The sequence below is a fragment of the Klebsiella sp. RCJ4 genome, assembly GCF_009025755.1.
Classification (GTDB): domain Bacteria; phylum Pseudomonadota; class Gammaproteobacteria; order Enterobacterales; family Enterobacteriaceae; genus Klebsiella; species Klebsiella michiganensis.
The window spans coordinates 1-56,307 of sequence record NZ_WCIN01000042.1 but is presented as its reverse complement, the minus strand read 5'-3'; the positions used below and the strand labels follow the sequence as shown (position 1 = coordinate 56,307).

Genomic DNA, 56,307 nt, shown 5'->3' with positions numbered 1-56,307 from the left:
GGCGCTGAACGGCGCGCTGACCGTGGGAACCCTGGACGGGGCGAACGTGGAAATCGCTGAGCAGGTGGGTGACGAAAACATCTTTATCTTCGGTCATACCGTGGAAGAAGTGAAAGCGCTGAAGGCCAAAGGCTACGATCCGCTGAAATGGCGTAAGAAAGACAAGCTGCTGGACGCGGTGCTGAAAGAGCTGGAGAGCGGCAAATATAGCGATGGCGATAAGCATGCCTTTGACCAGATGCTGCATAGCCTGCTGAAAGGCGGCGATCCGTACCTGGTGCTGGCGGATTTTGAAGCCTACGTGGCGGCGCAGAAGCAGGTTGATGCGCTGTATCGCGACCAGGAGGCCTGGACGCGCGCAGCGATCCTGAATACCGCGCGCTGCGGCATGTTCAGCTCCGACCGCTCGATTCGCGATTATCAGCAACGTATCTGGCAGGCAAAACGCTAAGGACAGGCCTATGGAGACTAAACGCCTTGATAACGCTGCCCTGGCGGCGGGAATAAGCCCAAGCTACATCAACGCTCATGGAAAGCCGCAGTCCATTGCTGCGGTGACCAAGCAGCGGCTGCTTGATGCGATGCATCGTACAGCGAGCGCCGTGAAGGCGGCGGTTAACCCGCTGCCTGCGGTGCAGGTGTTCACCTACGGCAAAAAGATGTCTCTGCCGGTGGCGGGCCAGGGGGAGTTCCACTGGATCCTCACCACCGAAGAAGGGAAACAGTATCAGGGCCAGGCGCGCGGCGGTGAAACGCTGCCGCTGCCGGCAAGATTGCCGGAAGGGTACCACACGCTGACGCTGACTCAGGACGGCGACCGCTGGCACTGCCGGGTCATCGTCGCGCCCGCGCGCTGCTACGAACCGCAGGCGCTGAAGGATGGCAAGAAGCTGTGGGGAACCTGCGTACAGCTGTATACGCTGCGCTCGGAGAAGAACTGGGGGATTGGCGACTTCGGCGATTTACGCGCGATGCTGCCGGAAATCGCCCGCCGCGGCGGTGCGTTTATCGGGCTTAACCCGATTCACGCGCTCTATCCGGCTAATCCGGAGAGCGCCAGTCCGTACAGCCCCTCTTCGCGCCGCTGGCTCAACGTTATCTATATAGACGTCAATGCGGTAGAGGATTTCCGACGCAGCAAAGAAGCGCAGAAATGGTGGCAATCACCGGCTACGCAGCAGGCCCTACAGGCCGCGCGTCAGACCGATGATGTTGACTACACCGCCGTGACCGCCCTTAAGCTCACTGCGCTGCGCATGGCCTGGAAAGGTTTTTCCGCACGTAACGATGAGACGACGGCGGAGTTCCGTCAGTTTGTGGCGCGCGAGGGGGAAAGCCTGTACTGGCAGGCGGCGTTTGACGCGCTGCACGCCTGGCAGGTTAAGCAGGATCCGCTGCGCTGGGGCTGGCCCGCGTGGCCGAAGGCTTATCAGGATACCGATAGCCCGGAGGTTAAAGCGTTCTGCACCGAACACGCCGATGAGGTGAATTTTTACCTGTGGCTGCAGTGGCTCGCTTTCACTCAGTTTGCCGAATGCTGGCATACCAGCCAGAACGACGCCATGCCGATCGGCCTGTATCGCGACCTGGCGGTGGGCGTTGCGGAAGGCGGGGCGGAAACCTGGTGCGATCGCGAGCTGTACTGCCTGAAAGCTTCCGTCGGCGCGCCGCCGGATATCCTGGGCCCGCTGGGGCAAAACTGGGGCCTGCCGCCGATGGATCCGCATATCATCGTGGCGCGCGCCTATGAGCCGTTTGTCGAACTGCTGCGCGCCAACATGCAAAACTGCGGGGCGCTGCGCATCGATCACGTGATGTCGGTGCTGCGTTTGTGGTGGATCCCTTACGGTGAAACGGCCGATCACGGCGCCTATGTGCAGTATCCGGTCGACGATCTGTTGTCGATTCTGGCGCTGGAGAGTAAGCGTCATCGCTGTATGGTGATCGGCGAGGATCTGGGAACCGTACCGGTAGAGATCGTCGGTAAGCTGCGTAAAAGCGGCGTTTACTCTTACAAAGTGCTCTATTTCGAAAATGACCACGAGAAGACTTTCCGTGCGCCGAAGGCGTATCCGGAGCAATCAATGGCTGTGGCTACGACGCATGACCTGCCAACGCTGCGCGGCTACTGGGAAAGCGGCGACCTGACGCTGGGTAAATCGCTTGGCCTGTATCCGGATGCGGTGGTACTGCGCGGACTGTATCAGGACCGCGAGCGGGCGAAGCAGGGGCTGCTGGACGCTCTGCACCGCTACGGCTGTCTGCCGAAGCGTACCGGGCACAAAGCGTCGCTGATGGCGATGACGTCGACCCTCAATCGTGGAATGCAGCGCTATATTGCCGACAGCAACAGCGCCCTGCTGGGCCTGCAGCCGGAAGACTGGCTGGAGATGGCCGAGCCGGTCAATATTCCGGGCACCAGTACGGAGTATCCAAACTGGCGTCGCAAGCTCTCCACCACCCTCGAGGCGATGTTTGCCGATGAGCAGGTGAATAAGCTGCTTAAGGATCTGGATAAGCGGCGCAAGGCGGCGAGTAAGAAGAAGCCAGCGTGATGTCAACGCGATGAAAAAGCCGGGAAGCGATTCCCGGCTTTTTCATTTCTGCGGACCCGATTAGCGTTTCGGCCCCGCGGCCACCAGCGCAGCGCCCGCCGGCGTATCGGTGTACTTCTCGAAGTTCTCGATAAACAGCTTCGCCAGCTGTTCCGCTTTCTCCTGCCACTGCTCCGGCGATCCGTAGGTGTTGCGCGGGTCGAGGATGTGGGTATCCACGCCGGGAAGCTCGGTCGGGATCTGCAGCTCAAACATCGGCAGAGTGAAGGTTTCGGCGTTGTCCAGCGAACCATCAAGAATGGCGTCGATAATGGCGCGAGTATCTTTGATAGAGATACGTTTACCGGTACCGTTCCAGCCGGTGTTGACCAGATAGGCCTGCGCGCCGGACGCCTGCATGCGCTTCACCAGCACTTCCGCGTACTGCGTCGGGTGCAGCGACAGGAACGCCGCGCCGAAGCAGGCGGAGAAGGTTGGCGTCGGCTCCGTGACGCCGCGCTCGGTACCCGCCAGTTTGGCGGTGAAGCCAGACAGGAAATGGTACTGGGTCTGGTCGGCGGTCAGGCGAGAAACCGGCGGCAGGACGCCAAAGGCGTCGGCGGTCAGGAAGATAACCTTGGTGGCATGACCGGCCTTAGAGATCGGCTTAACGATGTTCTCGATATGGTTGATCGGATAAGAGACGCGGGTGTTTTCGGTCTTCGAACCGTCGTTAAAATCGACGGTGCCGTCGGCCAGCACCACCACGTTCTCCAGCAGCGCATCGCGGCGAATCGCATGGTAGATATCCGGCTCCGCGGCTTCGGAAAGCTTAATGGTCTTGGCGTAGCAGCCGCCTTCGAAGTTGAAGACCCCGTCGTCATCCCAGCCGTGTTCGTCATCGCCAATCAGACGGCGTTTCGGATCGGTAGAGAGGGTGGTCTTGCCGGTACCGGAAAGGCCGAAGAAGATGGCGACATCCTCTTTTTCCCCTACGTTGGCGGAGCAGTGCATGGAGGCGATGCCCTTCAGCGGCAGCAGGTAGTTCATGATCGAGAACATCCCTTTTTTCATTTCGCCGCCGTACCAGGTGCCGCCGATGAGCTGAATGCGCTCGGTCAGGTTGAACGCGACGAAGTTCTCGGAGTTCAGACCCTGTTCTTTCCACTGCGGGTTGGTGCACTTGGCGCCGTTCATCACGATGAAGTCCGGCTTGAAGTTTGCCAGCTCTTCATCGCCTGGTCGGATAAACATGTTCTTCACGAAATGCGCCTGCCAGGCGACTTCGGTAATAAAGCGGACGCTCAGGCGGGTGTCGGCGTTGGCGCCGCAGAAGGCGTCAACGATAAACAGACGCTTGCCGGAGAGCTGGCGGGTCACCAGCCCCTTCAGGTGCTGCCACGTTTCCTCAGAGAGCGGCTTGTTGTCGTTCTTGCCTTTGCCTTTATCAGCCCACCACACCGTATCGCGGGTGGTGTCATCACGAACGATATACTTATCTTTTGGAGAACGGCCGGTAAAAATACCGGTATCTACGGCGATTGCACCAAGATTTGTTAATACGCCACGTTCATAGCCTTCCAGATTGGGGGCGAGCTCTTCTTCATACAAAGTATCGTAGCTGGGGTTATGAACGATATCCTGGACGTCATTGATACCATAAGCCTTGAGATCCTGCGGGGTTAAACCATTATTAACGCGCATGTCACTGCTCCTTAGCCAATATGTACTGCTTTAAATTGTAGGGTTTATTACGGGGTATAGACCGCGACCAGGCTCATAGATTTACGTATCTCGACAAACGGCGGACTTACGAAAAACGTTGTGACTCCTGTCACGAGGCGTAGGGGATTATCTCAGGAATTAGGGCATAGTTGGGGGTAGATGTTTCTTAATGGTTAAAAAGTAATTAAAAAAACTGTTGAAATGTGAATGTAATCGCTTACCTGAAAGAAAATTACGTAACTCTTTCATGGGGAATCGATTCACCACGCGCAGAAAAAGCGTTGACGCCAGGCGCGAAAAGGGAAACCGCGCCTGGCGAAGCGATGATTAGTGGAGCTGCGGGTCGGCCGGGGAGGCGTTGTTACGAATTTCGGCAATATCCATCGCATTAAAGATGTAGTGATTACCGCAGTAGTCGCAGTGCATATCGATTTCACCTTCATCGGCCAGGATGCTATCGATCTCCTCATCCGGCAGCGTTTTCAGCGCGCCGGCGCAGCGCTCGCGAGAGCAGGTGCATTTAAACTCGATGTCCTGCGGCTCGTAAACGGTGACTTCTTCTTCGTGATACAAGCGCCAGAGCACATCGTTCGCTGGCAGGGTAAACAGCTCTTCAGCTTTGATGGTCTCAGTCAGGGTGCTCAGATGTTCGAAATCCGCCGCCTGTGCGTCCTGCGCCGGCAGAACCTGCAGCAGCATGCCGCCGGCCATCGGTTTACCGTCGTGTTCACCGCTACGAATGATCAGTCGGGTCGGCAGCTGTTCGGAGCGCTGGAAGTAATCTTCGAGGCAGGCCGCAAGGGTATCCCCCTCGAGACCGACCACGCCCTGATAGCGTTCGCCCTCTTCCGGAGAGATGGTAATGACCAGATATCCGTTACCGACCATGGTTTTCAGGTCCGCCCCTTCCGGGATCTCGCCCTGGACGCGGGCTACACCGCGCATCTGCTGCTGGTTGTTGCCGTTGATCACCGCCAGCGACAGCGGGCCATCGCCCTGCAGCTGAACGGTAATATCGCCGGCGAACTTCAGCGTGGCGGTCAGCAGGCTGGTGGCAACCAGCAGTTCCGCCAGCACGGTTTTCACCGGCTGCGGGTAGCTATGGTTGGTCAGAATCTGTTCTAAAGTTTCTGAAACGGTTACCAGCTCACCGCGTACGGCATAGTTTTCAAACAGATAGCGGTGTAATTGATCGTGTTGAGTCATAATCATCTCTCTTGCGGGCCACAGTTATTCACTATCGCCGTGTTTAAATCTCATCAGGTCGCGGCGCTCTTTCTTATCCGGTCGCCTGTCGGGATGCGGCATGGTTAACGCGTTCATCTTCCGCGCCAGCGCCATTTTCTCGCGTTTCTCGATGCTCTCCGCCGTCTCTTCATAAAGCGCGACGGCTTCACTGGCGGGTCTGCGCTGTTCGGTAATGCCCTTTACCACGATGGTTCGTTCGTCATTGCCCTGGCGAAGCAGCAGGGTCGCGTTCAGCTCGACCACTTTGCCCGGCTTACTGCGTTGTCCGTTATAGTGCACCTTGCCGCCTTCAATCATCTCGCGCGCCAGCGCACGGGTTTTATAAATGCGGGCTGCCCACAGCCATTTGTCCAGCCTGACGGCTTCGACGGGTTTTTCTTTCATGGCCTCTCCTGTAGGGTCAGCGAGGGGATCAGATGCCGGTAGTCATTCAACCCCGGATGGCGAGCGTAGCTTTTTTCCGCCAGCCCGGAGTCGGGGTTGGTGATACCGAGGCAATAGCGGATGCCGTACTCCGCCGCCGCGTCCAGAATCGCCTCGTTATCGTCGACGAAGAGCGTATTACGCGCGTCGAAGCCGGTTTCTTCAGCCACGGCGTGCCACAGCCGCTGATCTTCTTTCGGATAACCAAATGTGTGGGTGGAAAGCAATAAATCAAGGTGTGCATCCAGCCCGGTGTGCTTTAGCTTCACCGCCAGATTATGCGGATGGGCGTTGGTCAGCAAAATCCGCCGTTTGCCGCTGTTTTTTAGCGCCTCGAGGAACGGCACGGTATCTTCACGCAGCGCGGCCCTTGGCCCCTGCTCGCTGGTCATCGCACAAATATCCAAACCAAGGCGCTCGCTCCAGTAGTCCAGGCAGTACCAGTTTAGCGTATGTTGCACCGCGTGGTACTCCTGGCGCATCGCGTCCCTGGCTTCCTGCAGGTTGAGACCCCGCGCGGCGCCCCAGGTTTCCGGCACCAGTTTTTGCCAGAAGTAGTTGTCGAAGGCGAGGTCGAGCAGCGTGCCGTCCATATCCAGCAGAACGGTATCAACCTCCTGCCAGGCGATATCAAAATGCATGGTGGGTCTCCAGCGAGGGGGAAATTGCGCGACAGGGTATCATACCCGGTCGCGCAGAGAATTATTCTTGCGGGTCCGGCGAGGAAAGGAGATCCGGATTCAGGCAGCTTTCGTAGTATTTCTGAATCTCTTCCTGACGCTGGCGATGGCGCTGATAGCGACGAAAAGCCTGAAGGCCGTGATACGCCGTACAGCCCAGCATGGTCAGCAGCAGCAGCGTGGTGCCGAGATAGCGCCACAGACCGGTGCGATCGGGAATACGATGCAGGTTGATGTGCTGCGTCCCGTTGGCATCGGTATAAAGATTGGTGACGATGCCTTCTGCCTGGAACGGCGTGTGCATTAACATGCCCGCCAGGCGCTGAAGTTCGCTCCACTGCTGGTGTGCAGGGAAGTCGTATAACCCGGTGCCTGGCCATGGCTGATTCACCAGGTCGCTGCCTTCATCGCTGGCAATCAGGAAACCGCCGGGCGCCGGGCTATTCAGCGCCTGCGCCGCGCGCGAGGTTTCACGGCTGATGAACGGGGCGGTGGAGGTGGTGACCAGATTCTCCAGCGACTCCGCGCTTACCGGGCGTAACAGGACGTTGACGCCATCCAGCTTGCCCGCGTTTGCGCGTTTGGTCAGGGTTTCCCAGTTGCGGGTATTACCGAGGTTAACCAGCGCATTCTTCAAACGAACGCAATCGTCTTTCGCAGAGCACAGGTCGTTAGTTTTGGTGACGATATCGCCAAAGTCATCCAGCAGCACCATGCCTGACTTCTGAATGGCTGAACGCAGCGCCGGGCTGACGCGCGAATCGTCATCGGATTCGGGATGGAGCTGGCGCTGAACGGTCTGCATCAGGGCGGTGGCCTTACTGACGATATCTGACTCCGGCAGCGGCAGGGGAGGGGCATCATTCCAGACGATTTGTGAACAATCGAACGGCATAAACGGCGAGTTCTCTTTTGCCGTCCAGGCGCCCGGCGAGTGAATGTTGCACATTCCTGTGCCTTTCAGGCGCAGCGTGTCGCCGATGCGAATCTTTGACTTCTCCAACTGGGCAACCGTCGTGGCTTCGATAGTTTGTGCGCCCTTGAGCCATGAAAGGGTGAATTTAAAGGGCATATTCAGCGGTACGCTGGCCCACAGCATCACGACGACCAGCAGCGCGCCCAGGGCGATAATCGCGCTGCGGAGCCAGTACTGAAGCGGGAAGTTTTTGACCTCATCATGCAGCGACAGGAAGCGCCCCTGGCGGACAACGTGGCGGCTAAGATAGATGTCGATATCCGTTTGTTGGCCGAGGTCCTGCGCGATCCACGGCTGCCAGTGGCGCGGGTAGATAAGATCGATAATGCCGAGGGAAATATTATTGATATGTTCCTGGTCGTTTTCACCAAACAGCCCCCAGCGTTTAGGCATGCCGCGCAGGCAGTGAATTTCCCGCAGCGATGTTTTACGTGGGGGGGCGTAAATACCCCATATGCCCGCAAGCAGGAGAAGCAACCCGCCGCCCAGTAGCCAGGGGGAAAAAACGTTGGGAGTCATCAGGCTGCAATAAAACAGCAGGAAAGCGGTGACCACCAGGATGGCTTCGCGCAGACCGTCAGGGCGGCTGAGCGCGTGCTCTTCAGGGGTTTCCGGGCGGATGTTCAGCAGCTCAATTTGTTCGCTCTCTTCTCCGCGGATGGAAGCCTGAGGCACGGAGGATTTTTCAAGCGCCAACCCTCGGGACTCGTGCGGGTAGTCGCTGAGGGTTTGCCCGTTGAGAGCAATCACCAGCGGCAGGCTATCGGTGGAGATTAATTCGACGCTGTTTTCATCATTGATGTGTTGTTCCCAGAAGGGAGGAAGATGAATTTCAACGGAATCAAGGAAGTAGCGCCATTTGTTGAGCTCGTCGGTGGTGATGCCGTAGCGAGTGATGGCTCGGGTGACGCTATAAACGGTGCCGCTCTGTTCGTTCAGGGTCAGGTTTACCGGCGCGCTGCTGGCGCCTGATGCCGGCAGCTGCTGGTTGCGGCTGAGACGGTCGAGGTATTTTTCTACGGCGCTGCGCTCTTCATCGGAAAGCTTGCGCGTCGCGGCATCGCTAAAGGCCTGCAGCAGCGGCAGGCGACGACGTCTTGCATGCGTGCGATACCACCACCCGATAAGCAATGCGCAGATTAGCAGAGCTATCAAAAATATCAGAAAGGTGCCCATGCCCATCCCATCATAGTTATTCTTTTCTTACTGGTATCGTCGGTTGCCATTCATCAATGGAGGTAAAACAGCCGTCGCAATCGGCACTCTGTTAAAGCGGGAACATCTCTTATGCAAAGCAGCAGCATACAACCTTATCAAAAACGTTAAAATCCAGGAATCAGTATATTCTCAAATACTATTCAACCTATTGACTTTTTAGTCATTGTGATAATCGGGCTCGGGACGGGAAAGTTGCAACTATGTAAATTAGTAGCGATTAGGATTGCCGAAACCGTGCTGCGTATCGCACAATGGCCGCTGTAATCACAGCATAGACCGATGACAATGAGCAAATCATTACAAAAACCCACTATTCTCAACGTTGAAACAGTCGCGCGCTCGCGCCTTTTTAATGTTGAAAGCGTGGACCTCGAGTTCAGCAACGGCGTGCGCCGAGTGTATGAACGGATGCGGCCTTCTACCCGTGAAGCCGTGATGATTGTGCCGATTGTCGATGACCATATAATCTTGATTCGCGAATACGCTGTCGGTACGGAATCCTATGAGCTGGGCTTCTCAAAAGGCCTGATCGATCCGGGTGAAAGCGTACTGGAGGCCGCCAACCGCGAGCTAAAAGAAGAGGTCGGCTTTGGCGCGCAAAAACTGACGTTTTTGAAAAAGCTGAGCATGGCCCCCTCCTACTTCTCCAGCAAGATGAACATTCTGGTGGCGGAAGATCTTTATCCGGAATCGCTGCCCGGCGACGAGCCCGAGCCGCTGCCCCAGGTTCGCTGGCCGCTGTCGCAGCTGATGACGCTGCTTGATGAAGAAGACTTTAACGAAGCGCGTAACGTTAGCGCGCTGTTCCTGCTGCGCGAATGGCTGCAGGCGCAGGGGCGGCTGTAGCGTCACTCCCGGATAACGGAAAATGCCCCGCGGCTGCCTCACGGCGCCGTTGCGGTAGGTCGTGGTAAAGGCGCCAGCCGTGGCACGATATCTACAACCGGTTTTCCGTCAGCCAAAAAAAGCGCCCGCAGGCGCTTTTTTGTCAGAACAGTTCGTGGGTTTCCCCCCCGCCATCGGTAATGGTGGTGCCGACTTCATGAACCGCCTGCTGGGTAGGCTGAGTGCCCTCAATAAAGTACTCAGCGCGGCTGTTACCGCCGCTGGCCAACTGACCGGTACTGCGGTCAATGTTGACCGTAATAATACCCGGCGGCGGCGTAAGCGGTTCTTCCGGTACGCCTTGCAGCACGTTTTTCATAAAGTCATCCCAGGCCGGCTGAGCGCTTTTGGCGCCGCCTTCATAGCCCGATATCTGATCTTTGATTGCCCCGGAGGCGGTGGTGCGGCCAAGGTCGCGACGGTGGTCATCGAAGCCAATCCATACCGACGTCACCACGCCAGGGCCGTAGCCCGAGAACCACGCATCTTTTGAACTGTTGGTGGTCCCGGTTTTGCCGCCGATATCGTGACGCTGCAGATCGCGCCCCGCTCGCCAGCCGGTGCCCATCCAGCCCGGTTCGCCGAAAATATTAGTGTTCAGGGCGCTTTTAATCAGGAACGCCAGCGGGGTGTTGATCACGTGCGGCGCATACTCCGGTGCGCCACTTTGCGCCACCAGCGACTGGTTCGCCTGCGCCAGCTGCGGCTGCGGAGGAACGCCGGGGTTTTGCGGGTCCTGAGAGGTCGCTACGTCCTCAACGTCTTTGTTCTCGAGCACATCGGACTTCGGCGTATCGCCATAAATCACCGGAATATTGCACTGCGGGCAGGCAATTTTTGGCCGCTCTTCAAAAATGACGCCGCCCTGATCGTTCTCAATTTTGCTGATGAAATAAGGGCTGACCAGGAAACCGCCGTTAGCCATCACCGAATAGCCGCGAGCAACCTGAAGCGGGGTGAAAGACGCGGAGCCCAGCGCCAGCGATTCTGTCCGCACGATGTTCTGCGCCGGGAAGCCGAAGCGCTGAAGATACTCTGCCGCGTAGTCCACACCCATGGCGCGCATCGCGCGAACCATGACAACGTTCTTTGATTGACCCAGCCCCTGACGCAGGCGGATAGGGCCCGCATACTGCGGCGGAGAGTTTTTTGGCCGCCAGTCGGAGCCGGAGCCGGCATCCCAGCGGGAAATCGGCACATCGTTGAGCATGCTCGCCAGCGTTAAGCCTTTATCCATTGCCGCTGTGTAGAGGAACGGCTTAATGTTAGAACCGACCTGGCGCAGCGCCTGAGTTGCGCGGTTGAACTTGCTCTGGTTGAAATCGAAGCCGCCGACCAGCGCAATGATCGCCCCGTTTTGCGGGTTGATCGATACCAGCGCCGAGTTGACATCAGGCACCTGCGATAGCCACCAGCTGCTACCCACCTGACGGACCCACACCTGCTGCCCGGCCTGCACCACATCGTTCACTTTACGCGGCGTGGCGCCCTGTTGGGTATCAGAGATAAACCGACGCGCCCAGCGGACGCCTTCCATATTCAGCGACACCGAGGTGCCGTTGCTCATGAGTGCGACGGCTTCCTGCGGGCTTGCCGAAGTGACTACCGCCGGAGAGAGCGGTCCGGTACTCGGGGTTTTTTTCAGGGTATCGAGGATTTTCTGGTTATCCCACGGCGTTTCGCCCACCTTCCACAGCACCTTTTCCGGGCCGCGATAGCCGTGGCGCATGTCGTAATCCAGCACGTTATTCCGCACCGCCTGCTGGGCGGCCTGCTGATTTTTACGGGTAATGGTGGTGTAGACGCGATAACCGTCTTCATAAGCCTGCTCGCCGTAGCGGCTGACCATTTCCTGACGCACCATTTCGCTAAGATACGGGGAGGAGAAGGCGATTTCCGGCGTATGGTAGCTGGCGTCAATCGTCTGGCTACGCGCCTGATCGTACTGCGACTGCGTGATGTAGCCTTCGCTCAGCATCCGTGAGAGAACAACGTTGCGGCGGGCGGTTGCGCGATCCATGGAGTAGAGCGGGTTAAACGTCGACGGCGCTTTAGGCAGGCCCGCAATGACCGCCATTTCGCTCAGCGTAAGCTGGTCGACGGATTTCCCAAAATAGACCTGCGCGGCCGCGCCGACGCCGTAGGCGCGGTAGCCAAGATAGATTTTGTTCAGGTACAGCTCAAGGATTTCATCTTTATTGAGCAACTGCTCGATGCGGATCGCGAGGAAGGCTTCTTTCACCTTACGCATCAGCGTCTTCTCAGGGCTCAGGAAGAAGTTGCGCGCCAGCTGCTGAGTAATCGTACTGGCGCCCTGCGAGGCGTGGCCGGAGAACATCGCGACGCTGGCCGCGCGGAAAATCCCGACCGGGTCAACGCCATGATGCTCATAAAAACGGCTATCTTCGGTGGCGATAAACGCTTTTATCAGCTCAGGCGGCATTTGCTGCAGCGTGACGGGAATACGGCGTTTTTCGCCATATTGCGCAATCAGCTCGCCATCCGCGCTATAGACCTGCATCGGGATCTGCAGGCGCACATCCTTCAGGGTTGCGACGTCGGGGAGCTGCGGCTCTATATATTTATAGAGACCAAAAATCGAGCCTGCTCCCAGCAGTACGCAACAGACTGCAAGGATAAAAAGATACTTTACGAACTTCACCGGAGATTTCTCATTTAGTTTTCATTGGGCAGTTTATAAACAAACGCGCAGTAGTATAAAGGCAAGCCTGGAGCATTGATATAGCGAAGCATATCGGCGGATAAGGAGATCGTAGGCATGGCTTTTAGAAACTGGCGCATAGGAATGCATATTCAGCAGGACCATATTGCTATCGTCGCGTTATTACTCGAGCGTTCACGCTGGGCGCTACGTCGCTGGTGGCGTATCCCGCTGATGCCCGGCACCGTGCGGCAGGGCATCGTGGTGGACGTTGAGTCGCTGGCCCGCCAGCTGCAGCCCTGGCGGCGGGAGCTGCCTTTGCAGCATCAGGCGTGTATTGCCTTCCCGGCGGCGCGAACGCTGCAAAAGCAGCTTCCGCGCCCGCAGATTTCATTACGAGAAAGCGAGCAGGCGACCTGGATCGCCAGCGCGATGGCGCAGCAGCTGGAAATGCCCGCGTCATCGCTCTGCGTCGATTATGTGGACGCCAGAGCGGTGGATGGCTGGCGGGTCACCGCCGCGCAGCGCCTGGATATTAACGCCCTCGGCCAGCTGGCAAGCCGCCTTAAGCTGACGGTGGTCGGAATTGTGCCGGACGCCAGCGCGCTTGGCGCCTTTTTCCCCTGGCTGCCCGTCGAGGTTCAGGGGTTGGCGTGGCGTGACGAAACGAGCTGGCTTTGGGCGACCGCCGATAGCTGGGGATGCTGTCCGTGCAGCGACGTTCCCTCTTTTCCCGGCCTGGTTTCCCGGGTGAACGCCGGAGAGTTTCGCCTTTGCACCTCTGCCTCGCTCGACGGGCAGAATTTTGACGCATGGAGCGCCATTCATCGCCTGCAGCCCCCGCTCCCGGCCCGTGGCGATAGCTTTACCGTTGCCCTCGGCCTGGCGCTGGGAGCGGGTCAGCCATGAGCCACATCGTTAACTTCCTTCCCTGGCGCGAAACGCGTCGACGGCAACGTCTGCGGATGGCAGGACTGCTGATTGTGGGTTTGCTGCTTATTCTGCTTGTGGCGATCCTCGCCTCACGGCTCAACAAACGGGCCAGCCACTCGCTTGAAACGGCGAGGATAAGCGCTGACGACCTGCTTTATAGCGCATTACAGCAGCGTGAACGCGCCATGCGCCAGCGCCTGCTGCAGCAGGAACAACGGCGCCTGCGCTATCTGCGGCGCGAGAGAACCGCCGCCTGGCAGCCAACGTTACAGGCGATAGCGTCGCGTATGCCGGAGCACGCCTGGTTAACGCTGCTGGAATATCGACAGAATACCCTGGTACTGAGCGGACTCACGTTGCATCTAAAGGGGCTGGCTGAGCTTGAAAAGGCGCTGGGGAGCGTTGCCGGCTTGCGTCCGCCAAAGGCGGGAGAAACGCACCGCGACAGCGAAGGGCGGTGGTTATTTCACTTTTCCATGGTCGAAGAGGACGACAATGCAGTGGGACATTGAACGTTGGCTGACGGGGCGCAAATATCTGTTCATGATATCCGTCGCTCTGGTCCTCATCGCCGTAATCGGGTTCTGGCTACTGCTGCCTCTCAAGGCAGAAACGCCGGCGGGGCGCTCGCCGCAGGTACAGGCGCAGTGGCGAAAACTGCTGCTGCTGCGTAGCGCTTTACAGACCGCCGGCATGGAGGAAGACGCGACCCAGGTTTTTACGCCTATTGATCTTCCTATTGCCGGGGCGACGCTTATCGCCTGGCGGCCAGGGGGCTCCGCAGGCGAGATGCAGCTGGCGGTTGACTGGCAAGCGGTGCCCGCGCTCTTTTCCTGGCTGGCTCGCTGCGGGATGCGCGCTACGGCTTTCTCCCTGCAGCCGGAAAAGCAGGCGTTACGGTTGACCCTGCATCTGGAGGCGGAAGATGCGCCTTAAATGGTGGTGTTGGCTGCTGTTCCCGCTCCCGCTGCTGGCTGAAGAGCGCGATCCGTTCCAGCCCCCGGTGGACCGCTGCCGGACGGCGCAGCTTAGCCAGTGGCGCTACGGCGGTGCTATCGGCGATTCGCTGGCGCTTATGGGTATCGTGCAGGATAGCGCCGGGAAATGGCGTCGCGTGAGGGCGGAGGCGATTTTGCCCACGGGCTGGCGGGTGACGCGCCTGACGCCAGAGAAAATGACAATATCAACCGGTCCTGGGTGTGAACCCGCACAGTGGGTCTGGCTGCGAAAGGGAATAAAGAATAATGCGATGGACAAGCCTGCTGTTTCTGCTCCTGCCGCTGATGGTCGTCGCGGCCAAAAAGGATCTTCCCGTGTCGCTGGTCGTCGATGATGCGCCGGTGTCCCAGGTACTGCAAACGCTGGCGGAGCTGAAGCAAAAAAATCTCGTGGTGGCTCCTGACGTCAGCGGTACGGTATCTCTTCATCTGAAGGAGGTGCCCTGGTTACAGGCGCTGCGCTCGGTTATCGACAGCGCCGGTCTGGCCCTGACTCAGCAAGGTTCGGTCCTGTACGTGCACACTCAGGCGTGGCAAAAGGCGCTGCAGCTGCAGCTGGAAGCGGAAAAAGCAAAGCGTCTGCAGAACCTTCCTTTGCAGGGGCATAGCGTGACCTTGCATTATGCGGATGCAGAAGATTTGGCGAAGGCGGGTGAAAAACTGCTGAGCGCTCGCGGGCATATGATGGTCGATAAGCGAACCAACCGCCTGTTGATTCGTGATGATGCCCGGCACCTCCCGGCGTTAAAAGCGTGGGCCCGGGAGATGGATGTGCCCGTCGGCCAGGTTGAGCTGGCGGCGCACATCGTCTCAATGAGCGAAACCAGCCTGCGCGAACTGGGCGTTAAGTGGAGCCTGGCCGACGCCAGCAGCCCGCCGGGCTCCGGTAAATTAACCACCTTGAGCAGCAACCTGGCGGTAGGGGATGCCAGCACGAGGGCCGGGTTTAACATCGGCCGCATCAGCGGGCGGCTTCTGGAGCTGGAACTTTCCGCGCTTGAGCAGAAGCAGCAGGTGGACATTATCGCCAGCCCTCGGCTGTTGGCTTCCCATATGCAGCCCGCCAGCATTAAGCAGGGCAGCGAGATACCTTATCAGGTCTCCAGCGGCGAAAGCGGGGCGACCTCCGTTGAGTTTAAAGAGGCGGTGCTGGGGATGGAGGTGACGCCGACGGTGCTGCATCACGATCGCGTGCGTTTAAAACTCAGGATTAGCGAAAATACGCCGGGCCAGGTGCTCAAACAGGAAAATGGTGAAGCGCTGGCTATCGATAAACAAGAAATAGAAACGCAGGTTGAAATGAAAAGCGGCGAGACCCTGGCGTTAGGCGGGATCTTTGCGCAGAAAAATAAAACGTCTCGCGATGGTATTCCTCTCCTTAGCGACATCCCTTGGCTTGGTCAGTTATTTCGCCGTGACGGTAAGGATAACGAACGACGTGAACTGGTTGTCTTCATCACTCCACGTATTCTGGCAGTGCATTAAGCGGGTTTTTCATGCTAAACACGTTTCAGGTGTTTGACGTGAGGACGGATTTAGCATACAAGGGGTACCGATTTGAGAGTCGGGTACGACATCAATCCTCCCTTTCTTGTCCGGTGATTTATTCTGTTGCCAAACCAGCCGGAGTATTGAGATAATTTTTAGTCTGACTCTCGCTCTAATTGCATATGAGGTTTCAGTTCATGTCCTGCTGCGCTGGGTGTCTGCGAAGCGGGTTTACCATTAACGAATAGTCTTAGTAGTACCGAAAAAATGGCAGAGAAACGCAATATCTTTCTGGTTGGGCCTATGGGTGCCGGCAAAAGCACTATTGGGCGCCAGTTAGCCCAACAGCTCAACATGGAATTTTACGATTCCGATCAAGAAATTGAGAAACGCACTGGCGCAGATGTGGGTTGGGTCTTTGATGTAGAAGGCGAAGACGGCTTCCGCGACCGTGAAGAAAAAATCATCAATGAGTTGACGGAAAAACAGGGAATCGTGCTGGCAACCGGCGGTGGCTCTGTAAAATCCCGTGAAACGCGTAACCGTCTCTCCGCCCGCGGCGTGGTGGTCTACCTGGAAACAACTATCGAAAAGCAGCTTGCCCGTACGCAGCGCGATAAAAAGCGTCCTTTGCTGCAGGTTGATGCTCCGCCTCGCGAAGTACTGGAAGCGCTGGCGGATGAACGCAATCCGCTGTACGAAGAGATTGCAGATGTCACTATCCGCACTGACGATCAAAGCGCGAAAGTGGTAGCAAACCAGATTATTCATATGCTGGAAAGCAACTGATTCTGGCTTAATAAAGTGCGTCAGAGTAAAAGCAACTGAGGTGGACGTCGCGTTATGGAGAGGCTTACTGTAACTCTCGGGGAACGTAGTTACCCGATTACCATCGCGGCTGGTTTGTTTAACGATCCAGCTTCCTTCCTGCCACTGAAATCAGGCGACCAGGTCATGCTGGTCACCAATGAAACGCTGGCGCCGCTTTATCTGGATACCGTACGCTCCGTACTTGAGCAAGCGGGCGTAAAAGTCGATAGCGTGATTCTTCCCGACGGCGAGCAGTTTAAAAGCCTGGCGGTGATGGATACCGTTTTTACCGCGCTATTGCAAAAACCACACGGCCGCGACACGACGTTAGTGGCGCTCGGCGGTGGGGTGATTGGTGATTTAACGGGATTTGCAGCGGCCAGCTACCAGCGTGGCGTGCGCTTTATTCAGGTTCCTACCACTCTGCTGTCGCAGGTGGATTCTTCGGTCGGCGGCAAAACGGCCGTCAACCATCCTCTCGGCAAAAACATGATTGGCGCTTTCTGGCAGCCGGTTTCTGTTGTTGTCGATCTTAACTGTCTCAAAACGCTGCCGAAGCGTGAGCTCTCTTCCGGCCTGGCTGAAGTGATCAAGTACGGCGTTATTCTTGACGGCGAATTTTTCGACTGGCTGGAAAATAATATTGATGCATTGCTGGCGCTGGATGAAAAAGCGATGGCGTACTGTATCCGTCGCTGCTGTGAGCTGAAAGCTGAAGTTGTCGCCGCCGACGAGCGCGAAACCGGGTTACGTGCTTTACTCAATCTTGGCCATACTTTTGGTCATGCTATCGAAGCTGAGATGGGCTACGGTAACTGGTTACATGGTGAAGCGGTCGCTGCCGGTATGGTGATGGCGGCGCGTGCATCCGAACGTCTGGGGCGGTTTAATCCGCAGGATACGCAGCGCATTATTCATCTGCTGCAGCGTGCTGGCTTGCCGGTAAGTGGCCCGCAGGAGATGGCAGCAGAGGCGTATTTGCCCCATATGATGCGTGATAAAAAGGTGCTGGCGGGCGAGATGCGGCTGGTGCTACCCCTCGCGATAGGGAAGAGCGAGATACGCGGCGGAGTCCCGCATGATGTTGTTCTTGGCGCGATTGCTGATACTCAGCAGGCGCAACAATAAGAAGGTCTGGCCGCGTTCGCGCGGCGTTATCATTTCGGGTGACGTGCAATAGTCGTGAGCATAAGCCTTTTAGTGGGGTGTTAAATGGATGAATTAAAACCAGAAGACGATATGAAAGCCGATCGCAGCGATCGTCGTACTGGTCGTTCTCGTCAGTCTTCAGAGCGTGATGCCGATCCGCAAATCAATTTTGATGATGTCGAACTTGATGATGCAGACGATGGTCGCCCGACGCGCGGCGGCAAAGCACGCCGTGAGCGCGATGAAGAACAGTATGAAGAGTACGAAGAAGAAGTAGAGTCTGACGAAGACGATGACGAAGAGCGTCAGGTTGAGCGTCGTCCTCGTAAGCGTAAGAAGGCGCCTGCGAAACCGGCTTCCCGTCAGTACATCATGATGGGCGTAGGGATCCTCGTTCTGCTGCTGCTGATCGTTGGCGTGGGTTCCGCGCTGAAATCACCATCCTCATCCAGCGAGCAAACGGCTTCCGGCGAGAAGAGCATCAACCTGTCCGGCGAGCAGGACAATAATAATACCCAGCCTGCTGCTCAGGATTCATCAGCGGCAAACAACGCGCAGCCGCAGGATGTTTCTCTGCCGCCTATCGCGTCTAACCCGACTCAAGGTCAGGCGACGGCTGAACCCCAAGGCCAGCAGCGCGTTGAGGTTCAGGGCGATCTGAACAATGCGCTGACCCAGCAGCAGGGTCAGATTGATAGCGCGGTCGCGAATTCTACTCTGCCAACTGAACCTGCCACCGTTGCGCCAGTGCGCAATGGCACCGCGGCCCCGCGCCAGGCGACGACAGAGCGTCAGACGGCGGCGACACCGCGTCCGGCGGAGCGTAAGCATACGGTTATCGAACCGAAACCGCAGGCCACGGCGAAAGCGCCGACCCAGCCGAAGCCGGCAGCGGTCCAGCCTAAGCGTGTCGAAAACGTCGCGACCACGAAGCCGGCAGCCGCGCAGCCGACTAAGCCTGCCGCAACTGCCCAGGCCAAACCAGCCGCGACTACCGCCCCTGCTGCGACCGCGACCACCGCGCCAGCAGCAACTGCTGCTACGGCCGCTGCGGGTAAAAGTGCGGGTGACGTCAGTTCGATGAAATCTGCGCCGTCCGGCCACTACACGCTGCAGCTCAGCAGCTCTTCTAACTACAACAACCTCAACAGTTGGGCGAAGAAAGAGAAGCTGGAAAAATATGTTGTCTATGAGACTACGCGTAACGGACAGCCCTGGTATGTCCTGGTGAGCGGCATCTACGCTTCGAAAGATGAAGCGAAACGTGCTGTTGCTACGCTGCCAGCAGATGTACAGGCAAAAAATCCGTGGGCAAAACCGCTGCATCAGGTTCAGTCTGACCTGAAATAATGCCGCAGTGTAGTCTGAAGCGCAGGATGCTGTCGGAGCTTTCTCCACAGCCGGAGAATGTGTAATTAGTTAGGCAGCATGAAAAAGAATCGCGCTTTTCTGAAATGGGCAGGGGGTAAATACCCCCTGCTTGACGATATTAAGAAGCATTTGCCGCAGGGCGACTGCTTGATTGAGCCTTTTGTGGGCGCCGGGTCGGTATTTCTGAATACCGACTTTTCTCGTTATATCCTCGCTGATATCAATAGTGATTTGATTAGTCTGTATAACATCGTCAAGCTGCGTACCGATGACTATGTTACGGCGGCGCGTGAGATGTTTACGCCAGAGAACAACGTCACAGAGCAGTATTATCGGTTCCGTGATGAGTTCAACCAGAGCCAGGAGCCGCTGCGTCGCGCGGTGCTGTTCCTGTATCTGAATCGTCATGGCTACAATGGCCTGTGTCGCTACAATCTGCGCGGTGAGTTTAACGTGCCGTTTGGTCGCTATAAGAAGCCCTATTTTCCCGAAGCTGAGTTGTATCATTTCGCGGAGAAGGCGCAGCATGCAGAGTTTCATTGTGAATCTTATGAAGAGTGCATGAAGCGGGCAGATAACCGCTCCGTTGTTTACTGCGATCCGCCCTATGCGCCGCTGTCATCAACGGCGAATTTTACGGCTTATCATACGAATAGCTTTAGCCAGGAGCAGCAGGAGCTGCTGGCTAAAAAGGCGGAATCGCTGATGAAAAAGCGCATTCCAGTGCTGATTTCAAACCATCGCACGCCGCTCACTGAGGAGTGGTACAAAAACGCCGCTGAGACGCATATTGTGAAGGTTCGACGCAGCATCAGCAGCAACGGTGGTACACGTAAGAAGGTGGACGAGCTTCTGGCTCTGTACCGTCCGCCCAAGACCAAATAAATTTCAAGGAGATGCGGATGAAGCAGTATTTGATTGCCCCTTCGATTCTGTCGGCTGATTTTGCCCGTCTGGGCGAGGATACCGCCAATGCGTTGGCTGCGGGTGCGGATGTTGTGCACTTTGACGTGATGGACAACCACTACGTGCCGAATCTGACCATTGGTCCGATGGTGCTTAAATCACTGCGAAATTACGGTATCACCGCGCCGATTGATGTGCATTTGATGGTCAAGCCCGTTGACCGCATCGTTCCTGATTTTGCCGCCGCGGGCGCCAGCATCATTACTTTCCACCCGGAAGCTTCTGAACACGTTGACCGCACGCTGCAGCTTATCAAAGAGCATGGCTGTAAAGCCGGTCTGGTGTTTAACCCGGCCACCTCCCTGAGCTACCTCGACTACGTGATGGATAAGCTGGATGTCATCCTGCTGATGTCCGTCAACCCAGGCTTTGGCGGTCAGTCTTTTATTCCGCACACCCTGGAAAAACTGCGTGAAGTTCGTCGTCGCATTGATGAATCCGGCTACGACATCCGTCTGGAAGTCGACGGCGGCGTAAAAGTCAGCAATATTGCTGAGATTGCCGCAGCCGGTGCGGATATGTTTGTTGCCGGATCGGCCATTTTCGATCAGCCTGACTACAAAAAAGTGGTCGATCAAATGCGTAGCGAATTAGCAAAGGTTAGCCATGGATAAGTTACAAAATATTCGCGGCGTAGCGTTCGATCTCGACGGGACGCTGGTAGACAGCGCGCCGGGATTGACCGCTGCCGTTGATAACGCCCTGTATGCGCTGGAACTGCCGATGGCGGGCGAAGAGCGCGTCGTGACCTGGATTGGCAACGGCGCTGACGTTCTGATCCAGCGGGCTCTGACCTGGGCCCGTCAGGAGCGCGCGGCGCTGAGAGCGGCGCAGGGTAAACCTTCCGTCGATCATGACGATATCCCGCAGGCTGAACAGCAGGCCATTTTGCGCAAGCTGTTCGATCGCTACTATGGCGAAGTGGCGGAAGAGGGGAGCTTTTTGTTTCCCGCCGTTGCCGATACGCTGGGCGCGCTGCACGCAAAGGGCCTGCCGCTGGCGCTGGTAACCAATAAACCGACGCCGTTTGTCGCGCCGATTCTGGCGTCGCTGGATATCGCGAAATATTTTACCGTTGTTATCGGCGGCGATGATGTAAAAAACAAAAAACCGCACCCGGAACCGCTGCTTCTGGTCGCGGAGAAACTGGGGCTGGCATCCGCGGAGCTGCTGTTCGTTGGCGACTCGCGCAACGATATTCAGGCCGCGAAGGCCGCGGGCTGCAGCTCGATCGGCCTGACCTACGGCTACAACTACGGCGAGCCGATTTCGCTGAGCGAGCCGGATTATATCTTTGACCAATTTAATGAACTCTTGCCCGCTTTCGGGCTACCGTACAGTGAAACTCAGGAATAAAAAATGACTAAGCCCATCGTTTTTAGTGGCGCACAGCCCTCCGGTGAATTGACCATTGGCAACTATATGGGTGCGCTGCGTCAGTGGGTAAACATGCAGGACGATTACCACTGCATTTACTGCATCGTTGACCAGCACGCGATTACCGTTCGTCAGGACCCGCAGCAGCTGCGTAAGGCCACGCTGGACACGCTGGCGCTGTATCTGGCGTGCGGTATCGACCCGCAAAAAAGCACCATCTTCGTTCAGTCCCACGTGCCGGAGCACGCGCAGCTCGGCTGGGCGCTGAACTGCTACACCTATTTCGGCGAACTGAGCCGTATGACCCAGTTTAAAGACAAGTCATCGCGCTATGCGGAAAACATTAACGCCGGTCTGTTTGACTATCCGGTACTGATGGCTGCCGACATTCTGCTGTATCAGACTAACCAGGTCCCGGTTGGCGAAGACCAGAAACAGCACCTGGAGCTGAGCCGCGATGTCGCCCAGCGTTTCAACGCTATCTACGGCGACGTGTTTAAAGTGCCGGAACCGTTTATTCCAAAATCCGGCGCGCGCGTGATGTCGCTGCTGGAGCCGACCAAAAAGATGTCCAAGTCAGATGATAACCGCAACAACGTTATCGGCCTGCTGGAAGACCCGAAATCGGTGGTGAAGAAGATCAAACGCGCGGTCACCGACTCCGACGAGCCGCCGGTTGTTCGCTACGACATCCAGAACAAAGCGGGCGTCTCGAACCTGCTGGATATCCTCTCTGCCGTTACCGGACAGAGCATTCCAGAGCTGGAGCAGCATTTTGAAGGCAAAATGTACGGTCACCTGAAGGGCGAAGTGGCTGAAGCCGTTTCCGGCATGCTGACCGAACTGCAGGAGCGCTATCACCGATTCCGCGGTGATGAAGCATTCCTCAATCAGGTCATGAAAGAGGGTGCGGAGAAAGCCAGCGCTCGCGCTTCCGTTACCCTGAAAGCGGTTTACGAAGCGATTGGTTTCGTCGCTAAACCCTGAGCAATTTGCTGGTCTCAGCGCAATAAAAAGCCGGGTGCAATGCATCCGGCTTTTTAATTTGTGAGCGGTTTTGAGCTACATCAGCGTCATTAATGGTTGGAGAACCAGTTTAGCTTATCGCGCAGGCCGACCACGCGGCCGACAATAATCAGCGCCGGGCTGGCCATTTGCTGGGCCAGAATATCCAATTGCTCTAACGTGCCGGTGACAACCTTCTGCGTTATCGCCGTTCCGTTTTCAACGATGGCTGCGGGCATATCCGCCGCCATGCCGTGGGCAATCAGTTTTTCCCGGATCGCCGGGGCCTGGTTCAGGCCCATATAAAACACCAGGGTTTGCTTTTCAACCGCCAGGTTTTCCCAGTCCAGCTCGCCGCCGGTCTTGAGGTGGCCGGTGACCAGGCGCACGCCCTGGGCAAAATCCCGGTGGGTCAGGGGAATGCCCGAGTAGGCGGAACAGCCTGAGGCCGCGGTAATTCCCGGTACAACGGAGAACGGAATACCGGCATGGCACAAGGTTTCCAGCTCTTCGCCGCCGCGGCCAAAGATAAACGGATCGCCGCCTTTCAGTCGAACAACGCGTTTCCCCCCCTGGGCTTCGCGCAGCAGAATCTGGTTAATCTCTTCCTGCGGTACGCAGTGGTAGCCCGAGCGTTTACCCACGAAGACCCGGTCGGCATCGCGGCGCACCAGATTCATGATATCGTCGGAGACCAGGCGGTCATAAACCACGACATCGGCCTGCTGTATTTGCTGCAGGCCTTTGAGGGTCAGCAGTCCGGCGTCGCCGGGGCCGGCGCCCACCAGTACCACTTCACCGCGATGATCCAGCGGCTCGGTCAGCAGCTGCTCCGTGGCGTCAGCGACGGCCTGGCGGTCCTCGTTGGCCAGCGACTGCGCCAGCCTGTCGTTAACAAACAGTTTCTCCCAAAAGCGTCGGCGCTCGCTGACGGTGGCAAACTGTTTTTTCACCCGTGAGCGCAGCTGTCCAGCATAGTGGGCCAGCTGGCCTAAATGCAGCGGTAAAACTGACTCCAGCTTTTCGCGCAGCAGGCGCGCCAGAACCGGCGAGGTGCCGCCGGATGAGACGGCCACCATCAGCGGCGAGCGGTCGATAATCGACGGCATAATAAAGCTGGCCTGCTGAGGGGCGTCGACCACGTTACAAAATATTCGCCTTTCTTCCGCTGACGCGCTGACCCGTTGATTAACCGCTTCGTTGTCGGTTGCGGCAATGGCCAGCCAGCAGTTATCCAGCAGAGCAGGATTAAACTCGCCCTGCACCAGGGTCAGCATGTTTGCATCGGCCCATACCTGGAATTGCGGCACAAAATCCAGGGCATTGACCGTTAATCTGGCGCCGGCGTCCAGTAACAGGCGAGCTTTACGTTCAGCCACATCGCCGCCGCCGACTAACAGGCAGTCGCGATCGCGTAATTGGCAAAATATAGGCAAATGGTCCACGACATTCCCTCTTAATTATTGGCAGCAGCCTTAGAATCTGGCTATCAGGCTATCTTATTTATCAGGTTGAACCTGGGCAATGTTCAACCTGCCTGCACCGATTAGGTCTACTGAGCCAGACTCTTAGTCTCGTTAGTTTTTTCCGGGGCGGGGCGCTCCGATTGCGGCGTAGCATACCAATAACCCAATCCCATAAATACGACACCGGACAAAGTATTGCCGAGTGTTACCCATAACAGATTGTGACCGATTCCCGCAAGCCTGTAGGCATCGCTATGATGGCCAAACCAGGAGAGGGCAAATAGCGTCATGTTGGCGACGGAGTGCTCATAGCCGGACGCGATAAACGCCAGCAGACACCACCAGATAGCAATAAATTTTGCCGCGCCTTCGGTACGGATTGCCATCCAGATCGCCAGACACACCAGCCAGTTACACAGTGCGCCTTTGAAAAAGAGCGCCATCGCGGATTGGCTGGTTTTTGCCAGCGCGACGGTGTGGACGAGGCTGGTATCGACCGGCAGCAGGCTGCCGCCGCCCCAGCTATACAGCAGCGCCACGAAAACGGAACCCGCAAGGTTACCCATCCAGGTTTGCGGCAGAATCGCCCACATCTGCCCCTGGCTGATGGTCCCCGCCTTCACGCCCAGGGTCAGGAACATGGTGTGGCCGGTGAACAATTCAGAGCCGGCGATAATCACCAGCGTTAACGCAATGCCAAAGGTGGCGCCCATCACCAGCGGGCGAACGGCAGGGTCGAGCAGGTTGCCGAGGGTGAATATAAGGATGATGCCGAGGCCGACGTAGGCGCCCGCCATCATGGCGCTGACCCAGAAGCTGAGTGGATGATTGGCCGAGAGGCGCGCAATGCGCCCGGCGTTGGCCGCGCACTTGTTTATTGTGTCCGTAAACATAGGAGTTCCTTTAGCACCTCATCCCTTGCGCTGGCTCTTGGTTAGCTGCCTTCGCGATGCAGTACAAATGACGTTGTGCCATAAATTGAAGAAAAAAATGCAAAAAAAGGGAGGCGTTGCGCCTCCCGTAAAGTGATTAACCGCGTAGCTGCACGACGCCGTCTTTCACTCTGGCTTCATAGTGCGCCACCGAATGGCTTTCATCTTCCATACACAGGCCGTCGCGCAGGCGGAAGCGCTGCTTTTTCAGCGGACTGGCAACCCACAGTTCGCCCTGATGCTCGGCGATCAGGCCGCGAGACAGGACGCTGGATTCAAAGAACGGGTCGATATTGCTAATCGCAAACACCTGGTCGCCGTGATACGGGCGGAAAATCGCCACCTGTTTGTCGCCTAACAGCGCGCAGACGCCGGTTTCCGGCAGGATGTCATCGAGTTTGCAGATGTTTTTCCACTGGCTCATGCGTTTTCCTCCACCAGAGTTACCGGGATACGTTCGTAGGGCGCGGCCGGGCGATGTTGTTCACGCTCAGGCACTACCTGGACGTTAGGGTCGCGCTTGTCGCTGTTGATGAAGTGTTTGAAGCGTACCTGGGCCGCTGGCGAGTTAACGGTTTCCGTCCACTCGCAGACTACCGCTGCACGCAGGCGAGCCATCTCTTCTTCCAGATGCTCGTTCAGTCCCAGCTTGTCGTCGATGATGACCGACTTCAGATAATCGATGCCGCCTTCCAGGTTGTCCAGCCACGGCGCGGTACGGGTCAGTTTGTCGGCGGTACGGATATAGAACATCATGAAGCGGTCGAGGTATTTCATCAGCGTTTCGCGGTCAAGATCCGCTGCCAGCAGATCCGCGTGGCGCGGCTTCATGCCGCCGTTGCCGCAGACGTAAAGGTTCCAGCCTTTCTCCGTGGCGATGATGCCGACGTCTTTACCCTGGGCTTCCGCACATTCGCGGGTACAGCCGGAGACGCCAAACTTCATTTTATGCGGCGTACGAATGCCTTTGTAGCGGTTTTCCAGCTCGACGCCGAAACCCACGCTGTCGCCTACGCCGTAGCGGCACCAGGTGCTGCCTACGCAGGTTTTCGCCATCCGCAGCGCCTTGGCATACGCGTGACCGGTTTCGAAGCCCGCGTCGATCAACTGACGCCAGATTTCCGGCAGATCGTCTTTTTGCGCGCCGAACAGGCCGATACGCTGAGAGCCGGTGATCTTGGTGTACAGATTAAATTCGCGGGCGATACGGCCGACGGCCACCAGGCCTTCCGGCGTGATTTCGCCGCCCGCAGAGCGCGGGATAACGGAGTAGGTGCCGTCTTTCTGGATGTTGGCCAGGAAGTTGTCGTTGGTATCCTGCAGCGGGGTATGCTGCGGCTTGAGGATATATTCGTTCCAGCAGGAAGCCAGCAGCGAGCCCACGGTCGGTTTACACACTTCGCAGCCGTAGCCTTTACCGTGTTTCGCCAGCAGCTCTTCAAAGGTTTTGATGCCTTCCACCCGGATGAGGTGGAACAGTTCCTGACGGGAGTACGCAAAGTGCTCGCACAGGTTATTGTTGACTTCGATGCCCTGTTTCGCCAGTTCGGCGTTGAGCACCTGAGTCACCAGCGGGATACAGCCGCCGCAGCCGGTACCGGCTTTGGTTTCTGCCTTCAGCGCCGCCACCGTGTGGCAGCCTTTATTAATGGCGGCAATCAATGCGCCCTTGGTGACGTCAAAGCAGGAACAAATTTGTGCGCTGTCCGGCAGTTTATCGACGCCGATGGACGGCTTACCGCTGCCCGCGTGCGCCGGCAGGATCAGCGAGTCGGGGTTTTCCGGCAGTTCGATGGCGTTCAGCACCAGCTGCAGCAGGTTGCCGTAATCGCTGGTATCGCCCACCAGCACCGCACCGAGCAGGGTCTTGTTGTCAGGGCTGACGATAAGGCGTTTGTAGACCTCTTTGCTTTCGTCGAGGTAAACGTAGCTGCGCGCGCCCGGCGTACGACCGTGAGCGTCGCCAATGCCGCCGACGTCAACGCCCAGCAGCTTCAGCTTGGCGCTAAGATCCGCGCCTTCAAAGGCGTTTTCGGTCTGGAGGATATGGTCAACGGTAACCTGAGCCATTTTGTAGCCCGGGGCGACCAGGCCGTAAACGCGGTTGTTCCAGCTGGCGCATTCACCGATGGCGTAGATATCCGGGTCAGAGGTCTGGCAGGCGTCGTTAATCACGATGCCGCCGCGCGGAGCGACTTCCAGACCGCACTGGGTGGCCAGCTTATCGCGCGGGCGGATACCGGTAGAGAAGACGATAAAATCGACTTCCAGCTCGCTGCCGTCGGCAAAACGCATGGTTTTACGCGCTTCGGTACCTTCCTGAACGATCTCTTTGGTGTTTTTACTGGTGTGCACGCGCACGCCCATGCTTTCAATCTTGCGACGTAGCTGTTCGCCACCCATCTGATCCAGCTGTTCCGCCATCAGCATGGGCGCGAATTCAATCACGTGGGTCTCAACGCCGAGGTTTTTCAGCGCGCCCGCGGCTTCGAGGCCTAACAAACCGCCGCCGACGACCGCGCCGCGTTTGCTGCGGCGGGCGCAGGCTTCAATCGCGTTAAGGTCTTCAATGGTACGATAAACAAAGCAGTCCTGGGTTTCAGAACCTTTAATCGGCGGGATCCACGGATAGGAACCGGTCGCCATAATCAGCTTGTCATAGAAAACGGTACGGCCCGCGCTGGAGTGGATAACCTTCTCCTGGCGGTTGATGGTGATGGCGCGTTCGCCGACCAGCACCTTAACGCCGTGCTTCTCGTAGAAACCTTCCCGTACCAAAGAGAGTTCTTCGGCAGTATGGTGAGAGAAGTAGGAGGAGAGGTGCACGCGGTCGTAGGCGATACGGGGTTCTTCACAGAAGACGGTAATATCGAACAGGCTGGCGTCGGATTTATCAAGAAGGTCCTCAATAAAGCGGTGGCCGACCATACCATTACCAATGATAGCGAGTCTGACTTTGCTCATTTTTGCCTCGATTTCTTTTATATTACCGCCTACCTTAACGATTCAGCCGCGACACTTATTGATGCAAATCAATTACACCTTTACCTACTACTTAAGTGGTGTGTTTATGATTTGTCAGTATTTTTATAAGTAACGGAAAACGCTGGCTTTTCCTTTTTGCTTTTTTTATGTACAAAATTAGCAACGGATACCCACGGCGGGTTGAGTAAAACTTCAGCAACAATTACGGGAGTCATCGATATGACAGCAGCGCCGCTTTGGTTAATTGAGAACGTTCGTCTGCCCGATCGCGAAGGGTTATGGCAGATAGCGATAGACAAGGGGCGCTTCGGGGATATCACCCCTATGGGGGAGGCGCGCAAAGAGAATTTTGAAGTGCTGAACGCCCGCGGCGGACTGGCCATCCCCCCTTTTATTGAGCCGCATATCCACCTTGATACGACCCAAACCGCCGGAGAGCCGAACTGGAACCAGTCCGGGACGCTGTTTGAAGGGATTGAGCGTTGGGCGGAGCGTAAGGCTTTATTGAGCCATGAGGACGTTAAAGCCCGCGCGTGGAAGACGCTGAAGTGGCAGATCGCCAACGGCATCCAGTTTGTTCGTACCCACGTTGATGTTTCCGATCCGACGCTGACCGCGCTCAAAGCCATGCTGGAGGTAAAACAGGAGGTCGCGCCGTGGGTCGAGCTGCAGATTGTCGCCTTCCCCCAGGAGGGCATTTTATCCTACCCCAATGGTGACGCCCTGCTGGAAGAGGCGCTGCGTCTGGGGGCCGACGTGGTGGGCGCGATTCCGCATTTTGAATTTACGCGCGAATATGGCGTGGAATCCCTGCACATCGCTTTCCGTCTGGCGAAAAAGTATCAGCGGCCTCTGGATATCCACTGTGATGAAATTGATGATGAACAGTCGCGGTTCGTTGAAACCGTGGCGGCCCTGGCGTTAAAAGAGGGGATAGGTCCGCAAGTAACCGCCAGCCATACCACCGCGATGCACTCCTACAATGGCGCCTATACGTCACGTCTTTTTCGTTTGCTGAAGCTCTCCGGCATTAACTTCGTCGCTAACCCGCTGGTCAATATTCACCTCCAGGGACGCTTTGACGACTATCCGAAGCGTCGCGGTATCACGCGCGTGAAGGAGCTGATGGCGGCGGGCATTAACGTCTGCTTTGGCCATGACGATGTATTTGACCCCTGGTATCCGCTGGGGACCGGCAATATGCTGCAGGTGCTGCACATGGGTCTGCACGTTTGCCAGATGATGGGCTATCAGCAGATTAACGAGGGACTGAAGCTGGTCACGGAAAATAGCGCGCGCACGTTTGGCCTGAGCGATTACGGTATTGCGACGGGGAACACGGCGAATCTGGTGATTCTGCCCGCGGAAAACGGGTTTGAGGCCGTGCGTTGTCAGGTTCCGGTGCGTTGGTCAATCCGCCAGGGGAGAGTCATTGCCACCACGCAGCTGGCGCAAACCTGGGTTCAGATGGATCGCGGCGGGGAGGAGCTGTTCTTTACCCGAAATAGCCCCTTTGCCGGAACAAAGGGGCCTGAGGCTTAGTGCGATTCCGCTGCCGCGTTGTTCTGACGGTGGCGGGAGACGAAGCCGAGGATCAGACACATCACAAACACCACGGCATAGAGGCCGTTAGCGGTATGCAGCGCTGCCAGCGGACCGCTGGCGGCAACGATAGGGCCGGTCACGACGAAAGTCAGCATAGTACCCACGGTTCCGCAGGTCAGAATGAAGTTCACCAGCTTCGGCGACGACACTCGGGTTTGCTGTGAACCCAGGGTGATGATCGACGTATAGATGGCGCTGGAGAAGAAGCCGAGGGTGAGAATAAACCACGGCATATGCTCCGGCGAACCGTTGATAAACAGATACATCAGTACCGTCGCTACGCCCGCCAGCACGGTCAGAATACGCTGCAGGTCGAAGAAGCGCAGGATGAAGCTGAAAGACCACATGCCGATCATGTACGACATCCAGAAATCGCTTACCAGTTTACCCGCATCGCCAAGGCTCATGCCCAGGCCTTTGGCGTATTCCGGTACCCAGGAGATGAAACCCAACTGGCCGAGGATGTAGCATAGCGCAGCGATGGAGAGAAACAGCACGCCGATACCCCATTTTTCTTTCACGACCGGCTGGCTATCCTGCAGGGCTTTTTTGCCCAATACCGGGAATTCGCAGCCGAAGGTCAGAATGAAAATAGCGACGTACACCAGGCCGATGCAGGCATAAACCCAGTACCATTCGATGCTGCGCGCCAGCAGATAAGCGGCCAGCATCGGGAAGATCATCCCCGCCATGCTGAAGAAGGAGTCGGTGAACAGCAGACGCGCCCCGCGCTGACGGCCTTCATACATATGGGTGATCAGGAAGGTACCAATCGACATGGTAATCCCGCTGACCAGGCCAAGCACGAACATCGAAGCGGAAAACAGCGCCAGGCTGTGGCTGAACATTAAACCCGCGACGGCCAGAACCATCAGGATAAAGCCAAAACGCAGCTGGGTTTTCAGCGGAACAATTTCCATCAGCCAGGCGTTCAGGAAGATAGAGATCAGGATACCGGCATTAAGGAAAGTAAAGGTGTTGCTCATACTGGAAACGGGCAGATGAAAATAATCTGCGATATTTCCCATCACCATCCCGGTGACAATCACCAACGCGCCGGTCAGGGCGTAGGAGAAGAAGCTGATCCATGTGAGCTTGATACGATTGCTGTTAGTCATGACTGGCCTGTGAATAGAAATGTAAAGCGCGTTGACTCTGCGCCGGGCGGACAGATTTTATGCGTTAGCGTGATTCAAGCAAACGTTTATTCTGAAATTTATATATTTTTGCAATTCTTAGTGTGACTAATATCACATTTATCTATTTGGCCGATCGCCAGGCCCACCGTTACAACTGTTTCAGCTAAGTAAAATTAGGTAAAAGGCTGGCCCAGGATGCAAAGGCTCTTTAGAATCAAAGCACTCGGTTTTTATTCTGCTCCGTTAAGGAATTTCCATGCTCAAATCAACTCTCGCGGCGGTGGCTGCCGTTTTCGCCATTTCAGCATTCTCCCCGGCCATGGCGGCAAAAGGGGATCCCCATGTGTTGCTGACCACGTCTGCGGGCAATATTGAGCTTGAGCTGAATAGCCAGAAAGCACCGATCTCGGTGGATAACTTCCTCAAGTACGTGAACAGCGGCTTTTATAACAACACCACTTTTCACCGCGTGATCCCGGGCTTTATGGTGCAGGGCGGCGGCTTTAACGAGCAGATGCAGCAGAAACAGCCTAATCCACCGATTAAAAACGAAGCCGACAACGGCCTGCGCAATACGCGTGGCACCATCGCCATGGCGCGTACCGCCGATCAGGACAGCGCTACCAGCCAGTTCTTTATCAATATTGCGGATAACGCCTTCCTCGATCATGGCCAGCGTGATTTTGGCTATGCGGTGTTTGGTAAAGTCGTTAAAGGTATGGACGTGGCGGATAAGATTTCTCAGGTGCCGACCCATAACGTTGGCCCGTATCAGAATGTACCGTCCAAACCTATCGTGATCCTTTCCGCAAAAGTTCTGCCGTAATCTTATTTTGCGCGGGTAACCCGTACCCGCGCAGCCCCCGCTTCCCTGCGAAATCGTTTTTTGCCGCTTATACTTGTGGCAACTGCGGACGCGTCAGGGAGGTGTTAAATGAAAAAGCTCACCGAAAAACAGAAATCCCGTCTCTGGGAGGATCGACGTAACGTGAATTTTCAGGCCAGCCGACGGCTGGAGGGCGTCGATGTTCCGCTGATAACCCTTACCCCCGAAGAAGCCCTGGCACGCATTGCGGCGTTAAGGAGTCACTATGAGCGATAAATTCGGCGAGGGGCGGGACCCCTATCTCTACCCCGGTCTTAAGGTGATGCGCAACCGCCTGGGGATTCGCCAGGCTCAGCGACTTGAGCAGGCGGCGTGGGAGCTGACCGCATTACGCGCGGCAACCATTGAACTCGGGCCGTTGGTGCGGGGATTGCCTCATCTCTGCGCTATTCATCGCCAGCTCTATCAGGATGTCTTCGACTGGGCGGGGCAGCTGCGTGAAGTGGATATCTATCAGGGCGACACCCGTTTCTGCCATTTCGCCTATATCGAAAAAGAGGGGAACGCGCTGCTTCAGGATCTTGAAGAGGAAGGTTATCTGGTGGGTCTCGCGCAGGATAAATTCATTGAACGTCTTGCTCATTACTACTGCGAAATTAACGTCCTGCATCCTTTCCGCCTCGGTAACGGCATGGCGCAACGCATTTTCTTTGAGCAGCTGGCTATTCATGCGGGCTATACGCTGGATTGGCGCGATATTGCGGTCGATGCGTGGAACCAGGCCAACCAGAGCGGAGCGATGGGCGACCTTTCTCCACTGCGGACGATATTTCGCAAAGTGGTAAGCGAAGCGACGGAAACTGAGTAGAATAGCGCGGTTCTTTGTTCCCGGAGCCGCTATGATCCTGCTTATCGATAACTACGATTCTTTCACCTGGAATTTGTACCAGTATTTCTGCGAACTTGGGGCGGAAGTGCTGGTCAGGCGTAACGACGAGCTGACGTTAGCGGACATTATTTCCCTGGCGCCAGCGAAAATAGTTATCTCGCCGGGCCCCTGTACGCCGGATGAGTCGGGGATTTCACTGGCGGCGATCCGCCATTTTTCCGGCCAAACGCCGATCTTAGGCGTTTGCCTCGGCCATCAGGCCATCGCCCAGGTTTTCGGCGCCGCTATCGTACGAGCCGCCAAAGTCATGCACGGAAAAACGTCCCCCGTTAGCCATACCGGTCAAGGGGTGTTCCTTGGACTGAATAACCCGCTTACGGTGACCCGCTACCACTCCCTGCTCATTGATCCGCTAACGCTGCCTGAATGCTTTGAGGTGACCGCCCGCAGCGAAGAGGGGGAGATCATGGGCATTCGCCACCGCGTGTTCGATCTCGAGGGCGTGCAGTTTCATCCGGAGAGTATTCTCAGCGAGCAGGGCCACCAGCTGCTGGCAAACTTCCTCAATCGGTGATTTGTAGTTGCCATGGGTTGATTTTTTATGCATATTTTGTGATTAGATTATCATAATCATTGCTGCATAACGTAAAGGATGGGCACCACATGGCAACTGAACAACCGGCAATCACCCGCGCTACATTCGATGAGGTCATTTTGCCGATTTATGCACCGGCAGAATTTATTCCGGTGAAGGGTAAGGGAAGCCGGGTATGGGATCAGCAGGGTAAAGAGTACGTTGATTTCGCCGGTGGGATTGCCGTGACCGCGCTCGGTCATTGCCATCCGGCGCTGGTGGCGGCACTGCATGAGCAGGGTGAAAAGCTGTGGCATACCAGCAACGTTTTTACCAACGAACCCGCCCTGCGACTCGGGCGGAAGCTGGTGGATGCGACTTTTGCCGATCGCGTCGTGTTTATGAACTCCGGTACGGAAGCTAACGAAACGGCTTTCAAGCTGGCTCGCCATTACACCGTGACCCGCCATAGCCCGTACAAAACCAAAATCATCGCTTTCCATAATGCGTTTCACGGTCGCTCGCTTTTCACCGTCTCCGTCGGCGGTCAGCCGAAATATTCCGACGGGTTTGGGCCGAAACCGGCCGATATCGTTCACGTGCCGTTTAACGATTTACACGCGGTGAAAGCCGTGATGGACGATCATACCTGCGCGGTGGTGGTCGAGCCGATTCAGGGTGAAGGCGGAGTGACGGCGGCGACGCCGGAATTCCTGCAAGGATTGCGCGATCTCTGCGACCAGCACCAGGCACTGCTGGTGTTTGATGAAGTACAGTGCGGTATGGGGCGCACAGGCTCGCTGTTTGCCTATATGCACTACGGCGTGACGCCGGATATTCTGACCAGCGCCAAGGCGCTTGGCGGCGGCTTCCCTATCAGCGCCATGCTGACCACCCATGATATCGCCAGCGCTTTCCACGCCGGTTCTCACGGCTCAACCTACGGCGGTAACCCCCTGGCCTGCGCGGTCGGCGGAGCGGCCTTCGATCTGATTAACACGCCGGAAGTGCTGGACGGCGTCACCGCGAAGCGCGAGCTGTTTGTTGAGCACCTTCAGCGCATTGACGCGCGGTTCGATCTGTTCAGCGATATTCGCGGCATGGGTCTGCTTATCGGCGCCGAGCTGAAGCCGCAGTATCACGGGAAGGCGCGCGATTTCCTCTACGCCGCCGCAGAGGCGGGCGTCATGGTGCTCAATGCCGGACCGGACGTGATGCGCTTCGTACCGTCGCTGGTGATTGATGATAGCGATATTGCTGAAGGCATGGCGCGCTTTGCCCTGGCGGTTGAGCGGGTGCTTAGCGCTTAGTGGCGCGCAGCCAGATGCCATGATGCGGACGCTGACGCCATGCCACCGATGAAATGGTGTGCATGGTGTTCAGATGCCCGAGGATGCGCTGCAAATGCTGCTCCATCGTACTGAGCGGGCCGCGAGGAACCTCCGCATCCTGCGCCTCCATAATGTTCACATCCCCCGCGCTGCCCGGCCCGTCGGAATCCAGCCGCTGCTGGCAGCGCTGGAGCGCAATCTCGCAGGATTCCAGATAACGCTGCGCCAGATCCGGCGTCAGCATATTGTGCTCGCGCGCCAGAGTGGTCATCGCGTTAATATGCTCGACAATAAACTGGCTGTGGGTCACCCACAGCTTCATGTCTTCCAGATAGTGCGAGTTAAAGCCGGGTTCCTGCATCGCCTGATTCAGCGAGTTAAACAGCGCGTTATGCGCCTGATTAACGCGCATGCGCTGGTAGGCCAGCGCCGGGGCCTGATGATCGTCGCTGAGGATCAGCCTGATCGCTTCCTGATCGGCTTCCAGCGCATCGTGGGCATTTTTGCGCAGCAGCCCGCTTTGCCACTGCGGCCATAGCCAGACCATTCCGCCGAAGGCGATCAGACAGCCAATCAGCGTATCAATCAGTCTGGCGATGATAAACTGCTCGCCGTTCAGAGTGAGCAGCTGCAGAGTGTACACCGCCGTCACCGTAAACCCGACCATCGCCCAGCCGTAGTGCTTGCGGATAATCAGATAGCTTAACAGCGTGATGAACAGCATCGCGGTCAGCGTATAGCCTTCAGGAACGTGAAAGTGCAGCGTGAGCCCGGCAATGACCAGTCCCGCAATGGTTCCGGCAGCCCGATGGACGATACGTACCCGGGTTGCGCCGTAGCCGTTTTGCGTCACGAACAGCACGGTCATCAGGATCCAGTAGGGCTTAGGCAGATGCAGCGCGCTGCCCATCAGGCTGGCGACGCTCAGCATCACGCTGATACGCGCCGCGTTTCGTAACGCTGGCGACTTAAGCGACAGATAGTTTTTCAACGCGGGCAGCAGCGGCAGGCGGCGGGTTTTATCCGCCATCAGGTTACGCGCGTATAGCGGGCGCTGGGTGCGCAGAACCCTGGCAATGCGGCTGAAGTGCCAGGCGCAGAACTGGCCAACCGGATTATCCGGATGCTGCCAGGCGATTTTTTCCAGCGCGCCGATCTGTTTATCCATCTGAAAGCGCTGAGGATAACGGTGGTAGAGGAGATCGTCTGCCAGCTCCCGCAGGCGGGCGGCAACGGTTTGCGCGTTCCAGCGAATCACCGCTTCCGCGTGGCTGCGCTCCACCAGTTTCTGCACCTCTTCCGGCTGATGAAGACTGACGGAAATATGTTCCTGAAGGTCCAGTCCAACCTGGAAAGCGCGCAGCAGGCGTTTGTGATCGCTGCGCTGGTTAGCCGCCAGCATATGCATCTGCTGATAGCACTGGGTAATCAGATCCACCACCTTCTGCTGGCGGTTGAGCAGCGGCGGCAGCGATGTGGCGGGGTCCGTATGCTGGGTAAGCAGACTGTATTTGGCCTCGCAGTAGTTGGCCAGCTCCCGGTAGAGCAGGCTTAATGATTCGCGCAGCGGCTGTTCGCGCCACAGCCAAAACCAGAACCAGTTAAACACGCCATACCATAAGGTGCCCATGGCGTAGATTAACAGCGGCTCCCAGATAGGCATATTGCCAGCGAGACTGAGGGTAAAAATAGCCGCGATAAGCGAGGCGGGCAGCAGCCGAGCGTGCAGGGAGCTGATTTCGGCGGTGACGCCGAGGATGAGCGCCAGACCCGTGAGGATCAGCGGCAAAGGGATGTCTCGCTGCAGAAGGAGCTGAACGATCAGGCTACAGCCGGCAAACAGGCTGCCGCCGATAATCAGGCGTTTAAAGAAGCGTTTATGCGGCGTATCCAGCCCGGCAACGTTGCAGCAGGCGGGAACAAGAGAAAACAGCAGCCCCTGCTGGAGATGACCGAGCAGAAGCCCAATCGCAACCGGCAGACACAACACCAGCGTTTGCCGCAGTGCATAGTTGACTTCCGGGTGGTAAATCAGCCTGCGCCACATGAGGGGAAAACAAAAACGGCGTATTGTCAGGCAATACGCCGTTTTACCGACTTAACGGGTACCGTAGACGACGATAGTTTTACCGTGCGCGGAGATCAGATTTTGATCTTCCAGCATTTTCAGGATGCGGCCAACGGTCTCGCGGGAGCATCCGACGATCTGACCAATTTCCTGGCGGGTAATTTTAATTTGCATACCGTCCGGGTGGGTCATCGCATCCGGCTGTTTAGCCAGGTTCAGCAGCGTCTGAGCGATACGACCGGTAACGTCAAGGAAGGCGAGGTTGCCGACTTTCTCAGACGTGACCTGCAGACGACGAGCCATCTGCGAAGAGAGACGCATCAGGATGTCCGGGTTAACCTGGATCAGCTGACGGAACTTTTTGTAGGAGATTTCGGCCACTTCACATGCGGTTTTCGCACGTACCCAAGCGCTACGCTCCTGGCCTTCTTCAAACAAGCCTAATTCACCGATGAAATCGCCCTGATTAAGGTAAGAGAGGATCATCTCTTTACCTTCTTCATCCTTGATGAGTACAGCCACGGAGCCTTTAACGATGTAGTACAACGTTTCTGCTTTCTCACCCTGGTGGATCAGCGTGCTCTTTGATGGGTACTTATGAATGTGGCAATGAGACAAGAACCATTCAAGGGTAGGGTCTGTTTGCGGTTTGCCAAGCACCATGCGCGGTTATCCTCTGTTATAAGCTATCTCCGGGTGCCGACACTACACGGCATCCGGGCATGCAATCGTATTGAATCCCTATACCTGGGAATCCGGCTGAAAGTTTTCTGCAGCCTGTAATGTGAACTCCTCTGCATACATGCAGTACATCAATGTATTACTGTAGCATCCAGATTGTTTTAGCATAGCTTTCGCCGCATGTCTCCTGGTGTCTCGCTTCAGCATGACCCAGGTCGCCTTCCGTTGCGAGAATTGTTATGTACGCGTAATCTGTCAGGAAAATTACAGCCCTGGAGTTAAATTTATGCAAGCGCGAGTGAAGTGGGTTGAAGGGTTAACCTTCATCGGTGAGTCGGCTTCTGGCCACCAGATTCTGATGGACGGCAATTCCGGGGATAAAGCGCCCAGCCCAATGGAAATGGTACTGATGGCGGCAGGCGGATGCAGCGCGATTGATGTGGTTTCCATATTGCAGAAGGGCCGCCAGAACGTCACCAACTGCGAAGTTAAGCTGACCTCGGAGCGCCGCGAAGAGGCGCCGCGTCTGTTTACCCATATCAATCTGCATTTTATCGTGACCGGTAAAGAACTGAAGGACGCTGCCGTGTCTCGCGCGGTCGACCTGTCGGCGGAAAAGTATTGTTCCGTCGCGCTGATGCTTGAGAAAGCGGTAAACATTACCCACTCTTATGAAGTGATCGAAGGGTAAGCCGAACGCGCCCCGGCCGGCAATCGCGCCACCGGGGTTCTGGCTACTCGCTGATTTTCCGGCCTTCCATCAGCCGCTCAACCAGCGGCGCCATAATCAGTTCCATCGCCAGCCCCATTTTCCCGCCCGGTACCACCAGGGTATTCATATGCGAAATAAACGAGCCCTGCAGCATCGCCAGGAGCCAGGGGAAATCGATATTTTTTAGATTACGGAAATGGATAACGACAAAGCTTTCATCCAGTGAAGGGATGGCTTTGGCCGCAAACGGGTTGGACGTATCCACCGTCGGTACGCGCTGAAAGTTGAGGTGGGTGCGTGAAAACTGCGGGGTGATAAAGTTGATGTAATCTTCCATCGAGCGGACCACGGAATCCATGACCGCCTCACGAGAGTGTCCGCGCTCGCTGGTGTCGCGGATAAGCTTCTGGATCCACTCAAGATTGACGATGGGCACCACGCCGACCAGCAGGTCGACATGGTTTGCTACGTTATGCTGCGGCGTCACGACGCCGCCGTGCAGGCCTTCATAAAACAGGACGTCAGTCGGTTCCGGCAGCGGCTGCCAGGGCGTGAAGGTCCCCGGAACCTGATTCCACGGCACGGCCTCGTCATAGGTATGTAAATATTTGCGCGACTGGCCTTTGCCGCTTTGCCCATATTCGGCGAACGTGTGTTCCAGCAGGCCGAAGTCGTTAGCCTCGGGGCCAAAGTAGCTGATATGTTTGCCCTGATCGCGCGCTTTACGGATCGCCATGTCCATTTCCGGACGGGTATAGCGGTGAAAGCTATCGCCTTCAACTTCGGCGGCGTGCAGATTAAGCTGGGCGAAAATTTTGCGAAAGGCGAGGCTGGTGGTCGTGGTTCCCGCGCCGCTGGAGCCCGTGACGGCAATCACCGGATGTTTGGCAGACATAACAACTCCCAGAGTAAACGATAGTGTGTGCCGCCTTAGCCGTGAAACTGCTTGCGGGGCATGATATTCACCGTTTCGTGCAGTTCTGACCACACCAGCACGGCTTCTCCGCTTTTCAACTGCTGTTTAACATCCGCGACTTTATCCGTCAGCGAACGTTCATGTTCACCATAATCGGTGCCTTCACGTAATACAAAACTTTCGATCAGGTTATCCAGCGTTTCGGGATCGAGATCTTGCCAGGGAATGATCATATTTGCGCTCCTAGCCAACGGGTTAGCCAATCCGGGATGCGTTTTTCAAGCCACATTTCAGGCTTACGCAGCGTGCCGCCGACGAAGCCAACGTGCCCGCCGTGCTCCGTGAGCTGATATTCGACATTCGCCGGCAGCTGCTCCTGCGGGGGAATCGAGTGGTGATCCATAAAGGGATCGTCCTTCGCGTGAATAATCAGCGTGGGCTTAGTGATATCGCTCAGGCGCGGCATGGCGCTACACTGGCGATAGTAGTCCAGCGCATCGGCAAAACCGTGGATCCTGGCCGTAATGCAATCGTCAAACTCGCGGATACGGCGCATGCTTTTTAGCTGGCGTAAATCGACGGGCAGAGAGCCGGGATAGGCTTTTAGCTTACGCGCGGCGTTGGCTTTCAGCAGGTTGAGCAGGTAGCGCTGATAAACGCGGGAGAAACCTTTGTCCATATGATAGCTACAGGCTTCCAGCATAAACGGCGCCGATACGATAACCGCGCCATCAACGGGAATAGCGTCGCCTTCTTTTGCCAGCAGGCAGCCCAGCATATTGCCCCCGAGCGAATATCCCACCGCGGCGGTGGGGACCGTGCCGTACTCGCGCTGGAGCCAGCGCAGAAACCAGGAGCCGTCTTCCGTTTCGCCCGAGTGGTAGATGCGGTTATTCCGGTTGGGTTCGCCGCTACAGCCGCGAAAGTGCATTACCACGCCCAGCCAGCCGCGCTGCATTGCCGCATGGATAAGTCCGTGTGCGTAAGGGCTGTGTAGGCTCCCCTCCAGGCCATGAAATACCACCAGACGAGGTTTATGGCGCGCCTGAGAAGGGTCTTCACTCCATGCCAGATCGACAAAATCGCCGTCCGGCAATTCCAGACGCTGCCAGTGGGGAGTAAAGCGGAGTTTGCGACGGATTAGCCGCGGCAACATGGTTTGCAAATGACGATTGCCTACGCCGCGCATCGGATGAAACTGCTGCGAGTCGTCTTCAGGGGGCGTCATTTCTGTAGGAGTGATATCAACCATAGCACCAGAGCAATAAATAATCTTTATAACATACTATACCGCGCATGAAGTGCGCAGGTTAGCCCATATGTGGCCTTGCGGCTAATCGGTCAGCAGGTTACGTGAAAAGAGATGAAAATCGACGCCGGGTTTACGCCGCCATAGCCGCGCTTTCCGCGCGCCGGTTGCCGCTGTTTCACCGGTCTCTTCAAACATTCCGGAGGCTTCGAAGCGGCGAATCAGGCTTTTGCGTTGAATCGGCTGACCAAGGATGATTTCCGTGGCTTCCAGCAGCTGACCATGGGTAAAGGTCTCCGGCAGACAGTAAACCGGCAGTAAAGAGTACATCGTTTTTTGGCGTAAGCGATGCAGACCGGCGTCAATAATCTTTTGATGATCGAAAGCCAGCGAATAGCTATCCAGCTGCGCCACCGGCACCCAGCGGGCATCGCTGACGCTGGCGATATGCGGCTGACACTCTACCCACGAGATTAACGCAAACCAGGCGATAGTCAGGCTCCAGCCGCGCGGATCGCGATCCGGCCCGGAGAAGGTGTCGAGCTGCTCCAGCCATGACGGTGAAATCCCGGTTTTTTCCGTGAGCTTACGTAGCGCCGTGGCGCGGGTTGAATCATCGTGCGCCAGATCGATAAAGCCGCCGGGTAGCCCCCACGCCCCCTGCTGCGGTGGATTAGCGCGCTCAACCAGCAGAACGCACAGCGCCCCTTCATGCAGGGTAAACAGGACGCTGTCGACGGTCACCAGCGGCGAGGGAAAGCGGCTGGCATCGTATTGGCTGAGGTATTCGGCATCGTTGGTCATAGAGCGCTCGCAGCGGAAAAGAACGCTGACAAGTGTACCAGCCCCTTCCTGTGCAGCAAGCCTCCATTTTTATTATTGTTTTTCAATTGATTAGTCAAAATCTCCGCTTAAATGACATTTAACGCTTGCACAATATGTGTCTTAGAGACATTATTAATTGTGTCTTAGGGACACAATATAATGAGCGGAGGTCATCATGAGCGAAAAATTTACCCTGGAACTGGATGATGAAGCGTTTACGCTTGCCAGCGGCGTCTTTCCCGATGGCGCTGTGTGGCTGAAGGTGACCGATCCACTACCGCCTTCCGCCCGTCTGATGCGCATCCGGGCGGTTGCTCTGCGCGACATGAACGATTTTATGCTACTGGCGCAGCTGGTGGAGGCCGTGCGTCATGTTACCGACGTGACGTTTAGCCATCTGGAACTGCCGTGGCTGCCGTGGGCGCGTCAGGATCGTCATATGGTGCCGGGAGACAGCTTTGCGCTGAAGGTCTTTGCCCGGCAGCTTAATACTCTTGGCTTTGACAAAGTCGTGGTGCTTGACCCGCACAGCGATGCCGCAGCGGCGGCAGTCAATAATATGGTCGCGGTGGCTCAACAGCACTGTCTTCTGCAGAGCGCCGGTCTGCGTCAGGCTATTGCTGCCGGGGAGCTGATGCTGGTGGCGCCGGATGCCGGCGCGCTAAAGAAGATTCATCCTGTGGCTAAAGCCTGCGGTGCCGGAGAGTTCGCGATCCTCGGTAAAGAGCGTGACCTTGCCAGCGGCGCGTTAACCGGTTTTTCCCTGCTGGCCGGTGATGTCGCGGGTAAAGCAGTGCTTATTGTTGACGACCTCTGCGACGCAGGCGGCACCTTTATCGGCTCGGCGCAGGTGCTGCGCGAGGCGGGCGCCCGCAGCGTGAGTCTGTACGTCACCCACGGTATTTTTTCCAAAGGCGTAGAGCATCTGTTGAATAACGGCATCGATGCCGTTTACGCCACCACTTCTTTGACTTCTCCTGCCCTGGCTCATCCGCAGCTGGAGCTTATCGATATTGACGCCATCTACCGCGCACATTGGGGATAACATGATGAAAATAAATCCGATTCTGGCCATCGATGGTTATAAAGTTTCCCATCGCGTGCAGTATCCACAGGGGACAACGAAGGTCTACTCTAACTTTACCCCGCGCAGCGATCGTTTTTTCCAGTCGCCGCAGGCCGATGGCAAGCTGGTATTTTTCGGCCTGCAGGGCTTTCTGCAGTGGTTCCTGGTCGATCTGTTTAACGACGCGTTTTTCGCCCGCCCGGAAGAGGAGGTCGTGAACGAGTATAAGCAGGTGATGGACGGCTATCTGGGGCGCGATACGGTTGGGGTGGAGCCTATTCGCGCTCTGCATCGGCTTGGCTATTTACCGCTGCATATCAAAGCGCTGGATGAAGGCACCAAGGTGCCGATGAAAGTACCGGTGCTGACCATCACCAATACGCAACCTGAGTTCTTCTGGCTGGTGAACTATCTGGAGACGGTGCTTTCGGCGGAGCTGTGGAAAGCGTCAACCAACGCGACCATCGCCCACCACTATCGCCTGATTTGCGAACGCTGGGCGGAGAAAACCTGTAGCGATCTGACGCACCTTGATTTCCAATGTCACGACTTTTCGTTTCGGGGAATGTCCGGACTGCACGACACTGCGCAGTCGGGCTGCGGACATCTGGCCAGCTTCAAAGGGACCGATAGCCTGCCTTCGCTGCTGTATGCCCGTGATTATTACACTCGCGGTGAAGATGAGCTCATCGGCGCCAGCATTCCGGCTACGGAACACAGCGTGATGTGTATGGGCGAGCGCGAGCGGGAAATTGAAACCTTTCGCCGGCTGATTACCGAAGTCCACCCGCATGGTTTCGTCTCTATCGTCTCGGATACCTGGGACTACTGGCAGGTGCTGACCGAATACACCCGCGAGCTGCAGGCAATAATTATGCAGCGTCAGGGGCGCGTGGTATTCCGTCCGGACAGCGGTGATCCGGTGGCGATTCTGTGCGGAACCGCAGCTGACGACGACACCCGCAGCGAGCGCAGCGCCGAGGAGAAAGGCTCCGTGGAGATTCTGTGGGAAATTTTTGGCGGCACTATCAACGAAAAAGGATACAAGGTGCTGGATCCGCATGTCGGCCTGATTTACGGCGATTCCATTACTCTCGCCAGAGCGGATGAGATCCTGCGTCGCCTGGAAGCGAAAGGTTTTGCCAGCGCTAACGTGGTGTTCGGCGTGGGTTCATTTACCTACCAGTACAACACCCGCGATACCTTCGGCTTCGCGATGAAGGCAACCTGGGGGGAGGTGAACGGCGAGGGAAGAGCCCTCTTTAAGGAGCCGAAAACCGATAATGGTCTTAAACGTTCGGCGCGTGGTCTGCTGCGCGTGGAACGCGACGCCTTGGGGGAACTGCAGCTGTACGATGGGCAAACGCTGGAACAGGAGCTGCAGGGCGAGTTAAAAACGCGCTTTCTGGATGGCAAGCTGTACGGCTATGCCTCGCTGTCGCAGATCCGCGCCCGGCTGGCGGCGCAGCGCTAAGCCACTGTGCGGAGGACGAAAAAAGGCGGGTTAGCCCGCCTTCACGTATGGCATATTGTCGCTAGCCTTCCTGCAGCATCTGCTCCAGCTGCTCCTGGGCATCCAGCCAGGCCATTTCACACTCTTCCAGCCCGGACTTCGCGCTGGCCTGCTGCTGTAGACACGCGGTGAGCTCGGCTTTGCGGCTTTGATCGTACAATTCGCTGTCGCCCAGCTTCTCTTCCGCCTGCGCCAGCTGCGCGTTGAACTTCTCCATCTCTTTTTCCAGTCGGGCGATCTCTTTGCGCAGCGGCTGGGTCAGCGTACGCAGCTCGGCTTCCCGGCGTTTCTGATCTTTACGCGCCTGGGCGCTGTTGCCGTTTTCCTTTGGATCTTCCGATGTCTGGCTTTCCTGCTTTTGCGAGTCGCTCAGCCACTGCTGATAGTCTTCAAGATCGCCATCGAAAGGTTCGACTTTGCTGTCGTGCACCAGATAAAGGTCATCGGTGGTGGAGCGAATCAGATGACGGTCGTGCGAAACCACCACCAGCGCGCCCTCAAAATCAATGAGCGCTTCGGTTAGCGCCTGGCGCATATCGAGATCGAGGTGGTTGGTGGGTTCATCAAGCAGCAGCAGGTTAGGCCGCTGCCAGACGATTAACGCCAGCACCAGGCGCGCTTTCTCGCCGCCGGAGAAACGCTTTGTCTCTTCGTTGACTTTATCGCTCTGGAAGCCGAAACCGCCCAGATAGTCGCGCAGCTTCTGCTCCAGCTCCTGCGGCGCAATACGGGCAAGATGCTGCAGCGGGGATTCGTCGGCGCGCAGGAACTCCAGCTGATGCTGGGCAAAGTAGCCAAGCTTGATGCCTTTCGCCAGACCAATTTCACCCTGCAGCGGCTGTAGCTCGCCGGCCAGCAGTTTTATCAGCGTCGATTTACCGGCCCCGTTGCGCCCCAGCAGACCGATGCGCGAACCGGGAACCAGATTCAGCTTGATTGAGTCGAGAATCACGCGCTCGCCATAACCGGCGCTGACCTTTTCCATTTTCAATAGGGGATTGGGCAGGCTTTCCGGCGCGCGGAAGCTAAAGTGAAACGGGTTATCAACGTGGGCAGGGGCGATGAGCTCCATACGCTCGAGCATTTTGATACGGCTTTGCGCCTGTTTAGCTTTGGTGGCTTTAGCGCGAAAACGGTCGATGTAGCTCTGCAAATGCGCGACGCGCAGCTGCTGGCTCTCATACATCGACTGTTGCTGCGCAAGACGGGTCGCGCGCTGCACTTCAAATGAGCTGTAGTTGCCGGTGTACTCGAACATCGTTTGCTGTTCGATATGGATAATTTTGTCGACGATCGGATCGAGAAAATCGCGATCGTGGGAGATCAGTATCAGGGTCCCCGGGTAGCCTTTGAGCCACTTCTCCAGCCAGATGACCGCGTCGAGATCGAGGTGGTTCGTCGGTTCATCAAGCAGCAGCAGATCGGAACGGCAAATCAGCGCCTGCGCGAGGTTGAGACGCATACGCCAGCCGCCGGAAAAGTCGCTCACCGGTCTTTCAAGCTGTTCGTTGCTGAAACCGAGCCCGTGGAGCAGGCTGGCCGCACGCGAGCGGATGGTCCAGGCGTCGATGGCGTCCAGCTTACCGTGGACCGTCGCGATGGCATGGCCGTCATTACGTTCGTTGGCTTCGTGCAGGTCCGCCTCCAGCTTGCGGAATTCGCGATCGCCATCAATAACATAGTCAATAGCCGGCTGCGCAAGCGCAGGTGTTTCCTGATTAACCCAGGCCAGCTGCCAGCTGCCGGGGAAGGTCATTGAGCCGCCGTCGGCGCTAATCTCGTTTTTCAAAAGCGAAAGCAGCGTGGATTTACCGCAGCCGTTTTTACCCACCAGGCCGACTTTTTGCCCTGGGTTGATGGTGGCGGTAGCGTTGTCCAGCAGGACGCGTACGCCGCGACGAATTTGTAAGGAGGAGAAAACAATCATAAGGCGCCGTATGTTCTGACTATGTTAATTTGTCATTATGATAATGTAGTGTCGAGCGAATCGCTCAACCGGGCCGCAATGGTAGCCCAAAATGAAGATGATACACAAAGTCATTCTGGTTGCGTCGGGACGCAGCCGCTGCACAGGCCGCCAGAAGACGTTCGGGAGGGGAAAGATGTCTCAGACAGCGAAAGTTTTGCTGCTGTATGCCCACCCAGAATCTCAGGATTCCGTGGCCAACCGGGTTTTGCTTGAACCGGCCTTACAGTTGTCGAATGTGACCGTGCACGATCTCTACGCGCACTATCCGGATTTTTTTATCGATATCGCCTGCGAGCAGGATCTCCTGCGCCAGCATGAGGTGATTGTTTTCCAGCATCCGCTCTATACCTGGAGCTGCCCGGCGCTGATGAAAGAGTGGCTGGACAGGGTGCTCAGCCGCGGCTTTGCCAGCGGGGCGGGAGGGAATCAGCTGGCGGGAAAGTACTGGCGTAGCGTCATTACTACCGGCGAGCCGGAGAGCGCCTACCGGCGCGATGCCCATCGTTATCCGATGAATGATATCCTCCGCCCTTTCGAACTGACTGCCGGTATGTGCCGCATGCACTGGATGAGCCCGATTATCGTCTACTGGGCGCGTCGGCAATCACCCGACGATCTGAAAAGCCGCGCTCGCGCCTACCGCGATTGGCTGGCTAACCCTGTAACGGCGGGAGGTCCAAATGGCGGGAGCTGATTTACTGCTGGCCGGGGTGTTATTTCTGTTTGCCGCCGTAGTGGCGGTGCCGCTGGCCGCGAGGCTGGGTATTGGTGCCGTGCTCGGGTATCTGCTGGCCGGTATCGCCATCGGCCCCTGGGGATTAGGCTTCATCAGCGATGTGGATGAAATTCTTCACTTCTCAGAATTAGGCGTCGTCTTTCTGATGTTTATCATCGGACTGGAGTTGAATCCGTCCAAGCTGTGGCGGCTGAGAAGCTCCATTTTCGGCGTCGGGGCCGCTCAGGTCGCCTTCAGCGCGCTGATACTTGGCGGTTTGCTCATGCTTAGCGACTTCTCATGGCGCGCTGCGGTGGTTGGCGGAATTGGGCTGGCGATGTCTTCCACCGCGATGGCGCTGCAGCTGATGCGGGAGAAAGGCATGAGCCGCAGCGAGTCCGGGCAGCTGGGCTTCTCCGTACTGCTGTTTCAGGATCTGGCCGTGATCCCGGCCCTGGCGCTGGTTCCCCTGCTCGCAGGGTCAGGTGACGACCATTTTAACTGGCTCACCATCGGGATGAAGGTGCTGGCCTTCGGCGGAATGCTGGTTGGCGGTCGTTATCTGCTGAGGCCGGTATTTCGGTTTATCGCCGGATCCGGCGTGCGGGAGGTCTTCACCGCGGCGACGCTACTGCTGGTTCTCGGATCGGCGTTGTTTATGGATGCGCTCGGTTTGTCGATGGCGCTGGGGACCTTTATCGCCGGCGTCCTGCTGGCAGAGAGCGAGTATCGCCACGAGCTGGAAATCGCCATTGAGCCGTTTAAAGGGCTTCTCCTCGGGCTGTTCTTTATTTCCGTTGGCATGGCGCTGAACCTTGGGGTGCTCTATACCCATTTACTGTGGGTTGTGGCCAGCGTCGCGATACTGGTGACGGTAAAAGGTCTCGTCCTGTATCTTCTGGCACGGGTTTATGGCCTGCGCAGCTCTGAACGGGTGCAGTTTGCCGGCGTGCTGAGCCAGGGGGGAGAGTTTGCCTTTGTGCTGTTCTCACTCCCCGCTTCGCTTCGCCTGTTTCAAAACGATCAGATGGCCCTGCTGCTGGTGACGGTGACATTATCGATGATGACCACGCCGCTGCTGATGAAGCTCATCGATAAAGTCCTTTCGCGGCGATTGAACCAACCTGAAGAGGAGGGCGAGGCTCCGTGGGTTGAAGATGACAAACCGCAGGTGATCATCGTTGGTTTTGGGCGTTTCGGCCAGGTGATTGGCCGTCTGCTGATGGCGAACAAAATGCGTATTACGGTACTGGAGCGCGATATCAGCGCGGTCAATCTGATGCGTAAATATGGCTATAAAGTTTATTTTGGCGATGCGACGCAGCTGGAGCTCCTGCGCTCGGCGGGAGCCGAAGACGCGCAGTCGATCGTTATCACCTGCAACGAGCCGGAAGATACCATGAAGCTGGTGGAGATGTGTCAACAACACTTTCCACATCTCCATATTCTGGCGCGAGCGCGGGGACGCGTTGAGGCCCATGAGTTGCTGCAGGCGGGAGTGGCGCAGTTTTCCCGCGAAACCTTCTCCAGCGCGCTGGAGCTAGGACGAAAAGCGCTTATCTCGCTCGGCATGCATCCCCATCAGGCGCAGCGCGCCCAGCTGCATTTTCGGCGCCTCGATATGCGGATGCTGCGTGAGTTAATGCCGGTGCATAGTGATACCCTGCAGATATCCCGCGTGCGGGAAGCCAGACGCGAGCTGGAGGAGATTTTTCAGCGCGAGATGCAAAAAGAGAGCAGGCAGTTAGACGGCTGGGATGAATTTGAATAAAGGTAAATGATATGGCTGTGCGTAAACGTTTTATCGCCGGTGCGAAATGCCCGGCGTGCCAGGCCCAGGATTCGCTGGCGATGTGGCGTGAGAATAATGTCGATATTGTTGAGTGCGTTAAGTGCGGTCATCAGATGCGTGAGGCGGATAAAGAGGTCCGTGAGCATGTTCGCAAAGAAGAGCAAGTGATAGGCATTTTTCATCCGGACTAGCGTTATCTATCGGCTTTTTTTAAGCTAGAGGGTACACGGGTGCAGAATTCCGCTACAATCTGCGCCACTATTCTTCCCATGCTCAGGAGATATCATGAAAGTAGCAAAAGACCTGGTGGTCAGCCTGGCCTATCAGGTACGTACAGAAGACGGTGTGTTGGTTGATGAGTCTCCGGTAAGCGCGCCGCTTGACTACCTGCATGGTCACGGTTCCCTGATTTCCGGCCTGGAAAACGCGCTGGACGGCCACGACGTTGGCGACAAATTTGACGTCGAAGTCGGCGCTAACGACGCATACGGTCAGTACGACGAAAACCTGGTTCAGCGCGTTCCTAAAGACGTATTTATGGGCGTTGATGAACTGCAGGTTGGCATGCGCTTCCTGGCGGAAACCGATCAGGGTCCGGTACCGGTAGAAATAACCGAAGTAGGTGACGAACACGTTGTTGTTGACGGTAACCACATGCTGGCTGGTCAGAATCTGAAGTTCAACGTTGAAGTTGTCGCGATTCGCGAAGCAACGGCGGAAGAGCTGGAGCATGGTCATGTACACGGTGCTCACGGGCACGATCATGGCCACGACCACGATCATGATGGTTGCTGCGGTGGCCACGGCCATGACCATGACCACGAACATGGCAAAGGCGGCTGCGGCGGCAACGGCGGCTGCGGCTGCCACTAATTCCGCTGCGCTCGCGTCGCGGAATAGAAAAAAGCGGGGAAACCCGCTTTTTTTACGTCTTAATAGTGCGGCGGGGGCGTTTCTTCCGCCTGTGAAGCCATATGCGAAGGCTGAGTGGCTTTCAGTTTTTCGACCATCAGGCGCATATGTTCGCGCATCCTCGCCATTTCTATCTCGTGGGCGGTGACGGTCTTGTTGAGGTCTTCAATAGTGATTTCCTGAAACGCCAGTCTGCTCTCCAGCTCCGCAAGGCGAGTCTCTAAAGTGCTATTGTGCATGAGTAACCTCTTCTGTCTTATCCTGCGGGCGGATTCTACTGAAGTTTCAGCATCCGCGCAGCATCGTTACGTCTGACAGGAAACTAATTTATACAAAAATAGTCCTAAATGAGGCGATATTCAGGTACGTCTGTATGTTGATTTGTTCTGCAACGTTCTATAGTACGTTTTTTGTTTTTTACGATAACCCTGGGGTGAGATGCCCCGGCCCTGGAGAAATGGATGAAATCACTGTTTAAAGTAACGCTGCTGGCGACCACTATGGCCATCGCCCTGAATGCACCGCTGAGCTTCGCTGCTGAGACTACAGCGAAAGCGGCACCCGCAACGGACAGCAAATCGGCATTTAAAAATGACGATCAGAAATCTGCTTATGCGCTGGGTGCATCGCTGGGACGTTACATGGAAAACTCCCTGAAAGAACAAGAAAAGCTGGGCATCAAATTAGATAAAGATCAGCTGATCGCCGGCGTTCAGGACGCTTTTGCTGATAAGAGCAAACTGTCCGATCAGGAGATCGAACAGACTCTGCAGACGTTTGAAACACGTGTAAAAACTGCTGCTCAGCAGAAAATGGAAAAAGACGCCGCTGAGAATGAAGCAAAAGGCAAAGCTTACCGTGACGCCTTTGCCAAAGAGAAAGGCGTGAAAACGTCTAAATCTGGCCTGCTCTACAAAGTCGAGAAAGCGGGTACCGGCGAAACGCCGAAAGACAGCGATACCGTTGTCGTCAACTACAAAGGTACGCTGATCGACGGTAAAGAGTTTGATAACTCTTATACCCGCGGCGAGCCGCTTTCCTTCCGCCTGGACGGCGTGATCCCGGGCTGGACCGAAGGCCTGAAGAACATCAAGAAAGGCGGTAAAATCCAGCTGGTCATTCCACCGGATCTGGCTTACGGCAAAACTGGCGTACCGGGTATCCCGGCAAACTCTACTCTGGTATTTGATGTAGAGCTGCTGGATATTAAACCGGCGCCGAAAGCGGACGCCAAGCCTGAAGCCGCTGCTGAAGCGCCAGCCGCTGACGCTAAGAAGTAATCGGTTTTAAGCCGCCGCCTCCAGGGGCGGCGGTTTTTTTATTGCGGGCAGATATAATTAAAACTGGAAAGAACCTCAGGCGCTGTATTACTTTAGATAGATTAATAATGATGATGAGCCTGCCCTGACGATAACGACAGGCTCCTGAAAAGGAGTGCTTTTTTTCATGTCCAGGTCGCTTTTAACCAACGAGACCAGTGAGCTTGATTTGCTGGATCAACGTCCTTTTGACCAGACCGACTTCGATATCCTTAAATCCTATGAAGCGGTAGTGGACGGGTTAGCGATGCTCATCGGTTCCCACTGTGAAATCGTATTGCACTCATTGCAGGACTTAAAATGTTCCGCTATTCGTATCGCCAACGGTGAACACACCGGCCGTCAAATCGGCTCGCCAATTACCGACCTTGCGCTGCGCATGCTGCACGATATGACTGGAGCCGATAGCAGCGTTTCCAAATGCTATTTTACTCGCGCCAAAAGCGGTGTGCTGATGAAATCGGTCACTATCGCTATCCGCAACCGTGACCATCGGGTCATTGGCCTGCTGTGCATCAACATGAACCTTGATGTCCCTTTCTCACAAATCATGAGCACCTTTATTCCGCCGGAAACGACGGAGGTGAATTCCCAGGTCAACTTTGCTTCATCGGTTGACGATCTGGTGGCCCAGACGCTTGAGTTCACGATTGAAGAGGTGAACGCTGACCGTAACGTTTCTAACAACGCTAAAAATCGGCAGATCGTCCTGAACCTCTATGAGAAGGGGATTTTTGATATCAAAGATGCCATCAATCAGGTGGCCGATCGGCTGAATATCTCTAAGCACACGGTATATCTCTACATTCGTCAGTTCAAAAGTGGAGATTTCCAGGGGCTGGATAAGTAATGCGCTTTGCCATTACGGTAACGGGGCCCGCTTATGGTACCCAGCAGGCCAGCAGCGCACTACAGTTTGCCCGCGCCGTTTTGCAGGAAGGCCACGAGTTGCTCAGCATCTTTTTCTATCGTGAAGGCGTCTATAACGCGAATCAGCTCACGGCGCCCGCCAGCGACGAATTTGATCTGGTTCGGGCCTGGCAGACGCTGCATGACGAACACGCCGTTTCCTTGCATATCTGTGTAGCCGCAGCGTTACGCCGTGGAATCACTGATGAACAGGAAGCCCGGCAGCTGAATTTGCCTGGGTATAATTTGCAGCCGGGCTTTACCTTGAGCGGATTGGGCGCGCTGGCGGAAGCCGCGTTAACCTGCGATCGCATGGTGCAGTTCTGATGAAGCGCGTAGCCTTTGTTTTTTCGTCTGCGCCTCATGGTTCAGCGTCGGGCAGGGAAGGGCTGGACGCCCTGCTGGCAACCTCCGCGCTGACGGAAGAGATCGGCGTTTTCTTCGTGGGCGATGGCGTCTTTCAGCTTCTTCCCGGGCAGCGCCCCGCAGCGGTGCTGGCGCGCGACTATATCTCCACCTTTAAGCTCTTATCGCTATACGATATCGAACAGTGCTGGATTTGCGCTGCTTCAGCACGGGAGCGCGGTCTGAATTCTGCCACGCCGTGGGTTGTTGATGGCGAATGGCTGGAGCCAGAGGCTTTGCGCGCCCGGCTTGACGATTTTAACGTGATACTGCGGTTCTGAGGCTCGAATGCTCCACACGCTAAGCACATCTCCCTGGCACGCCGATATGGCGGCTATGCTCCGTTTGCTAAAAGAGGGCGACGATCTTCTGCTGCTGTCGGACGGCGTTATCGCCGCTCTCGCGGAAGGCCGTTTCCTTGAAATCCTGCAATCTGCCCCCATATCCCTCTACGCTCTGCAAGAAGATATCGAAGCCCGCGGGCTGGCTGGTCAAATTGCGGACAGTGTCGTCAGGGTTAGCTATACTGATTTCGTCAGACTTTCAGTCAAACATGCAGGTCAGTTGTCCTGGTAATGGCGGGATCGTTGTATATTTCTTGACACCTTTTCGGCACCGCCCTAAAATTCTGCGTCCTCATATTATATGAGGCGATTTATTACGTGTTTACGAAGCAAAAGCTAAAACCAGGAGCTATTTAATGGCAACAATTAACCAGCTGGTACGCAAACCACGCGCGCGCAAAGTTGCAAAGAGCAACGTGCCGGCGCTGGAAGCCTGCCCGCAGAAACGTGGCGTATGTACTCGTGTATATACCACCACTCCTAAGAAACCGAACTCCGCACTGCGTAAAGTTTGCCGTGTGCGTCTGACTAACGGTTTCGAAGTCACCTCCTACATCGGTGGTGAAGGTCACAACCTGCAGGAGCACTCCGTGATCCTGATCCGTGGCGGTCGTGTTAAAGACCTTCCGGGTGTTCGTTACCACACCGTTCGTGGTGCGCTTGACTGCTCCGGCGTTAAAGACCGTAAGCAAGCTCGCTCCAAGTATGGCGTGAAGCGTCCTAAGGCTTAATGGTTCTCCGTTAAGTAAGGCCAAACGTTTTATATTAATGTCAAACTAAACTCTTAGAGTTTTGGACAATCCTGAATTAACAACGGAGTATTTCCATGCCACGTCGTCGCGTCATTGGTCAGCGTAAAATCCTGCCGGATCCTAAGTTCGGATCAGAACTGCTGGCTAAATTTGTAAATATCCTGATGGTAGATGGTAAAAAATCTACTGCAGAAGCAATCGTATACAGCGCGCTGGAGACCCTGGCTCAGCGCTCTGGTAAAAATGAACTGGAAGCTTTCGAAGTCGCTCTCGACAACGTGCGCCCGACTGTAGAAGTTAAGTCTCGCCGCGTTGGTGGTTCTACTTATCAGGTTCCAGTTGAAGTCCGTCCGGTTCGTCGTAATGCTCTGGCAATGCGTTGGATCGTTGAAGCTGCTCGTAAACGTGGTGATAAATCCATGGCTCTGCGTCTGGCGAACGAACTTTCTGATGCTGCAGACAACAAAGGTACTGCAGTTAAGAAACGTGAAGACGTTCACCGTATGGCAGAAGCCAACAAGGCGTTCGCACACTACCGTTGGTAATCCCTTCGGAGTATTAGTCACCAGGCGGGCGCTTCAGATAAGTCGCCCGTTTTGGATAACTTAACTGAACGCCTAAAGAAATAAACGAGGAATCAAATGGCTCGTACAACACCCATCGCACGCTACCGTAACATCGGTATCAGTGCGCACATCGACGCCGGTAAAACTACTACTACCGAACGTATTCTGTTCTACACCGGTGTAAACCACAAAATCGGTGAAGTTCATGACGGCGCTGCCACCATGGACTGGATGGAACAGGAGCAGGAGCGTGGTATTACTATCACCTCCGCAGCGACTACTGCATTCTGGTCAGGTATGGCTAAGCAGTATGAACCGCATCGCGTAAACATCATCGACACCCCGGGGCACGTTGACTTCACCATCGAAGTAGAACGTTCCATGCGTGTGCTTGATGGTGCAGTAATGGTTTACTGCGCAGTTGGTGGTGTTCAGCCTCAGTCTGAAACCGTATGGCGTCAGGCAAACAAATACAAAGTTCCGCGCATTGCGTTCGTTAACAAAATGGACCGTATGGGTGCGAACTTCCTGAAAGTTGTTGGTCAGATCAAAACCCGTCTGGGCGCGAACCCTGTTCCGCTGCAGCTGGCGATTGGCGCTGAAGAAGCGTTCACCGGTGTTGTTGACCTGGTGAAAATGAAAGCCATCAACTGGAACGAAGAAGACGCAGGTGTAACCTTCACTTACGAAGATATCCCGGCAGACATGCAGGAACTGGCCGAAGAATGGCACCAGAACCTGATCGAGTCCGCTGCTGAAGCTTCTGAAGAGCTGATGGAGAAATACCTGGGTGGTGAAGAACTGACTGAAGAAGAGATTAAAACTGCTCTCCGTCAGCGCGTTCTGAACAACGAAATCATCCTGGTAACCTGTGGTTCTGCGTTCAAGAACAAAGGTGTTCAGGCGATGCTGGATGCGGTAGTTGACTACCTGCCATCCCCGGTTGACGTACCTGCGATCAACGGTATCCTGGACGATGGTAAAGATACTCCGGCTGAGCGTCACGCTAGCGATGATGAGCCGTTTGCTGCTCTGGCATTCAAAATCGCTACCGACCCGTTCGTGGGTAACCTGACCTTCTTCCGCGTATACTCTGGTGTGGTTAACTCTGGTGATACCATCCTGAACTCCGTGAAAGCTGCACGTGAGCGTTTCGGTCGTATCGTACAGATGCACGCTAACAAACGTGAAGAGATCAAAGAAGTTCGCGCGGGCGATATCGCTGCTGCTATCGGTCTGAAAGACGTAACTACGGGTGACACTCTGTGCGATCCTAATGCGCCGATCATTCTGGAGCGTATGGAATTCCCTGAGCCGGTAATCTCTATCGCTGTTGAACCGAAAACCAAAGCTGACCAGGAAAAAATGGGTCTGGCTCTGGGCCGTCTGGCTAAAGAAGACCCGTCTTTCCGCGTATGGACTGACGAAGAATCTAACCAGACCATCATCGCCGGTATGGGTGAGCTGCACCTCGACATCATCGTTGACCGTATGAAGCGTGAATTCAACGTTGAAGCGAACGTCGGTAAACCTCAGGTTGCTTACCGCGAAGCGATTCGCGCGAAAGTTACCGATATCGAAGGTAAACACGCTAAACAGTCTGGTGGTCGCGGTCAGTACGGTCACGTCGTTATCGACATGTACCCACTGGAGCCGGGCTCTAACCCGAAAGGTTATGAGTTCATCAACGACATCAAAGGTGGTGTAATTCCTGGCGAATACATCCCGGCCGTTGATAAAGGCATCCAGGAGCAGCTGAAAGCAGGTCCTCTGGCTGGTTATCCGGTAGTTGATCTGGGCGTGCGTCTGCACTTCGGTTCTTACCACGACGTTGACTCCTCTGAACTGGCGTTTAAACTGGCCGCTTCTATTGCCTTTAAAGATGGCTTTAAGAAAGCGAAACCAGTTCTGCTTGAGCCGATCATGAAGGTTGAAGTAGAAACTCCGGAAGAGAACACTGGTGACGTTATCGGTGACCTTAGCCGTCGTCGCGGTATGCTGCGCGGTCAGGAATCCAACGTGACTGGCGTTGTGATCCACGCTGAAGTTCCGCTGTCTGAAATGTTCGGATATGCAACTCAGCTGCGTTCTCTGACCAAAGGTCGTGCTTCTTACTCCATGGAGTTCCTGAAGTATGATGATGCGCCGAACAACGTTGCTCAGGCCGTAATCGAAGCCCGTGGTAAATAAGCCGCAGGGTTAAAACCAAAGTCCCGTGCTCTCTCCAGTAGGGGAGAGCACTATAGTAAGGAATATAGCCGTGTCTAAAGAAAAATTTGAACGTACAAAACCGCACGTCAACGTCGGTACTATCGGCCACGTTGACCATGGTAAAACTACTCTGACCGCTGCAATCACTACCGTTCTGGCTAAAACCTACGGTGGTTCTGCTCGCGCATTCGACCAGATCGATAACGCGCCGGAAGAAAAAGCTCGTGGTATCACCATCAACACTTCTCACGTTGAATATGACACCCCGACTCGCCACTACGCGCACGTAGACTGCCCGGGCCACGCCGACTATGTTAAAAACATGATCACCGGTGCTGCGCAGATGGACGGCGCGATCCTGGTTGTTGCTGCGACTGACGGCCCGATGCCGCAGACTCGTGAGCACATCCTGCTGGGTCGTCAGGTAGGCGTTCCGTACATCATCGTGTTCCTGAACAAATGCGACATGGTTGATGACGAAGAGCTGCTGGAACTGGTTGAAATGGAAGTTCGTGAACTTCTGTCTCAGTACGATTTCCCGGGCGACGACACTCCGATCGTTCGCGGTTCCGCTCTGAAAGCGCTGGAAGGCGACGCAGACTGGGAAGCGAAAATCATCGAACTGGCTGGCTACCTGGATTCTTACATCCCGGAACCAGAGCGTGCGATTGACAAGCCGTTCCTGCTGCCGATCGAAGACGTATTCTCCATCTCCGGTCGTGGTACCGTTGTTACCGGTCGTGTAGAGCGCGGTATCATCAAAGTTGGCGAAGAAGTTGAAATCGTTGGTATCAAAGAGACTGCGAAGTCTACCTGTACTGGCGTTGAAATGTTCCGCAAACTGCTGGACGAAGGCCGTGCTGGTGAGAACGTTGGTGTTCTGCTGCGTGGTATCAAACGTGAAGAAATCGAACGTGGTCAGGTACTGGCTAAGCCGGGTTCTATCAAGCCGCACACCAAGTTCGAATCTGAAGTGTACATTCTGTCCAAAGACGAAGGCGGCCGTCATACTCCGTTCTTCAAAGGCTACCGTCCGCAGTTCTACTTCCGTACAACTGACGTGACTGGCACCATCGAACTGCCGGAAGGCGTAGAGATGGTAATGCCGGGCGACAACATCAAAATGGTTGTTACCCTGATCCACCCGATCGCGATGGACGACGGTCTGCGTTTCGCAATCCGTGAAGG

The 56,307-nt window shown here is 56.0% G+C and carries 56 protein-coding genes (1 of these 56 only partly in view); 37 read left to right on the top strand and 19 right to left on the bottom strand.

What is annotated here, in order from left to right:
• A protein-coding gene (malP, locus tag F8562_RS21120; RefSeq protein WP_009654839.1) for a maltodextrin phosphorylase crosses the window boundary here: on the top strand, nt 1-451 show its final stretch. The gene continues 1,940 nt to the left of window position 1, outside the view; 451 of the gene's 2,391 nt are visible here — the last part of the coding sequence; its start codon lies off the left edge, out of view; it ends in the stop codon at nt 449-451.
• Between the two features lie 10 nt (nt 452-461).
• Entirely contained in the window at nt 462-2,555 is a 2,094-nt protein-coding gene (gene malQ, locus F8562_RS21115) for a 4-alpha-glucanotransferase (protein WP_014839693.1), read from the top strand.
• Nucleotides 2,556-2,615: 60 nt separating this feature from the next.
• Here malQ and pckA read toward each other — a convergent pair whose 3' ends face one another.
• From pckA to F8562_RS21090, 5 genes are all read right to left on the bottom strand, one after another.
• Nucleotides 2,616-4,238: a phosphoenolpyruvate carboxykinase (ATP) gene (pckA, locus tag F8562_RS21110; RefSeq protein ID WP_014227066.1), complete on the bottom strand. Its 1,623-nt coding sequence runs from the start codon at nt 4,236-4,238 to the stop codon at nt 2,616-2,618.
• Between the two features lie 348 nt (nt 4,239-4,586).
• Complete coding sequence (gene hslO, locus F8562_RS21105; protein WP_014839692.1) at nt 4,587-5,471, bottom strand: Hsp33 family molecular chaperone HslO; 885 nt, start codon at nt 5,469-5,471, stop codon at nt 4,587-4,589.
• 18 nt (nt 5,472-5,489) lie between these two features.
• A complete protein-coding gene (gene hslR / locus F8562_RS21100; RefSeq protein WP_014227064.1) occupies nt 5,490-5,891 on the bottom strand; it encodes a ribosome-associated heat shock protein Hsp15 in 402 nt (133 codons plus the stop codon).
• Nucleotides 5,888-6,571 carry a GMP/IMP nucleotidase gene (yrfG, locus tag F8562_RS21095; RefSeq protein WP_004854954.1) on the bottom strand — a complete coding sequence of 228 codons (684 nt, stop codon included), beginning with the start codon at nt 6,569-6,571 and terminating at the stop codon, nt 5,888-5,890. Before yrfG ends, hslR begins: the two co-directional genes overlap by 4 nt.
• Nucleotides 6,572-6,632: 61 nt before the next feature.
• Nucleotides 6,633-8,762 (bottom strand): intracellular growth attenuator family protein, encoded by a 2,130-nt coding sequence (locus F8562_RS21090; RefSeq protein WP_032693745.1) that lies wholly within the window; start codon nt 8,760-8,762, stop codon nt 6,633-6,635.
• A gap of 327 nt (nt 8,763-9,089) precedes the next feature.
• On the opposite strand from F8562_RS21090, the gene nudE reads away from it, so the two are divergent.
• Nucleotides 9,090-9,650, top strand: a complete 561-nt coding sequence (nudE, locus tag F8562_RS21085; RefSeq protein ID WP_004854946.1) for an ADP compounds hydrolase NudE — start codon at nt 9,090-9,092, stop codon at nt 9,648-9,650.
• 142 nt (nt 9,651-9,792) lie between these two features.
• Here the strand turns inward: nudE and mrcA are convergent, their stop codons facing one another.
• The gene (gene mrcA, locus F8562_RS21080; RefSeq protein ID WP_009654857.1) at nt 9,793-12,351 is read right to left on the bottom strand and encodes a peptidoglycan glycosyltransferase/peptidoglycan DD-transpeptidase MrcA; all 2,559 of its coding nucleotides are present in this window, start codon (nt 12,349-12,351) and stop codon (nt 9,793-9,795) included.
• A 117-nt stretch (nt 12,352-12,468) separates the two neighbouring features.
• On the opposite strand from mrcA, the gene F8562_RS21075 reads away from it, so the two are divergent.
• The 12 genes from F8562_RS21075 to trpS all read left to right on the top strand — a co-directional run bounded on the left by F8562_RS21075 (nt 12,469) and on the right by trpS (nt 22,430).
• Complete coding sequence (locus F8562_RS21075; RefSeq protein WP_042934206.1) at nt 12,469-13,260, top strand: hypothetical protein; 792 nt, start codon at nt 12,469-12,471, stop codon at nt 13,258-13,260.
• A complete protein-coding gene (locus F8562_RS21070; protein ID WP_014839687.1) occupies nt 13,257-13,796 on the top strand; it encodes a PilN domain-containing protein in 540 nt (179 codons plus the stop codon). Before F8562_RS21075 ends, F8562_RS21070 begins: the two co-directional genes overlap by 4 nt.
• Nucleotides 13,780-14,220 (top strand): hypothetical protein, encoded by a 441-nt coding sequence (locus tag F8562_RS21065; protein WP_014839686.1) that lies wholly within the window; start codon nt 13,780-13,782, stop codon nt 14,218-14,220. The genes F8562_RS21070 and F8562_RS21065 overlap by 17 nt, the downstream gene beginning before the upstream one ends.
• Nucleotides 14,210-14,617 carry a HofP DNA utilization family protein gene (locus F8562_RS21060; protein WP_014839685.1) on the top strand — a complete coding sequence of 136 codons (408 nt, stop codon included), beginning with the start codon at nt 14,210-14,212 and terminating at the stop codon, nt 14,615-14,617. The genes F8562_RS21065 and F8562_RS21060 overlap by 11 nt, the downstream gene beginning before the upstream one ends.
• Complete coding sequence (gene hofQ / locus F8562_RS21055) at nt 14,526-15,767, top strand: DNA uptake porin HofQ (protein ID WP_162140820.1); 1,242 nt, start codon at nt 14,526-14,528, stop codon at nt 15,765-15,767. Before F8562_RS21060 ends, hofQ begins: the two co-directional genes overlap by 92 nt.
• A gap of 270 nt (nt 15,768-16,037) precedes the next feature.
• Nucleotides 16,038-16,559, top strand: a complete 522-nt coding sequence (gene aroK / locus F8562_RS21050) for a shikimate kinase AroK (RefSeq protein WP_004106441.1) — start codon at nt 16,038-16,040, stop codon at nt 16,557-16,559.
• A gap of 54 nt (nt 16,560-16,613) precedes the next feature.
• Nucleotides 16,614-17,708 carry a 3-dehydroquinate synthase gene (gene aroB / locus F8562_RS21045; protein ID WP_004854923.1) on the top strand — a complete coding sequence of 365 codons (1,095 nt, stop codon included), beginning with the start codon at nt 16,614-16,616 and terminating at the stop codon, nt 17,706-17,708.
• 84 nt (nt 17,709-17,792) lie between these two features.
• Nucleotides 17,793-19,079, top strand: a complete 1,287-nt coding sequence (damX, locus tag F8562_RS21040; RefSeq protein ID WP_014839681.1) for a cell division protein DamX — start codon at nt 17,793-17,795, stop codon at nt 19,077-19,079.
• Between the two features lie 78 nt (nt 19,080-19,157).
• Nucleotides 19,158-19,985: an adenine-specific DNA-methyltransferase gene (gene dam, locus F8562_RS21035; RefSeq protein ID WP_014227055.1), complete on the top strand. Its 828-nt coding sequence runs from the start codon at nt 19,158-19,160 to the stop codon at nt 19,983-19,985.
• Nucleotides 19,986-20,002: 17 nt separating this feature from the next.
• Nucleotides 20,003-20,680: a ribulose-phosphate 3-epimerase gene (rpe, locus tag F8562_RS21030; protein WP_004126039.1), complete on the top strand. Its 678-nt coding sequence runs from the start codon at nt 20,003-20,005 to the stop codon at nt 20,678-20,680.
• Nucleotides 20,673-21,422, top strand: coding sequence for a phosphoglycolate phosphatase (gene gph, locus F8562_RS21025; RefSeq protein WP_014839680.1), 750 nt, complete (start codon nt 20,673-20,675; stop codon nt 21,420-21,422). Before rpe ends, gph begins: the two co-directional genes overlap by 8 nt.
• Before the next feature lie 3 nt (nt 21,423-21,425).
• Nucleotides 21,426-22,430, top strand: coding sequence for a tryptophan--tRNA ligase (gene trpS, locus F8562_RS21020; RefSeq protein WP_004854910.1), 1,005 nt, complete (start codon nt 21,426-21,428; stop codon nt 22,428-22,430).
• An 89-nt stretch (nt 22,431-22,519) separates the two neighbouring features.
• Here trpS and cysG read toward each other — a convergent pair whose 3' ends face one another.
• The 4 genes from cysG to nirB all read right to left on the bottom strand — a co-directional run bounded on the left by cysG (nt 22,520) and on the right by nirB (nt 27,810).
• On the bottom strand, nt 22,520-23,893 hold the full coding sequence (gene cysG, locus F8562_RS21015; protein WP_014839679.1) for a siroheme synthase CysG: 1,374 nt from the start codon (nt 23,891-23,893) through the stop codon (nt 22,520-22,522).
• A gap of 107 nt (nt 23,894-24,000) precedes the next feature.
• Nucleotides 24,001-24,807 carry a nitrite transporter NirC gene (gene nirC, locus F8562_RS21010; RefSeq protein WP_014227053.1) on the bottom strand — a complete coding sequence of 269 codons (807 nt, stop codon included), beginning with the start codon at nt 24,805-24,807 and terminating at the stop codon, nt 24,001-24,003.
• 136 nt (nt 24,808-24,943) lie between these two features.
• Nucleotides 24,944-25,270, bottom strand: coding sequence for a nitrite reductase small subunit NirD (gene nirD / locus F8562_RS21005; protein ID WP_004854898.1), 327 nt, complete (start codon nt 25,268-25,270; stop codon nt 24,944-24,946).
• A complete protein-coding gene (nirB, locus tag F8562_RS21000; RefSeq protein WP_032719995.1) occupies nt 25,267-27,810 on the bottom strand; it encodes an NADPH-nitrite reductase large subunit in 2,544 nt (847 codons plus the stop codon). Before nirB ends, nirD begins: the two co-directional genes overlap by 4 nt.
• A 240-nt stretch (nt 27,811-28,050) precedes the next feature.
• On the opposite strand from nirB, the gene F8562_RS20995 reads away from it, so the two are divergent.
• A complete protein-coding gene (locus F8562_RS20995) occupies nt 28,051-29,373 on the top strand; it encodes a cytosine deaminase (RefSeq protein WP_088168488.1) in 1,323 nt (440 codons plus the stop codon).
• On the opposite strand, the gene tsgA is transcribed toward F8562_RS20995, so the two are convergent.
• Entirely contained in the window at nt 29,370-30,554 is a 1,185-nt protein-coding gene (tsgA, locus tag F8562_RS20990; protein WP_004854892.1) for an MFS transporter TsgA, read from the bottom strand. The two genes, F8562_RS20995 and tsgA, sit on opposite strands and share 4 nt — an antisense overlap.
• Nucleotides 30,555-30,831: 277 nt before the next feature.
• Here tsgA and ppiA point away from each other — a divergent pair, with 277 nt between their 5' ends.
• The 5 genes from ppiA to argD all read left to right on the top strand — a co-directional run bounded on the left by ppiA (nt 30,832) and on the right by argD (nt 34,174).
• Entirely contained in the window at nt 30,832-31,401 is a 570-nt protein-coding gene (ppiA, locus tag F8562_RS20985) for a peptidylprolyl isomerase A (RefSeq protein ID WP_004854889.1), read from the top strand.
• A 108-nt stretch (nt 31,402-31,509) separates the two neighbouring features.
• Nucleotides 31,510-31,677 carry a YhfG family protein gene (locus tag F8562_RS20980; RefSeq protein WP_004854887.1) on the top strand — a complete coding sequence of 56 codons (168 nt, stop codon included), beginning with the start codon at nt 31,510-31,512 and terminating at the stop codon, nt 31,675-31,677.
• Nucleotides 31,667-32,269, top strand: coding sequence for a putative adenosine monophosphate-protein transferase Fic (locus F8562_RS20975; protein WP_009654847.1), 603 nt, complete (start codon nt 31,667-31,669; stop codon nt 32,267-32,269). Before F8562_RS20980 ends, F8562_RS20975 begins: the two co-directional genes overlap by 11 nt.
• Nucleotides 32,270-32,300: 31 nt before the next feature.
• A complete protein-coding gene (pabA, locus tag F8562_RS20970; protein ID WP_014227049.1) occupies nt 32,301-32,864 on the top strand; it encodes an aminodeoxychorismate synthase component 2 in 564 nt (187 codons plus the stop codon).
• 89 nt (nt 32,865-32,953) lie between these two features.
• Complete coding sequence (gene argD, locus F8562_RS20965) at nt 32,954-34,174, top strand: bifunctional acetylornithine/succinyldiaminopimelate transaminase (RefSeq protein WP_014839676.1); 1,221 nt, start codon at nt 32,954-32,956, stop codon at nt 34,172-34,174.
• On the opposite strand, the gene F8562_RS20960 is transcribed toward argD, so the two are convergent.
• Together F8562_RS20960 and crp are read right to left on the bottom strand one after the other, a co-directional pair.
• Nucleotides 34,164-36,242 (bottom strand): YccS/YhfK family putative transporter, encoded by a 2,079-nt coding sequence (locus F8562_RS20960; protein ID WP_014839675.1) that lies wholly within the window; start codon nt 36,240-36,242, stop codon nt 34,164-34,166. The two genes, argD and F8562_RS20960, sit on opposite strands and share 11 nt — an antisense overlap.
• Nucleotides 36,243-36,293: 51 nt before the next feature.
• Nucleotides 36,294-36,926: a cAMP-activated global transcriptional regulator CRP gene (gene crp / locus F8562_RS20955; protein ID WP_000242758.1), complete on the bottom strand. Its 633-nt coding sequence runs from the start codon at nt 36,924-36,926 to the stop codon at nt 36,294-36,296.
• Nucleotides 36,927-37,230: 304 nt separating this feature from the next.
• Here crp and F8562_RS20950 point away from each other — a divergent pair, with 304 nt between their 5' ends.
• A complete protein-coding gene (locus tag F8562_RS20950) occupies nt 37,231-37,635 on the top strand; it encodes an OsmC family protein (protein WP_004854875.1) in 405 nt (134 codons plus the stop codon).
• A gap of 43 nt (nt 37,636-37,678) precedes the next feature.
• Here F8562_RS20950 and F8562_RS20945 read toward each other — a convergent pair whose 3' ends face one another.
• The 4 genes from F8562_RS20945 to F8562_RS20930 form a co-directional block, all read right to left on the bottom strand.
• On the bottom strand, nt 37,679-38,551 hold the full coding sequence (locus F8562_RS20945) for a phosphoribulokinase (RefSeq protein WP_004854874.1): 873 nt from the start codon (nt 38,549-38,551) through the stop codon (nt 37,679-37,681).
• A gap of 35 nt (nt 38,552-38,586) precedes the next feature.
• Nucleotides 38,587-38,805, bottom strand: coding sequence for a YheU family protein (locus F8562_RS20940; protein WP_004125965.1), 219 nt, complete (start codon nt 38,803-38,805; stop codon nt 38,587-38,589).
• Entirely contained in the window at nt 38,802-39,761 is a 960-nt protein-coding gene (locus F8562_RS20935) for a hydrolase (protein WP_232393365.1), read from the bottom strand. The genes F8562_RS20940 and F8562_RS20935 overlap by 4 nt, the downstream gene beginning before the upstream one ends.
• Nucleotides 39,762-39,905: 144 nt before the next feature.
• Nucleotides 39,906-40,625: an NUDIX hydrolase gene (locus F8562_RS20930; protein WP_014227046.1), complete on the bottom strand. Its 720-nt coding sequence runs from the start codon at nt 40,623-40,625 to the stop codon at nt 39,906-39,908.
• 196 nt (nt 40,626-40,821) lie between these two features.
• On the opposite strand from F8562_RS20930, the gene prs reads away from it, so the two are divergent.
• Both prs and F8562_RS20920 read left to right on the top strand, forming a co-directional pair.
• Nucleotides 40,822-41,691 carry a ribose-phosphate diphosphokinase gene (gene prs, locus F8562_RS20925; protein ID WP_014839673.1) on the top strand — a complete coding sequence of 290 codons (870 nt, stop codon included), beginning with the start codon at nt 40,822-40,824 and terminating at the stop codon, nt 41,689-41,691.
• A gap of 4 nt (nt 41,692-41,695) precedes the next feature.
• On the top strand, nt 41,696-43,186 hold the full coding sequence (locus tag F8562_RS20920) for a nicotinate phosphoribosyltransferase (protein WP_042934420.1): 1,491 nt from the start codon (nt 41,696-41,698) through the stop codon (nt 43,184-43,186).
• A gap of 61 nt (nt 43,187-43,247) precedes the next feature.
• Here F8562_RS20920 and F8562_RS20915 read toward each other — a convergent pair whose 3' ends face one another.
• Nucleotides 43,248-45,152, bottom strand: a complete 1,905-nt coding sequence (locus F8562_RS20915) for an ABC transporter ATP-binding protein (protein ID WP_014839671.1) — start codon at nt 45,150-45,152, stop codon at nt 43,248-43,250.
• A 175-nt stretch (nt 45,153-45,327) separates the two neighbouring features.
• Here F8562_RS20915 and kefG point away from each other — a divergent pair, with 175 nt between their 5' ends.
• The 4 genes from kefG to slyD all read left to right on the top strand — a co-directional run bounded on the left by kefG (nt 45,328) and on the right by slyD (nt 48,574).
• Nucleotides 45,328-45,888 (top strand): glutathione-regulated potassium-efflux system ancillary protein KefG, encoded by a 561-nt coding sequence (kefG, locus tag F8562_RS20910; protein WP_004854856.1) that lies wholly within the window; start codon nt 45,328-45,330, stop codon nt 45,886-45,888.
• The gene (gene kefB / locus F8562_RS20905; protein ID WP_014227043.1) at nt 45,875-47,680 is read left to right on the top strand and encodes a glutathione-regulated potassium-efflux system protein KefB; all 1,806 of its coding nucleotides are present in this window, start codon (nt 45,875-45,877) and stop codon (nt 47,678-47,680) included. Before kefG ends, kefB begins: the two co-directional genes overlap by 14 nt.
• 11 nt (nt 47,681-47,691) lie before the next feature.
• Nucleotides 47,692-47,892 carry a YheV family putative zinc ribbon protein gene (locus tag F8562_RS20900; protein ID WP_004106389.1) on the top strand — a complete coding sequence of 67 codons (201 nt, stop codon included), beginning with the start codon at nt 47,692-47,694 and terminating at the stop codon, nt 47,890-47,892.
• A gap of 94 nt (nt 47,893-47,986) precedes the next feature.
• Nucleotides 47,987-48,574 (top strand): peptidylprolyl isomerase, encoded by a 588-nt coding sequence (gene slyD, locus F8562_RS20895; RefSeq protein ID WP_014227042.1) that lies wholly within the window; start codon nt 47,987-47,989, stop codon nt 48,572-48,574.
• 59 nt (nt 48,575-48,633) lie between these two features.
• Here slyD and F8562_RS20890 read toward each other — a convergent pair whose 3' ends face one another.
• Nucleotides 48,634-48,852 (bottom strand): protein SlyX, encoded by a 219-nt coding sequence (locus F8562_RS20890; RefSeq protein WP_014227041.1) that lies wholly within the window; start codon nt 48,850-48,852, stop codon nt 48,634-48,636.
• Between the two features lie 222 nt (nt 48,853-49,074).
• On the opposite strand from F8562_RS20890, the gene fkpA reads away from it, so the two are divergent.
• The 9 genes from fkpA to tuf all read left to right on the top strand — a co-directional run.
• The gene (gene fkpA / locus F8562_RS20885) at nt 49,075-49,893 is read left to right on the top strand and encodes an FKBP-type peptidyl-prolyl cis-trans isomerase (RefSeq protein WP_014839670.1); all 819 of its coding nucleotides are present in this window, start codon (nt 49,075-49,077) and stop codon (nt 49,891-49,893) included.
• A 166-nt stretch (nt 49,894-50,059) separates the two neighbouring features.
• Complete coding sequence (locus F8562_RS20880; protein ID WP_004106380.1) at nt 50,060-50,782, top strand: transcriptional regulator; 723 nt, start codon at nt 50,060-50,062, stop codon at nt 50,780-50,782.
• A complete protein-coding gene (gene tusD, locus F8562_RS20875) occupies nt 50,782-51,168 on the top strand; it encodes a sulfurtransferase complex subunit TusD (RefSeq protein ID WP_004854840.1) in 387 nt (128 codons plus the stop codon). The genes F8562_RS20880 and tusD overlap by 1 nt, the downstream gene beginning before the upstream one ends.
• Nucleotides 51,168-51,527, top strand: coding sequence for a sulfurtransferase complex subunit TusC (gene tusC, locus F8562_RS20870; protein ID WP_004854839.1), 360 nt, complete (start codon nt 51,168-51,170; stop codon nt 51,525-51,527). The genes tusD and tusC overlap by 1 nt, the downstream gene beginning before the upstream one ends.
• A 7-nt stretch (nt 51,528-51,534) precedes the next feature.
• The gene (gene tusB, locus F8562_RS20865) at nt 51,535-51,822 is read left to right on the top strand and encodes a sulfurtransferase complex subunit TusB (RefSeq protein ID WP_025107828.1); all 288 of its coding nucleotides are present in this window, start codon (nt 51,535-51,537) and stop codon (nt 51,820-51,822) included.
• Between the two features lie 124 nt (nt 51,823-51,946).
• Complete coding sequence (rpsL, locus tag F8562_RS20860) at nt 51,947-52,321, top strand: 30S ribosomal protein S12 (RefSeq protein ID WP_002920115.1); 375 nt, start codon at nt 51,947-51,949, stop codon at nt 52,319-52,321.
• A gap of 95 nt (nt 52,322-52,416) precedes the next feature.
• Nucleotides 52,417-52,887, top strand: a complete 471-nt coding sequence (rpsG, locus tag F8562_RS20855) for a 30S ribosomal protein S7 (RefSeq protein WP_004106370.1) — start codon at nt 52,417-52,419, stop codon at nt 52,885-52,887.
• Nucleotides 52,888-52,983: 96 nt separating this feature from the next.
• On the top strand, nt 52,984-55,098 hold the full coding sequence (gene fusA / locus F8562_RS20850) for an elongation factor G (RefSeq protein ID WP_004115957.1): 2,115 nt from the start codon (nt 52,984-52,986) through the stop codon (nt 55,096-55,098).
• 70 nt (nt 55,099-55,168) lie between these two features.
• Nucleotides 55,169-56,307: elongation factor Tu (tuf, locus tag F8562_RS20845; RefSeq protein WP_049077760.1), on the top strand; the 1,139-nt coding region annotated here is incomplete at its 3' end.

Bases quoted from the DNA above. Each gene is read 5' to 3' on its own strand.
- malQ (WP_014839693.1), top strand. From the start codon at position 462: ATGGAGACTAAACGCCTTGATAACGCTGCCCTGGCGGCGGGAATAAGC.
- pckA (WP_014227066.1), bottom strand. From the start codon at position 4,238: ATGCGCGTTAATAATGGTTTAACCCCGCAGGATCTCAAGGCTTATGGT.
- hslO (WP_014839692.1), bottom strand. From the start codon at position 5,471: ATGATTATGACTCAACACGATCAATTACACCGCTATCTGTTTGAAAAC.
- hslR (WP_014227064.1), bottom strand. From the start codon at position 5,891: ATGAAAGAAAAACCCGTCGAAGCCGTCAGGCTGGACAAATGGCTGTGG.
- yrfG (WP_004854954.1), bottom strand. From the start codon at position 6,571: ATGCATTTTGATATCGCCTGGCAGGAGGTTGATACCGTTCTGCTGGAT.
- F8562_RS21090 (WP_032693745.1), bottom strand. From the start codon at position 8,762: ATGGGCACCTTTCTGATATTTTTGATAGCTCTGCTAATCTGCGCATTG.
- nudE (WP_004854946.1), top strand. From the start codon at position 9,090: ATGAGCAAATCATTACAAAAACCCACTATTCTCAACGTTGAAACAGTC.
- F8562_RS21075 (WP_042934206.1), top strand. From the start codon at position 12,469: ATGGCTTTTAGAAACTGGCGCATAGGAATGCATATTCAGCAGGACCAT.
- F8562_RS21070 (WP_014839687.1), top strand. From the start codon at position 13,257: ATGAGCCACATCGTTAACTTCCTTCCCTGGCGCGAAACGCGTCGACGG.
- F8562_RS21065 (WP_014839686.1), top strand. From the start codon at position 13,780: ATGCAGTGGGACATTGAACGTTGGCTGACGGGGCGCAAATATCTGTTC.
- F8562_RS21060 (WP_014839685.1), top strand. From the start codon at position 14,210: ATGCGCCTTAAATGGTGGTGTTGGCTGCTGTTCCCGCTCCCGCTGCTG.
- aroK (WP_004106441.1), top strand. From the start codon at position 16,038: ATGGCAGAGAAACGCAATATCTTTCTGGTTGGGCCTATGGGTGCCGGC.
- aroB (WP_004854923.1), top strand. From the start codon at position 16,614: ATGGAGAGGCTTACTGTAACTCTCGGGGAACGTAGTTACCCGATTACC.
- damX (WP_014839681.1), top strand. From the start codon at position 17,793: ATGGATGAATTAAAACCAGAAGACGATATGAAAGCCGATCGCAGCGAT.
- dam (WP_014227055.1), top strand. From the start codon at position 19,158: ATGAAAAAGAATCGCGCTTTTCTGAAATGGGCAGGGGGTAAATACCCC.
- rpe (WP_004126039.1), top strand. From the start codon at position 20,003: ATGAAGCAGTATTTGATTGCCCCTTCGATTCTGTCGGCTGATTTTGCC.
- gph (WP_014839680.1), top strand. From the start codon at position 20,673: ATGGATAAGTTACAAAATATTCGCGGCGTAGCGTTCGATCTCGACGGG.
- trpS (WP_004854910.1), top strand. From the start codon at position 21,426: ATGACTAAGCCCATCGTTTTTAGTGGCGCACAGCCCTCCGGTGAATTG.
- nirC (WP_014227053.1), bottom strand. From the start codon at position 24,807: ATGTTTACGGACACAATAAACAAGTGCGCGGCCAACGCCGGGCGCATT.
- nirD (WP_004854898.1), bottom strand. From the start codon at position 25,270: ATGAGCCAGTGGAAAAACATCTGCAAACTCGATGACATCCTGCCGGAA.
- nirB (WP_032719995.1), bottom strand. From the start codon at position 27,810: ATGAGCAAAGTCAGACTCGCTATCATTGGTAATGGTATGGTCGGCCAC.
- F8562_RS20995 (WP_088168488.1), top strand. From the start codon at position 28,051: ATGACAGCAGCGCCGCTTTGGTTAATTGAGAACGTTCGTCTGCCCGAT.
- tsgA (WP_004854892.1), bottom strand. From the start codon at position 30,554: ATGACTAACAGCAATCGTATCAAGCTCACATGGATCAGCTTCTTCTCC.
- ppiA (WP_004854889.1), top strand. From the start codon at position 30,832: ATGCTCAAATCAACTCTCGCGGCGGTGGCTGCCGTTTTCGCCATTTCA.
- F8562_RS20980 (WP_004854887.1), top strand. From the start codon at position 31,510: ATGAAAAAGCTCACCGAAAAACAGAAATCCCGTCTCTGGGAGGATCGA.
- F8562_RS20975 (WP_009654847.1), top strand. From the start codon at position 31,667: ATGAGCGATAAATTCGGCGAGGGGCGGGACCCCTATCTCTACCCCGGT.
- pabA (WP_014227049.1), top strand. From the start codon at position 32,301: ATGATCCTGCTTATCGATAACTACGATTCTTTCACCTGGAATTTGTAC.
- argD (WP_014839676.1), top strand. From the start codon at position 32,954: ATGGCAACTGAACAACCGGCAATCACCCGCGCTACATTCGATGAGGTC.
- F8562_RS20960 (WP_014839675.1), bottom strand. From the start codon at position 36,242: ATGTGGCGCAGGCTGATTTACCACCCGGAAGTCAACTATGCACTGCGG.
- crp (WP_000242758.1), bottom strand. From the start codon at position 36,926: ATGGTGCTTGGCAAACCGCAAACAGACCCTACCCTTGAATGGTTCTTG.
- F8562_RS20950 (WP_004854875.1), top strand. From the start codon at position 37,231: ATGCAAGCGCGAGTGAAGTGGGTTGAAGGGTTAACCTTCATCGGTGAG.
- F8562_RS20945 (WP_004854874.1), bottom strand. From the start codon at position 38,551: ATGTCTGCCAAACATCCGGTGATTGCCGTCACGGGCTCCAGCGGCGCG.
- F8562_RS20940 (WP_004125965.1), bottom strand. From the start codon at position 38,805: ATGATCATTCCCTGGCAAGATCTCGATCCCGAAACGCTGGATAACCTG.
- F8562_RS20935 (WP_232393365.1), bottom strand. From the start codon at position 39,761: ATGCGCGGCGTAGGCAATCGTCATTTGCAAACCATGTTGCCGCGGCTA.
- F8562_RS20930 (WP_014227046.1), bottom strand. From the start codon at position 40,625: ATGACCAACGATGCCGAATACCTCAGCCAATACGATGCCAGCCGCTTT.
- prs (WP_014839673.1), top strand. From the start codon at position 40,822: ATGAGCGAAAAATTTACCCTGGAACTGGATGATGAAGCGTTTACGCTT.
- F8562_RS20920 (WP_042934420.1), top strand. From the start codon at position 41,696: ATGAAAATAAATCCGATTCTGGCCATCGATGGTTATAAAGTTTCCCAT.
- F8562_RS20915 (WP_014839671.1), bottom strand. From the start codon at position 45,152: ATGATTGTTTTCTCCTCCTTACAAATTCGTCGCGGCGTACGCGTCCTG.
- kefG (WP_004854856.1), top strand. From the start codon at position 45,328: ATGTCTCAGACAGCGAAAGTTTTGCTGCTGTATGCCCACCCAGAATCT.
- kefB (WP_014227043.1), top strand. From the start codon at position 45,875: ATGGCGGGAGCTGATTTACTGCTGGCCGGGGTGTTATTTCTGTTTGCC.
- F8562_RS20900 (WP_004106389.1), top strand. From the start codon at position 47,692: ATGGCTGTGCGTAAACGTTTTATCGCCGGTGCGAAATGCCCGGCGTGC.
- slyD (WP_014227042.1), top strand. From the start codon at position 47,987: ATGAAAGTAGCAAAAGACCTGGTGGTCAGCCTGGCCTATCAGGTACGT.
- F8562_RS20890 (WP_014227041.1), bottom strand. From the start codon at position 48,852: ATGCACAATAGCACTTTAGAGACTCGCCTTGCGGAGCTGGAGAGCAGA.
- fkpA (WP_014839670.1), top strand. From the start codon at position 49,075: ATGAAATCACTGTTTAAAGTAACGCTGCTGGCGACCACTATGGCCATC.
- F8562_RS20880 (WP_004106380.1), top strand. From the start codon at position 50,060: ATGTCCAGGTCGCTTTTAACCAACGAGACCAGTGAGCTTGATTTGCTG.
- tusD (WP_004854840.1), top strand. From the start codon at position 50,782: ATGCGCTTTGCCATTACGGTAACGGGGCCCGCTTATGGTACCCAGCAG.
- tusC (WP_004854839.1), top strand. From the start codon at position 51,168: ATGAAGCGCGTAGCCTTTGTTTTTTCGTCTGCGCCTCATGGTTCAGCG.
- tusB (WP_025107828.1), top strand. From the start codon at position 51,535: ATGCTCCACACGCTAAGCACATCTCCCTGGCACGCCGATATGGCGGCT.
- rpsL (WP_002920115.1), top strand. From the start codon at position 51,947: ATGGCAACAATTAACCAGCTGGTACGCAAACCACGCGCGCGCAAAGTT.
- rpsG (WP_004106370.1), top strand. From the start codon at position 52,417: ATGCCACGTCGTCGCGTCATTGGTCAGCGTAAAATCCTGCCGGATCCT.
- fusA (WP_004115957.1), top strand. From the start codon at position 52,984: ATGGCTCGTACAACACCCATCGCACGCTACCGTAACATCGGTATCAGT.